The organism is Arthrobacter sp. E70, assembly GCF_058266945.1.
This window is the reverse complement of the sequence record NZ_JBYQFR010000012.1, coordinates 1-55,438: the sequence shown is the minus strand read 5'-3', so window position 1 is coordinate 55,438 and position 55,438 is coordinate 1. Positions and strand designations below refer to the sequence as shown.

56 protein-coding genes and 2 pseudogenes are annotated in these 55,438 nt (G+C 62.6%); 34 read left to right on the top strand and 24 right to left on the bottom strand.

All coding sequences use genetic code 11. The features are described 5' to 3' along the window. The first annotated feature begins 455 nt into the window (after positions 1-455). A complete protein-coding gene (locus AC3IMC_RS15665) occupies positions 456-608 on the top strand; it encodes a hypothetical protein (protein ID WP_490919512.1) in 153 nt (50 codons plus the stop codon). A 403-nt stretch (positions 609-1,011) separates the two neighbouring features. On the opposite strand, the gene AC3IMC_RS15660 is transcribed toward AC3IMC_RS15665, so the two are convergent. The 3 genes from AC3IMC_RS15660 to AC3IMC_RS15650 form a co-directional block, all read right to left on the bottom strand. Then, positions 1,012-1,323 carry a hypothetical protein gene (locus AC3IMC_RS15660; RefSeq protein ID WP_490919510.1) on the bottom strand — a complete coding sequence of 104 codons (312 nt, stop codon included), beginning with the start codon at positions 1,321-1,323 and terminating at the stop codon, positions 1,012-1,014. Between the two features lie 195 nt (positions 1,324-1,518). Then, entirely contained in the window at positions 1,519-1,758 is a 240-nt protein-coding gene (locus tag AC3IMC_RS15655; RefSeq protein WP_490919508.1) for a hypothetical protein, read from the bottom strand. A gap of 219 nt (positions 1,759-1,977) precedes the next feature. Beyond that, positions 1,978-2,802: an alpha/beta fold hydrolase gene (locus AC3IMC_RS15650; RefSeq protein WP_490919507.1), complete on the bottom strand. Its 825-nt coding sequence runs from the start codon at positions 2,800-2,802 to the stop codon at positions 1,978-1,980. A 114-nt stretch (positions 2,803-2,916) separates the two neighbouring features. Between AC3IMC_RS15650 and AC3IMC_RS15645 the strand changes: the two genes are divergently transcribed. From AC3IMC_RS15645 to AC3IMC_RS15635, 3 genes are all read left to right on the top strand, one after another. Beyond that, entirely contained in the window at positions 2,917-3,813 is an 897-nt protein-coding gene (locus tag AC3IMC_RS15645) for a LysR family transcriptional regulator (protein WP_490919505.1), read from the top strand. Between the two features lie 581 nt (positions 3,814-4,394). Then, a complete protein-coding gene (locus AC3IMC_RS15640) occupies positions 4,395-5,867 on the top strand; it encodes a sensor histidine kinase (RefSeq protein ID WP_490919503.1) in 1,473 nt (490 codons plus the stop codon). Next, positions 5,864-6,538, top strand: coding sequence for a response regulator (locus AC3IMC_RS15635; protein WP_490919502.1), 675 nt, complete (start codon positions 5,864-5,866; stop codon positions 6,536-6,538). The genes AC3IMC_RS15640 and AC3IMC_RS15635 overlap by 4 nt, the downstream gene beginning before the upstream one ends. Positions 6,539-6,778: 240 nt before the next feature. Here the strand turns inward: AC3IMC_RS15635 and AC3IMC_RS15630 are convergent, their stop codons facing one another. Then, on the bottom strand, positions 6,779-6,979 hold the full coding sequence (locus tag AC3IMC_RS15630) for a hypothetical protein (RefSeq protein WP_490919500.1): 201 nt from the start codon (positions 6,977-6,979) through the stop codon (positions 6,779-6,781). Between the two features lie 1,140 nt (positions 6,980-8,119). Between AC3IMC_RS15630 and AC3IMC_RS15625 the strand changes: the two genes are divergently transcribed. Continuing rightward, a complete protein-coding gene (locus AC3IMC_RS15625) occupies positions 8,120-8,404 on the top strand; it encodes a DUF1540 domain-containing protein (protein WP_490919498.1) in 285 nt (94 codons plus the stop codon). 77 nt (positions 8,405-8,481) lie between these two features. On the opposite strand, the gene AC3IMC_RS15620 is transcribed toward AC3IMC_RS15625, so the two are convergent. Genes AC3IMC_RS15620 through AC3IMC_RS15610 form a run of 3 tightly spaced genes read right to left on the bottom strand, consistent with a single transcriptional unit; the run spans position 8,482 to position 11,485 of the window. Then, complete coding sequence (locus tag AC3IMC_RS15620; protein WP_490919496.1) at positions 8,482-9,312, bottom strand: ABC transporter ATP-binding protein; 831 nt, start codon at positions 9,310-9,312, stop codon at positions 8,482-8,484. Beyond that, on the bottom strand, positions 9,309-10,412 hold the full coding sequence (locus AC3IMC_RS15615; RefSeq protein WP_490919494.1) for a FecCD family ABC transporter permease: 1,104 nt from the start codon (positions 10,410-10,412) through the stop codon (positions 9,309-9,311). The genes AC3IMC_RS15620 and AC3IMC_RS15615 overlap by 4 nt, the downstream gene beginning before the upstream one ends. After that, a complete protein-coding gene (locus AC3IMC_RS15610; protein WP_490919492.1) occupies positions 10,409-11,485 on the bottom strand; it encodes a FecCD family ABC transporter permease in 1,077 nt (358 codons plus the stop codon). Before AC3IMC_RS15610 ends, AC3IMC_RS15615 begins: the two co-directional genes overlap by 4 nt. Positions 11,486-11,621: 136 nt before the next feature. Here AC3IMC_RS15610 and AC3IMC_RS15605 point away from each other — a divergent pair, with 136 nt between their 5' ends. The 4 genes and pseudogenes from AC3IMC_RS15605 to AC3IMC_RS15590 all read left to right on the top strand — a co-directional run. Next, positions 11,622-12,620, top strand: a complete 999-nt coding sequence (locus tag AC3IMC_RS15605) for an ABC transporter substrate-binding protein (protein ID WP_490919490.1) — start codon at positions 11,622-11,624, stop codon at positions 12,618-12,620. After that, the gene (locus AC3IMC_RS15600) at positions 12,620-13,540 is read left to right on the top strand and encodes a siderophore-interacting protein (protein ID WP_490919488.1); all 921 of its coding nucleotides are present in this window, start codon (positions 12,620-12,622) and stop codon (positions 13,538-13,540) included. Before AC3IMC_RS15605 ends, AC3IMC_RS15600 begins: the two co-directional genes overlap by 1 nt. Positions 13,541-13,619: 79 nt before the next feature. Then, positions 13,620-14,192, top strand: coding sequence for a hypothetical protein (locus tag AC3IMC_RS15595; RefSeq protein WP_490919486.1), 573 nt, complete (start codon positions 13,620-13,622; stop codon positions 14,190-14,192). A gap of 406 nt (positions 14,193-14,598) precedes the next feature. Continuing rightward, positions 14,599-15,255: pseudogene (locus tag AC3IMC_RS15590) on the top strand (NADPH-dependent F420 reductase); the annotation flags it as partial. Here AC3IMC_RS15590 and AC3IMC_RS15585 read toward each other — a convergent pair. Both AC3IMC_RS15585 and AC3IMC_RS15580 read right to left on the bottom strand, forming a co-directional pair. Beyond that, positions 15,213-16,061, bottom strand: coding sequence for a Rieske (2Fe-2S) protein (locus AC3IMC_RS15585; RefSeq protein WP_490919485.1), 849 nt, complete (start codon positions 16,059-16,061; stop codon positions 15,213-15,215). The pseudogene AC3IMC_RS15590 and the gene AC3IMC_RS15585 sit on opposite strands and share 43 nt — an antisense overlap. A 218-nt stretch (positions 16,062-16,279) precedes the next feature. Then, entirely contained in the window at positions 16,280-16,636 is a 357-nt protein-coding gene (locus AC3IMC_RS15580; protein WP_490919483.1) for a hypothetical protein, read from the bottom strand. 522 nt (positions 16,637-17,158) lie between these two features. On the opposite strand from AC3IMC_RS15580, the gene AC3IMC_RS15575 reads away from it, so the two are divergent. The 4 genes from AC3IMC_RS15575 (at position 17,159) to AC3IMC_RS15560 (ending at position 20,966) form a co-directional block, all read left to right on the top strand. Next, entirely contained in the window at positions 17,159-17,755 is a 597-nt protein-coding gene (locus AC3IMC_RS15575) for a recombinase family protein (protein ID WP_490919482.1), read from the top strand. Between the two features lie 377 nt (positions 17,756-18,132). Further along, a complete protein-coding gene (gene dprA / locus AC3IMC_RS15570) occupies positions 18,133-19,041 on the top strand; it encodes a DNA-processing protein DprA (RefSeq protein WP_490919481.1) in 909 nt (302 codons plus the stop codon). Between the two features lie 565 nt (positions 19,042-19,606). After that, complete coding sequence (locus tag AC3IMC_RS15565; protein ID WP_490919480.1) at positions 19,607-20,632, top strand: DUF4192 domain-containing protein; 1,026 nt, start codon at positions 19,607-19,609, stop codon at positions 20,630-20,632. A gap of 181 nt (positions 20,633-20,813) precedes the next feature. Beyond that, complete coding sequence (locus tag AC3IMC_RS15560; protein WP_490919478.1) at positions 20,814-20,966, top strand: hypothetical protein; 153 nt, start codon at positions 20,814-20,816, stop codon at positions 20,964-20,966. A gap of 85 nt (positions 20,967-21,051) precedes the next feature. Here the strand turns inward: AC3IMC_RS15560 and AC3IMC_RS15555 are convergent, their stop codons facing one another. Beyond that, on the bottom strand, positions 21,052-21,888 hold the full coding sequence (locus AC3IMC_RS15555) for a sulfurtransferase (protein WP_490919476.1): 837 nt from the start codon (positions 21,886-21,888) through the stop codon (positions 21,052-21,054). Between the two features lie 606 nt (positions 21,889-22,494). Between AC3IMC_RS15555 and AC3IMC_RS15550 the strand changes: the two genes are divergently transcribed. Then, positions 22,495-23,841: a ParB/RepB/Spo0J family partition protein gene (locus AC3IMC_RS15550; protein WP_490919475.1), complete on the top strand. Its 1,347-nt coding sequence runs from the start codon at positions 22,495-22,497 to the stop codon at positions 23,839-23,841. A gap of 349 nt (positions 23,842-24,190) precedes the next feature. On the opposite strand, the gene AC3IMC_RS15545 is transcribed toward AC3IMC_RS15550, so the two are convergent. Further along, positions 24,191-24,418: a DUF2188 domain-containing protein gene (locus AC3IMC_RS15545; protein ID WP_221385112.1), complete on the bottom strand. Its 228-nt coding sequence runs from the start codon at positions 24,416-24,418 to the stop codon at positions 24,191-24,193. A gap of 549 nt (positions 24,419-24,967) precedes the next feature. On the opposite strand from AC3IMC_RS15545, the gene AC3IMC_RS15540 reads away from it, so the two are divergent. From AC3IMC_RS15540 to AC3IMC_RS15525, 4 genes are all read left to right on the top strand, one after another. After that, entirely contained in the window at positions 24,968-25,234 is a 267-nt protein-coding gene (locus AC3IMC_RS15540; RefSeq protein ID WP_490919474.1) for a glutaredoxin family protein, read from the top strand. Positions 25,235-25,239: 5 nt separating this feature from the next. Further along, entirely contained in the window at positions 25,240-26,244 is a 1,005-nt protein-coding gene (locus AC3IMC_RS15535) for a single-stranded DNA-binding protein (RefSeq protein ID WP_490919472.1), read from the top strand. A gap of 241 nt (positions 26,245-26,485) precedes the next feature. After that, complete coding sequence (locus AC3IMC_RS15530; RefSeq protein WP_490919470.1) at positions 26,486-26,752, top strand: ParB family protein; 267 nt, start codon at positions 26,486-26,488, stop codon at positions 26,750-26,752. Positions 26,753-26,755: 3 nt separating this feature from the next. Then, positions 26,756-27,046 carry a helix-turn-helix domain-containing protein gene (locus tag AC3IMC_RS15525; RefSeq protein ID WP_490919468.1) on the top strand — a complete coding sequence of 97 codons (291 nt, stop codon included), beginning with the start codon at positions 26,756-26,758 and terminating at the stop codon, positions 27,044-27,046. 100 nt (positions 27,047-27,146) lie between these two features. Here AC3IMC_RS15525 and AC3IMC_RS15520 read toward each other — a convergent pair whose 3' ends face one another. Both AC3IMC_RS15520 and AC3IMC_RS15515 read right to left on the bottom strand, forming a co-directional pair. Beyond that, complete coding sequence (locus tag AC3IMC_RS15520) at positions 27,147-27,455, bottom strand: hypothetical protein (protein ID WP_490919467.1); 309 nt, start codon at positions 27,453-27,455, stop codon at positions 27,147-27,149. Positions 27,456-27,464: 9 nt separating this feature from the next. Further along, positions 27,465-27,725 carry a helix-turn-helix transcriptional regulator gene (locus AC3IMC_RS15515; protein WP_490919466.1) on the bottom strand — a complete coding sequence of 87 codons (261 nt, stop codon included), beginning with the start codon at positions 27,723-27,725 and terminating at the stop codon, positions 27,465-27,467. A gap of 421 nt (positions 27,726-28,146) precedes the next feature. Here AC3IMC_RS15515 and mobC point away from each other — a divergent pair, with 421 nt between their 5' ends. The 3 genes from mobC to AC3IMC_RS15500 are packed head-to-tail and all read left to right on the top strand — an operon-like array spanning position 28,147 to position 31,070. After that, complete coding sequence (gene mobC, locus AC3IMC_RS15510) at positions 28,147-28,551, top strand: plasmid mobilization relaxosome protein MobC (RefSeq protein WP_490919464.1); 405 nt, start codon at positions 28,147-28,149, stop codon at positions 28,549-28,551. Further along, positions 28,551-30,110: a relaxase/mobilization nuclease domain-containing protein gene (locus tag AC3IMC_RS15505; RefSeq protein WP_490919463.1), complete on the top strand. Its 1,560-nt coding sequence runs from the start codon at positions 28,551-28,553 to the stop codon at positions 30,108-30,110. Before mobC ends, AC3IMC_RS15505 begins: the two co-directional genes overlap by 1 nt. 18 nt (positions 30,111-30,128) lie before the next feature. Then, positions 30,129-31,070 (top strand): hypothetical protein, encoded by a 942-nt coding sequence (locus tag AC3IMC_RS15500; RefSeq protein ID WP_490919462.1) that lies wholly within the window; start codon positions 30,129-30,131, stop codon positions 31,068-31,070. A gap of 57 nt (positions 31,071-31,127) precedes the next feature. On the opposite strand, the gene AC3IMC_RS15495 is transcribed toward AC3IMC_RS15500, so the two are convergent. Further along, positions 31,128-31,805: a helicase associated domain-containing protein gene (locus AC3IMC_RS15495; protein WP_490919461.1), complete on the bottom strand. Its 678-nt coding sequence runs from the start codon at positions 31,803-31,805 to the stop codon at positions 31,128-31,130. Positions 31,806-32,231: 426 nt separating this feature from the next. On the opposite strand from AC3IMC_RS15495, the gene AC3IMC_RS15490 reads away from it, so the two are divergent. Then, a complete protein-coding gene (locus AC3IMC_RS15490) occupies positions 32,232-32,828 on the top strand; it encodes a DNA-binding protein (RefSeq protein WP_490919459.1) in 597 nt (198 codons plus the stop codon). 159 nt (positions 32,829-32,987) lie between these two features. Next, positions 32,988-34,061: a PDDEXK nuclease domain-containing protein gene (locus tag AC3IMC_RS15485; protein WP_490919458.1), complete on the top strand. Its 1,074-nt coding sequence runs from the start codon at positions 32,988-32,990 to the stop codon at positions 34,059-34,061. A 427-nt stretch (positions 34,062-34,488) separates the two neighbouring features. Here AC3IMC_RS15485 and AC3IMC_RS15480 read toward each other — a convergent pair whose 3' ends face one another. From AC3IMC_RS15480 to ald, 4 genes are all read right to left on the bottom strand, one after another. Next, positions 34,489-34,821, bottom strand: coding sequence for a histone-like nucleoid-structuring protein Lsr2 (locus AC3IMC_RS15480; protein WP_490919456.1), 333 nt, complete (start codon positions 34,819-34,821; stop codon positions 34,489-34,491). Between the two features lie 399 nt (positions 34,822-35,220). After that, on the bottom strand, positions 35,221-36,096 hold the full coding sequence (locus tag AC3IMC_RS15475) for an aminotransferase class IV (RefSeq protein WP_490919455.1): 876 nt from the start codon (positions 36,094-36,096) through the stop codon (positions 35,221-35,223). A 194-nt stretch (positions 36,097-36,290) separates the two neighbouring features. Next, complete coding sequence (locus tag AC3IMC_RS15470) at positions 36,291-37,646, bottom strand: type III PLP-dependent enzyme domain-containing protein (protein WP_490919454.1); 1,356 nt, start codon at positions 37,644-37,646, stop codon at positions 36,291-36,293. 353 nt (positions 37,647-37,999) lie between these two features. Further along, on the bottom strand, positions 38,000-39,115 hold the full coding sequence (gene ald, locus AC3IMC_RS15465) for an alanine dehydrogenase (RefSeq protein ID WP_490919452.1): 1,116 nt from the start codon (positions 39,113-39,115) through the stop codon (positions 38,000-38,002). 138 nt (positions 39,116-39,253) lie between these two features. On the opposite strand from ald, the gene AC3IMC_RS15460 reads away from it, so the two are divergent. Then, complete coding sequence (locus AC3IMC_RS15460) at positions 39,254-39,736, top strand: Lrp/AsnC family transcriptional regulator (protein ID WP_490919451.1); 483 nt, start codon at positions 39,254-39,256, stop codon at positions 39,734-39,736. Positions 39,737-39,934: 198 nt separating this feature from the next. On the opposite strand, the gene AC3IMC_RS15455 is transcribed toward AC3IMC_RS15460, so the two are convergent. Continuing rightward, positions 39,935-40,702, bottom strand: a complete 768-nt coding sequence (locus tag AC3IMC_RS15455; protein WP_490919450.1) for an IclR family transcriptional regulator — start codon at positions 40,700-40,702, stop codon at positions 39,935-39,937. Between the two features lie 151 nt (positions 40,703-40,853). Here AC3IMC_RS15455 and AC3IMC_RS15450 point away from each other — a divergent pair, with 151 nt between their 5' ends. The 4 genes from AC3IMC_RS15450 to AC3IMC_RS15435 all read left to right on the top strand — a co-directional run bounded on the left by AC3IMC_RS15450 (position 40,854) and on the right by AC3IMC_RS15435 (position 44,938). After that, positions 40,854-41,561, top strand: coding sequence for a CoA transferase subunit A (locus AC3IMC_RS15450; RefSeq protein ID WP_490919448.1), 708 nt, complete (start codon positions 40,854-40,856; stop codon positions 41,559-41,561). A 3-nt stretch (positions 41,562-41,564) separates the two neighbouring features. Beyond that, a complete protein-coding gene (locus AC3IMC_RS15445; RefSeq protein ID WP_490919447.1) occupies positions 41,565-42,260 on the top strand; it encodes a CoA transferase subunit B in 696 nt (231 codons plus the stop codon). Continuing rightward, a complete protein-coding gene (locus tag AC3IMC_RS15440) occupies positions 42,257-43,426 on the top strand; it encodes an acetyl-CoA C-acyltransferase (RefSeq protein WP_490919445.1) in 1,170 nt (389 codons plus the stop codon). The genes AC3IMC_RS15445 and AC3IMC_RS15440 overlap by 4 nt, the downstream gene beginning before the upstream one ends. Before the next feature lie 723 nt (positions 43,427-44,149). Further along, the gene (locus AC3IMC_RS15435) at positions 44,150-44,938 is read left to right on the top strand and encodes an SDR family NAD(P)-dependent oxidoreductase (protein WP_490919442.1); all 789 of its coding nucleotides are present in this window, start codon (positions 44,150-44,152) and stop codon (positions 44,936-44,938) included. 233 nt (positions 44,939-45,171) lie between these two features. Here the strand turns inward: AC3IMC_RS15435 and AC3IMC_RS15430 are convergent, their stop codons facing one another. Continuing rightward, entirely contained in the window at positions 45,172-45,732 is a 561-nt protein-coding gene (locus tag AC3IMC_RS15430; RefSeq protein ID WP_490919440.1) for an OsmC family protein, read from the bottom strand. 93 nt (positions 45,733-45,825) lie between these two features. After that, positions 45,826-47,332 (bottom strand): annotated as a pseudogene (locus AC3IMC_RS15425) (amino acid permease). 419 nt (positions 47,333-47,751) lie between these two features. Between AC3IMC_RS15425 and AC3IMC_RS15420 the strand changes: the two are divergent. After that, the gene (locus AC3IMC_RS15420) at positions 47,752-48,168 is read left to right on the top strand and encodes a RidA family protein (protein WP_490919439.1); all 417 of its coding nucleotides are present in this window, start codon (positions 47,752-47,754) and stop codon (positions 48,166-48,168) included. Further along, entirely contained in the window at positions 48,162-49,409 is a 1,248-nt protein-coding gene (locus tag AC3IMC_RS15415; protein WP_490919438.1) for a MalY/PatB family protein, read from the top strand. The genes AC3IMC_RS15420 and AC3IMC_RS15415 overlap by 7 nt, the downstream gene beginning before the upstream one ends. Positions 49,410-49,444: 35 nt before the next feature. On the opposite strand, the gene AC3IMC_RS15410 is transcribed toward AC3IMC_RS15415, so the two are convergent. Further along, positions 49,445-50,200 carry a helix-turn-helix transcriptional regulator gene (locus tag AC3IMC_RS15410; protein ID WP_490919436.1) on the bottom strand — a complete coding sequence of 252 codons (756 nt, stop codon included), beginning with the start codon at positions 50,198-50,200 and terminating at the stop codon, positions 49,445-49,447. 219 nt (positions 50,201-50,419) lie between these two features. Next, on the bottom strand, positions 50,420-51,010 hold the full coding sequence (locus tag AC3IMC_RS15405; protein WP_490919435.1) for a TetR/AcrR family transcriptional regulator: 591 nt from the start codon (positions 51,008-51,010) through the stop codon (positions 50,420-50,422). Positions 51,011-51,113: 103 nt separating this feature from the next. On the opposite strand from AC3IMC_RS15405, the gene AC3IMC_RS15400 reads away from it, so the two are divergent. From AC3IMC_RS15400 to AC3IMC_RS15385, 4 genes are all read left to right on the top strand, one after another. Next, positions 51,114-51,863 (top strand): SDR family NAD(P)-dependent oxidoreductase, encoded by a 750-nt coding sequence (locus tag AC3IMC_RS15400; RefSeq protein ID WP_490919434.1) that lies wholly within the window; start codon positions 51,114-51,116, stop codon positions 51,861-51,863. 166 nt (positions 51,864-52,029) lie between these two features. Beyond that, positions 52,030-52,368 carry a thioredoxin gene (gene trxA / locus AC3IMC_RS15395; RefSeq protein WP_490919433.1) on the top strand — a complete coding sequence of 113 codons (339 nt, stop codon included), beginning with the start codon at positions 52,030-52,032 and terminating at the stop codon, positions 52,366-52,368. A gap of 88 nt (positions 52,369-52,456) precedes the next feature. Then, entirely contained in the window at positions 52,457-52,834 is a 378-nt protein-coding gene (locus tag AC3IMC_RS15390; RefSeq protein WP_490919432.1) for a carboxymuconolactone decarboxylase family protein, read from the top strand. A 133-nt stretch (positions 52,835-52,967) separates the two neighbouring features. Beyond that, positions 52,968-54,056: an alkene reductase gene (locus AC3IMC_RS15385; RefSeq protein ID WP_490919431.1), complete on the top strand. Its 1,089-nt coding sequence runs from the start codon at positions 52,968-52,970 to the stop codon at positions 54,054-54,056. 117 nt (positions 54,057-54,173) lie between these two features. Here the strand turns inward: AC3IMC_RS15385 and AC3IMC_RS15380 are convergent. Further along, positions 54,174-55,438 (bottom strand): aspartate aminotransferase family protein (locus AC3IMC_RS15380; protein ID WP_490919430.1); only part of this gene is annotated, 1,265 nt, incomplete at its 5' end.

Sequence of the window (55,438 nt, the reverse complement as noted above, 5' to 3'; positions counted from 1 at the left end):
GAATGAATACGTCAAGGGGGATGTATGAGCGCAGGTAGTCCGATCTCGCGGCAGGCCAAGGACCAGGTTGCTCTTCCTGCTCCGCCTAGGAAGCCCTTGGCAAAACCACAGGCAGTGCAGAAAACCCCGCCCTCCCTGCTTCGGGAATATGAAGTGCAGCGGCTGATCCGTGATCTGGCAGCCCTTGCAGCCACTCGCCGTCCGAAGGTTTCGTGAAGGGTTTTCCCGGTTAATGTTGCCTTCCTTGAGGTAGGTCAATCCCCGTTCCACCAGCGCCCGTTGCCCGAACGCTGTCCCGGGATCGAGGCCCGTCGCGTGCGGGGGCGGCCTCCCCGCATGCGCTCCTCCGGCCGCCGCTCACGCTGCCGCGGGCGCAGCAACACAAGGGGGAACCAGCCGGACGCCGGGCTACAGTGGAAAAGGAACACGACTCCACAAAGAACTGGGGGCAGCACATGAGCCACGAGTACATTCTCACGGACGACGACGCCGCACCTGCCGATGCCACCCATGCCCAGGACATCCTTGAGCTGTCGATGCTGACCCTGCCGCAGCCAGGCGCGCCGATCGTTGATAGCTCTTGGGAGAAGTCCCCGCTGGACCGATAACTTCATGCAGCGAAGACGCTGCCACACTGAGTTTCCTTTTGCTGAGGGAAAAACTGAGGCCGGCCCCAAGGGGCCGGCCTCAGTCCTTTAACCGCTGAAAAGGGCGTCCCCTGGCGCGGCCGGCTGTTGGGTCCAGGCCGCACCGTCGCAGAGCTCGGGACCCCTGCCCCTGTGTGTCTTCGACGTTCCGGCCCCTCTAGCCCCTCCGTTCCTCCGGGGCCTGCGCCGCGGACCGCGCACCGGGCCCTGAGCTGGGAACTAGGCTGCGTGGCGGGGGTCTTTCACCGATTCCAGGACTGGTCAAGCCCTGCCGTCACTCCCACTGACGTCCCCCCTCTTGGGGCAGGGCCGTCAGTGGTAGTGGCGGTTATTCAGTGGCCGCCGGCGGCAGCAGCGTTCTCGGTTACTGGCCGACCTGACCGCATGTTCCGTTGAGTTTGAAGTCCGACCACGCCGGGCTGCTGAAATCGGTGAAATCGTGGGACGTGGCCTTCAGCGAGGCGAGGTCGCTGTTTTCCGAATGGCTGCCGTAGCCAGGGGTCACACCGGGAACCTCGGCAACATCGCCCAGGGGATGGTGGGTATTCGCCTGGTCATTGGCACAGTCATACGATTCCACAATGGGGTGGATGGTGGCTGATGCAGCGGGAGCAAAACCCAGGCTTGTCCCCAGGACGATGACGCCGATTATGACCGGCGTCGTGAACCGTGACATTGGTTTCCTCTTTTCCGTTGGAAGACGGGCACGGGCCCGTGCCCACGATCATTAAGCTCCGGGGGCACCTGGATTGCAACGAAAATTTGGCGCAGTTCTTCGCCCCGAGGGGGATGTTGTCTTCCTCATGGTGCCCGCGGAGTACCGGGATCAACGCGCGGTAAGCCGCTCTATGCGGACTTATGGAGGAACGGGCTACTGTTGCGGCGGCCACGTCTCCTCGACGCTCCAGCCTTCAGTCCGTCTGTAGGCGGCGAGGATCGCCCCTTTGCCCAGGACTTGCTTGTGGTCCGGGGAAAAACGAAGGACCGCGTTGGTGCATTCCAGGCCTTGAAGGGCTGCCTTTGCCTTAACAAGGGCATCGTTCGGATCCACGCCGTGCACGGTGAAACTTCCGGCACTGGCACCCGTCGTGTACTCAAGGAAGTAAGGCACAGTGCAAAGTATGGCTTGTCCGGGATGGTGCAGCTAAGGCACAAGGACCCCAGTATTCAACACATTCGACGTACCTTATGGCGTGTGCAGTGAGCTAACAGCCGCACCATCCATCACCAGGTGGTGTGGGATTGACCAGATCCCATTCCCCTGTGGTCTTTCTTTGCTTCTATGCCCTCGGCCAGGGCCACTTCAGGACGGCACCCTTGGTCCCCTCCGTCAGCTGGTCGCAGTTGTGGACTGCCTGGACATTGCGCGGATTTCCTGTGCCAACTCGGGCGCGTGGTCGAGGAATCCCATGTGGCCCCCTGGCACTATCCGGCGAGGGACTCCGGTGTGGGAAGCGACCCACTGGGCGGCTTCTACGAAAAATGGTGCTGTCTGCTCGGCGCTGAGTACGGCCAGCGGCACGCTCATTCCTGACACGGGCGCCGGATCTGGCCGCCAGGACGCGAACGCGCCGAACTCAGCTTCCAGCAGGACTCGGGCGTTTGTCCTGATCCCGTCGAGGAAGTCCGGCGGCAGCAGGCCGGCCGCGTCTCCTGCAGCGAACCGGACGAAGGCCTCGGCGCCGCCGCCGAGTCCACCGGCCTCCACGCCGGCTGCGATCACCGGTTGCACGGTGGCCAGTGCGTCGTCGGGATTCGACAGAACGCTCAGCAGCGCCGGTTCGTGCAGCACGGCTGCGGCAAAGCGCCCGGGGTTCTTCAGGGCGGCGGCCAGCGCTATCAGCGCCCCGGTGCTGTTGCCGTACACGGTGCACGGCACGGTCCCGAGCTGTTCCAGGAGGGCCACAACGTCCTCAGCGTGCTGGTCCACCGAGGTCAAGGACCAGTCCGGCTGCTGAGGGCTGCGTCCGTTGTTTCTGCGGTCATACGTGATGACCTGGTGGTCTCGGGCCAGTTCCTGTGCCAGTGTGGCGTATTGCCGGGCGTCGCCTCCGGCGCCGGGGACCAGGAGCACCGGCGTCCCATGGCCTGTCACTTCAACGTACAACGTCGTGCCGTTCGCCTCCACCAGGGCGGGAGCATTAGTTGGGCTCATTGCCTTCGCCTTTCCGTGCGTGGTGTTACCTTTCACCTCATATTGGACGCCGTAGAAGATCTGCCGTCCAAGACCGCTCTGGACTCGCCTGATCACAAATTCTTATGATGTGCCATGGAGATCCGCCAGCTCCGTCGGTTCCTTGTCCTGGCCGAGGAACTGCACTTTGGCAAAGCTGCTGCCCGGCTCCACATCGCCCAGCCTGCACTGAGCCAGGAACTCAAAGCGTTGGAGAGATCTTTGGGGCTCCGCCTCCTAGACCGGACGCATAACCACGTCGCCCTCACAGACGCAGGCCGCCGCCTCCGGGAGGAAGCACTGCACATCATCCAGGCGCATGACAACGCCGCGGCAGCCATGGGCGAACTCCGCAGTCCTCCCAGCGGCATCCTCAACCTGGGCGTGGCCGTGGGGGTGCCGCCCCAACTTTTAGCGGAACTGCTCAGGGGTCTGGGCGCAACCGAAACAGCACCCGAGGTCGACGTCACCCCCGTTGCAGCGAGGGAAGGAGTCCAAAAACTTCTCGAGGGCGAGCTTGACGCCGTCTTCATTCACGCCGTGCCGCCACCGGACGAACGGCTCGGTGTTCTGACCCTGGACACCGAACCGATGGGGGTTGCCCTACCATCCGGCAGCGCACTGGCAAAGCTTCCAGCAATCAGTCCCACGGACCTCAACGGCCAGGCCCTGATCTGGTTACAGCGCGACGGCGATCCGGATGTCCGCGAACGGGTACTGGGATTGCTGGTCGATGAAGGAATGATTCCGGGCCCGCACCGCTGGTCACCGAGCACAGCCACGACCATGAGCCTGGTGGCTGCCGGCCTGGGCGTATCCTTCAAAACCCCGCACCAGGTGGTACCCGGGGATCCTCCCGGCGTCGTCTGGCGCCCGTTTGCCGGAGTGTCTCTCCCCATGCCGACCGTGCTGGTCTGGCTTCGGAGCAGCGCTTCGCCGTTGACCACCCAGATCGTCGCCCACGCCCGGCGCTACGTGGCACGAAAACCCTGAAGCGCCAGTGTGGTGCGGCGGTTCCATTTTTGGTCAACATGCATGGCCTTGTGCGGCTGCCCGTGATCCCCCAGGACTTTGCTGCAGCGAGGCGACAGTGAGTTCTACATTGGTTGCAACACCAAGAAGGCCCCGCACCATCGGGGATGAGATGCGGGGCCAACGATGCGGCGGCTCGGATCCTTGGGGGAAAGCGCCGAACCGCCTCGACAAAGCTACTAGCGAGTACCCGGTTCGACAAGCTGCATTTCTGCAGGCTGGGTCTGCATTCCTACAGATCCCCCGGTCCAACCGAAGCTACTTTTCATAGGGGTACATAACCGTGATTCATTTACGTGCTTGCGCGATGGTGCGCGTATTCGTTTGGGTTCAGGAGGCCCCGCAGGTGTGCCTTGAAGGTTAAGCATCGTCCTGTGGCATTGGGGGTTAGCCACCGGACGACGTTGATTCAAAATAGCGGGCTCCCGGGGCAACCTATACCGTTTTCCCAGTATGAAGCCGAACCTTACGCTTTCTTAATGCCTCCGACCTGCGGGTGTAAGGGTTCGGTAAAGGGGCGAGCGACCGGGCAGAATGATTGAATGAGCAGCGCCAGAAGCACTGGGCGGGCGGTTTCCATCCCGTCCGGGCTGGGGCCGTTTAAGAAGACCTGGTGCGCGTATCTCCTTGCTGTCGCTCTACCTGCGGGTGCGACTTTGCTGCTCCTGCCCGTCGAGGGGTTGACCCTGACAACGTATGCGCTGGTCGGGCTGTGCGCGGTGGTCGTTGTCGCTTTTTTGGGGGGTCTTTGGCCGGCGGTGCTGGCGGCGGTCCTGAATGCGGTGTTGGTTAACTACTTCGTCACGCCTCCGGTCGGTGCCTTGAGTGTTGAGGACCCGCAGAATTTCCTCCTGTTGCTGGTGTATCTGGTCGTTGGTGTCGCTATTTCCCTGGTCGTGAGCTTCGCCGCCCGGCGGTCGCGGGCGGCTGCCCTTTCAAGCGCCGAGGCTGCCAAGTTGAGTGAACTGGCCCGGATGTCGCTGGTCGAAGAGCAAAGCTCGGAGGGGTTTCTTGGCCAGTTGCGTGAGCAGTTCCAGTTGGACGGGGTCAGCGTCTTCGAGCAGGTCGATGCGGGGCAGTGGCGTTTGCGGGCCGCAGTAGGCCCCGCTGCACCACAAAATCTTGACGATGCGGACGTTCTCGATCAGCCACGGCCGGGGCTGGTTGTCGGCCTGAAAGGGGGCGGTTCAGTCGGTGCTGATCGGCGGCTGCTAGGCGCGTACGGGGCCCACCTGGCGGCGCTGCTGGAGCGGGAACGGCTGACGCTGGAATTGAGGGAATCTATCAAGCTGAACGAGGGCAACCGGGTCAAGACTTCCATTCTGAGGGCCGTGTCCCACGACTTGCGCACCCCCTTGGCGGGGATTGAACTCGCCCTCACCGCACTGCGCCGACAAAGCTCCAGGAGCAGCGATGAGCAGCGGGAAGACATGCTTGAGGTCGTTCGGAGTTCTACGGACCGGCTGAAGGGGCTCGTGGGAAACCTCTTGGACATGTCCCGGATCTCCAGTGACAGCGTCCAGGTGCTGCATGAGCCTGTGGCATGGCTCGAAGTAGTCCCCGGGGCCTTGGCCGGGCTTCCGGGCGGGGTTGTGCGGGTCGACATTGCTCGTAATCTGCCTCCCGTGGACGCCGACCGGGGGCTGCTCGAACGGGCGCTGGCAAACATCGTGGAGAATGCCGTGAAGTACGCCCCAGGCACGGACATCCTGGTGGAGGCTAAAGCCGGTAGCTGTCGGCGGGATCGCTCCACGGGCCGGCCATATGGTGTGCTGCGCGTGGTGGACCACGGGCCCGGTGTGGCGCCTGAGCGCATGGCTGCGATGTTCCAACCGTTCCAGCAGCTGGATGACAAGTGCTTTGGTGCTGGTATCGGCTTGGGGCTGGCTGTCGCGAAAGGATTTGTTGACGCCATGGGCGGCATGATCGGGGCCGAAGAGACGCCGGGCGGCGGCCTGACCATGAGCGTCAAACTGCCCCTCTACAGCGAATTCTTGGACGGCGAAGAGGCATGAAAAGCGTACTCGTGGTCGATGATGCGCCGGATCTCGTCCGCGCTCTGCGGGTCAATCTTGAGGAGGAGGGCTACAGCGTCACAACCGCATCGGATGGCGCGAAAGCGCTGCGAGCTGCTGCCTCCCACCCGCCGGATGTGATAGTGCTTGACCTCGGCCTTCCGGACATGGACGGCGTTGAGGTTATCCGGAGCCTGCGGACTTGGACACAGTTGCCCGTGATCGTGCTCTCCGCCCGCCACGGCTCGCCGGATAAAGTGGAAGCCCTCGACGCTGGAGCCGATGATTACATCACAAAGCCGTTTGGCCTGGACGAGCTCCTGGCCCGGCTTCGCGCGCTCGAGCGGCGTTCCTGGCCGGTCCGGGGTGCTGCCACGATAAAAGCCGCCGTTCTGGACATCGACTTGATGGCGGGAACGGTCTTCCGGGCCGGAGCACGCGTTCGACTGACTCCGCGGGAGTGGCGGATCCTGCAGTTGCTGGTCGAAAACCGAGGCACGCTAGTGTCCCACCAACGAATCCTGAACGAAGTTTGGGGACCGGCATACGAAAAGGAAACCCACTACCTGCGTATCTTCATCAGCCAGCTCCGGCGCAAGCTCGAAGAGGACCCGGCAAATCCCAGACATCTAATAACAGAACCGGGCATGGGGTACCGTTTCGAGATCTAGCCCTTGACAAGCAGCAACGCGTTCGAAGGTCATAGGCGGCAGGACAGGAGCGGCCGCCTGTCTGCATACAGTGGCCGCCAGACCAAGGTCGATTATCTGGTTCTCGACCCATCTCCCGCAGCTTTCAGACCCAGCTAAGCCGTCAGAGGGATGCAGAGAAGCCGGGCAAGCGGGCGACAACCTCGTTGGTAGGCTAGTGTCCGGCGTCCAGACGCGTGACTGTCGCTCCTGCTGGGATAGTTATTTCTCTTTGATATCTTCTATCGCCCAGGTCAGGATCGTGAGGTCAAGCTCGTCCCGATGCTGAAGGCCATGGACGTATGCATCGAAGTCGAAGGGTTCTGCCTCGCCTCCGTTCGCAAAGTACCGCAACCATAGTTCGTCAAGGGTGGCGATGTTGTGCTGCACCATGGTACGCGCGGCTGATCGTGGATCTTCCATATGGATCCCCTTGTCAGTTCCGCCGGTTGAAAGGCCGGGAGCTGTGTCGGTGACGGTCGAAGGTGCCCCGCTGCTTGAGGTACTACCCATGCTGTCACTCGCATTTGGGGTAAGTCAGTGAACGAGGCGTAATGTTTTCGTCAAATTCCTCGCCCGGGCATGGCCTCAAAAAGCCGCTAGACGGAACATACTTGTGGGTCACCTCGTCCTTGTTCGGGAAGACCAGGATGGCTCCCATGAGGTGGCTGCTAGGGGATGGGGTCGGCTCCCGGTCTCAGCACAGCTGGAGCCGGCACCCATTACCCTGCCGCCTCCACGTACCACACCAGCACTAGAGCTTCCTACTCGTCTGCGTCTTGAACGCTCTCTCGGGACACGGAGGAGAGCTCAGCGGTTGGCTGGGACCCGTCGGAGGAGGCGCGTACGGTTAGCTCTGCAAAACCGGGACTCGGAAGCGAAGCGCGGTCGAGTGGCGCCGGAAGGCGTAATGTTTTCGTCAAATTCCCCGTCCGGCCATGGCACCAGCGTGTGCCGCGTAGGGAAAAGATCTGATGGCTACCTCGACCTCCTCCGGGAGGACCAAAAACTTCCCGATGGGGGTAGCTGCTACAGGATGGGGTTGGCTCCAGGCCCAGCACAACCGGAGCCAGCACCCTATACACCGACCCGGGCAGACACCGGCAACCGGAAGGTCGAGATAATGTTTTCCGATCCTCGCCCAACAACACTGTCCTTGATCACATCAGGCGAACTCTCGGTGGAAGATCTCATTCAGGGACCTGGGTTATTCAGCTGCAGGACACGCCTTTGCCCATCTGTAGGCCGCCTTGCGGCGCGGGAGGTCCTGGTTCCTGCGAAACTCCTAAGCAACACATTCCGGCCGGCGGAGGCCTATCCTTTACCAGCCGTGGCACCCGGCACAGACAGGTTGCCTCGAAACGCTAGCCATCTAAGACACTTCGGTTATGGGACACATTTTGTCACCATCACCTGGGTATGTGGGCGCGCGTGCGCGTCGGGCGTTCTGTATAGCGTTCGTCATTAATAGGTCACATAATTGGGTCTTTTTGGTCGCGGTGCCTCGGGCTTACGATGGCGAAAATGCGGCCCATTGGGGGACGCAGGAACCGGAGGACTGAAATGACTACGCATGTCGCGGAGTGCAGCGTAACGAACTGCTCCTTCAACGATCACACAGCATGCAATGCTGCGGCGATCACGGTTGGCGGCACTGAAGACCATGCCGCGTGTGCCACCTTTATCGACATCGGAACGCACGGAGGATTGTCCAAAGTTCTTGCGGACGTCGGAGCTTGTCAGCGCTCTGAATGCGTGCACAACGACCATCTGATGTGTAAGGCGCCGGAAGTGCATGTGGGGCCTGGAGCGGATAACGCCGACTGCCTTACCTATTCCCACAGCTGAACCCGAAGTGCGTGGGCGGCTTAGAACGTTCGCTATGAACGACTGGTAGCAAGTCCCTTGCCAGCTCTGGTGGGTTGTTAGCTATTTGCTGCTGCCGCTGCGGTCGGGGCCGTTCCTATTGGAATGACATGTGGGCGGCCTTCCACTGGTTCAGGTAGCACGTGTGCGTCCAGGCCGAATATTTCCAGCAGGCGTGGAGGTGTGATGACTTCTGCGGGCGTGCCTTGGGTGATGATGGCCCCGTCTTTCATGGCTACGATGTGGTCGGAGTATCGTGCGGCGAGCGAGATGTCGTGCAGGACCATCACTATTGTGCGCTGGTGTACATGATTAAGTCGGCGGATAAGTTCGAGTACGTCTACCTGGTGCGCGAGATCGAGGTAGGTGGTGGGTTCGTCCAGGAGCAGGATCCCGGTTTCCTGGGCCAGGGTCATGGAGATCCACGCGCGTTGCCGCTGTCCGCCGGAGAGGTCATCAAGCGGCGTGTCGGCCAGTTCAGCGATGTCGGTCGCTTCAAGGGCTACTTGGACCACTGACTCGTCGGAAGCTGAAAATTGCTGGTACCACTTCTGCCGCGGGTGCCTGCCCCGCGAGACGAGGTCTGCCACGGTTAGGCCGGACGGTGCCGTGGGTGTCTGCGGGAGGACGCTGATGCGGGTGGCGATATGTCGGGTGGTGTGCTCCCGCAACGGGGCACCGTCGAGGAACACTTCGCCGGACCGGGGCGTGAGGAGTCTGCCGAGTCCTCTCAGCAGTGTTGATTTGCCGCAGCCGTTGGGGCCGATGATTGAGGTTACTTTGGCGTGGGGGACCTTGAACGAGAGGTCGCTGATGATGTTGGCACCCTCATAACCCAGAGTGAGGTTATCGGCCCGCAGGCCTTCATGGTGTCCTGTGGACGTATTCAACTCAGCCTCCGCTGGTACTTGAGGATCAGGTGGATCAGGAAAGGCGCCCCGAGCACGGCGGTGGCCACGCCGACGGGCAGGGGTGCGGAGAGGATATTCGCGGACAACGTATCGGCCAGCAGCACGAAGACGGCGCCGACCAGGGCGGAAACGCCCACGGAGGGAATCACGGTGGACGTCAGTGCGCGGGCTATCCGGGGGCTTGCCAACGCGACGAAGGCCACCGGGCCGGCCAGTACCGTGGCCACGGAGGCCAGCAGGACAGCGAGTGTGAGGACAACCAGGCGGATTGTCCCGATGCGGGCGCCAAGCCCGACGGCGGTATCTTCGCCGAGGCTGGTCAGCAGCAGCCACTTGCCGCTCACCATTGCCGCCAGGAGGAGCACGGCGGCGCTTAGCGCCATCGGCTGCACCGTCTGCCAATCCTTGCCGTTCATGGAACCCATCATCCAGGTCAGTGCCTGCGCGGCGCTCGTTACATCGCCCAGGGTCAGGATCCAGGTCGTGAGGCTTGCCGCCAGTCCAGATATTCCCAAGCCGGCCAGCACGAGCCGGTAGCTGTCCAGACCACGCCGATACGCGAGGAGGTACACCGCGACGCCGCTGAGGATGCCCCCGCCGAATGCCGCGGCCGGCATTCCTGCCGTGGCCGCGACTCCACTGAGCCCGGCGTGGCCGCCGCCAGCGACCACCAGCACGCTGACTGCCCCAAGGGACGCGCCGGAAGTAACTCCCAGCAGGTCTGGACTGGCCAGCGGGTTCCGTGCCACGGTCTGGGTGAGGGCGCCTGCTGCGGCCAGCGTGGCGCCGACGACGACGGCGGCCACCATCCGCGGGGCGCGGAACTCCGACACCGCCAGGTGGATGCGGCTATTGGAGTCATCGCCGAACAGAGCGCGGAGAACGTCGGGGTACGCCATGGGGGTGCCGCCGAAGGCGACGTGCAGCGCCATGGCGGCCACTGTCGCGAGGATGAGAAGGCCGGCGACAACCAGGACACGGACGTTGATGCGGATGGACACTGATCCTGCACGGAATGCCCTGATCCTGGTGGCGGCCAGGCTGGGTTTCCTGGTTGGTGTGGTCTGCAGGGCGGTCACAGGGTGGCCAGCTTCCGGCGCCTGGCCAGGTGCACGAAGAAGGGTGCGCCCACCACGGCCAGGACCACGCCCACGGACAGTTCCCCGGGGCGTGCCACCAGGCGCCCGGCCGTGTCTGCCAGGAGCACAACTGTTGCCCCGATGAAGAGGGACATTGGAACGAGCCACCGGTAGTCCGGGCCTGTGATCGCACGGGTCAGGTGGGGCACCAGCAGCCCGGCGAAGGCGATAGGTCCGGCCAGCGTGACGGCTGTTCCGGCCAGCAAAGTAACAGCGGCGATACCAACAGCGCGGGCGCGCAGCATCGAGATGCCCAGGGACACCGCCGTATCTGAACCGAGCGCCAGGGCGTTGAGGGCCCGGATATGGGTCAGGGCCAGGACAGCCCCCGTAGCGATGAAAGGCCACACCAATTCAAGGGTCCCTGCACGCCCTGCCAGGGACCCCACCTGCCAGAACCGCAGGGTGTCCAGCGCCTGGTCGTTAAGTAGGACGATTCCGGACACCAGCCCGGAACACAAGGCAGTCACCGCGGCACCGGCCAGGACCAGCGTGACAGGTGTGGCGCCGTAACGGGCTGCAGAACCAATCATAAAGACGAGCACGCTTGCCACCAGAGCTCCACCAAAGGCCAGCAGCGCCTGGGTCAGGGCAGGCAGTTCGCCAGCCACCGCGGTCGCAGCGACAATCGCCAGCGCGGCACCCTGGTTGATGCCCAGCAGACCGGGATCTGCCACGGGATTACGCGTGTGCCCCTGCACCAAAACTCCGGCAAGGCCCAGGCAAGCGCCGACACAGATACCCAGCACTGTTCGGGGCCAGCGCAGCTCTCCGATCGTCACGTCCATGACTGTGCCTGAGGGCGTGAAAACCGCGTGCCACACCTCCTCCAAGGACGACGGCTGGCCGCCGATGCACGTGCTCAGGATGCAGGCAACGAACAGCGCCAGCACCGAGGCGCCGAGCCACTGCCCACGGTTGCGGCGTGTGCTGCGTCCGGGGATGCCAGGCGGCGGCCCTTTTGGGGTCGTCGTCCAGGCCGCCTCCAGGCCTCCTGCCTTCAGGGTTTTCACATAGAACCTTCTATTACGTCACTGCTTTGTGAGCTAATTGCCCAAGTCCTGCTACAGTCTACGGCAGGCAAGGCAAGCCTTACCTTACGCATCGCATCCCGCACCCTTTATGAAGGCAATCCCTGTGAAAATTCGCATGACTCGGCAGCTGACTGCTGCCGCCGCCGGACTGGTCCTGCTGGCCACGGCGGCCTGCGGCTCCCCGGCCGCCACCACCAGTGACACGCCCGCCTCGGCTTCCCCCGAAGCCGCTGGCTTCCCGCTGAGCATGGAACACACTATGGGCACCACCACGATTCAAGAGGTCCCCAAGCGGGTCGTCGCGCTGGACCCCAGCTACATCGACGCCGCACTGCTGCTCAAAGCTGAGCTCGTGGGATACGTCCAGTACCGGCAGGATCCCAAGGCTCCCTTTGCCCCCTACCTGGGCGACGTTTCCGAGGCCACCAAGAACGCAGTGAACGTCGGCACCCTCGCCGAACCTAACCTGGAAAAGATCCTGGAACTGCAGCCGGACCTCATCGTGTCCGCGAAGGTCCGGCACGAGGCGCTGTATTCGCAGCTGTCAAAGATTGCCCCCACCATTTTTTCCGTGAGCACCGGACCCACGTGGAAGGAAAACGTTGTTTTCCTTGGGGAAGCTCTGGGCAAGAAGGAAAAGGCCGAAGAGCTGGTCAAGGCCTATGAAGACCGTGCTGCCAAAGTCGGTGCGGAAATCCTTGCCAAGAAGGCTGACGCCACTTATTCGCTCATCCGGTTCACCGGCGGTGACACCGCCCGCCTGTACTCCTCGAAGTCCTTCATCGGCGAGATCATGGCGGACATGAACATCCCACGGCCGAAGGATCAGCCGGACAGCGACAAGGAGATTTTCGTGCCGCTGTCCGCTGAGCAGATCCTGCAGGGAGATGCCGGGCTGGTCATGGTCAGCGCTTTCACCCCGGCAGGAGCCGAGGGCGACAAGGCCCGCGCCCAGCAGGAGGCCTTCAAATCCAACCCGTTGTGGCAGCGGCTCCAAGGCGAGGTCATCGACGTCGACGACGCCACCTTCCTCGCCTCGGTCAGCATCCAGGGTGCGCACGCCGTGATCACCGATCTGGCGAAGCACTACGGCGTGGATCCCCAGCTCCCGTAATGCCCCAGACCGCTGCTTCAGCTCTGTCTCCGCGGCACCCTGTACGGGTCTTCGAAGCAGTGGTGGCGGAAGTGCAGGACCTAAGCCCGCACTTCCGCCGCATCACCCTTGCGGGTCGTTCGCTCCGGGCATTCGGTGTTCCAGGCCCCTCTCTGGACCTGCGCATCAAAATGCTCCTGACCAGCAACGGGCACGCGCTCCAGTTGCCTGGCACCCCTGATGGCATCCTACATACGGGCTGGTACCAGGACTGGCTCCGACAGGAGCAGCCCGGGCGTGGCTACATCCGCAGCTACACCGTCCGGACCCTGCGGCAAGGTGCAGCAGGGCCGGAAATCGACATTGATTTTGTGCTCAACGGTTGCCCGGGCGGGCACAGCGGACCCGGCTCAGCCTGGGCGCGGGACGCTGTGCCCGGGCAACCGGCATGGTTCGTAGGGCCCGACGCCACCGCGGCAAGCGCCACCACACCGCTACCGGAACTGGGCATCAACTGGAAACCCGGAGATGCACACCGCGTGTTGCTCGCCGGCGACGAAACGGCCGTCCCGGCCATCAGCGCCATCCTCGAAGCCCTACCCCAACACTTCACAGGTCACGCGTTCCTCGAGGTCCCCGATGCCCGCGACGCCCTGCCAATTACCACCCGCAGCCAGGTTACGACCACCATCCTGAACCGCGACGGCGATACCATCCCCCGCGGCTGGCATCTACGACGTCTCGTCAGCGGCGCCCTCGCCAGCGGCGCCGTCCCGCTCGACACGTACGCCTGGGTCGGCGCCGAAGCCGGAACCGTAAAAAACCTCCGACGCTGCCTGGCTGGCGCCGGCCTTGACACCAAAAAGTCAGAATTGCGCGGCTACTGGTGCCTTGGCAAAGCCGGATCCGGAGTCAACGGTCTTCCGGTACCAGGCACGTAGCGCCAGAAATCCGCGAAAAGACGGCCTCCCACCCCTCATCCCGCGCTACCCACTTTTGAACCCCCACTGAAGGACAGCTATGCCTATCAACACTCTCGAACAAGCCACGTCCGTACCGTCAACCCCTGCCCTTACTTCTGAAACCGCAAAGGCTCCTGCCTACGGCGGGGCCGGGTACCCGCTGGCGATTCTGCGCATCCTGCTCGGCATGGTCCTCTTATGGGCCTATGTCGACAAGACGTTCGGCTTCGGGTTCTCCACACCAGCCGCCAAGAGCTGGATCGCCGGCAGTTCTCCGACCGCGGGCTACCTCGGAAGCCTGAAAGGGTGGCTGGCCGAGGCGTTTCAGCCTCTGGCCGGGAACACAGCCGTGGATGTGAGTTTCATGCTCGCTCTCCTGCTTATCGGCACAGCCCTTGTCTTGGGTATCGCCCTGAGAGCTGCGGCTGTTGGCGGGACCGCGCTGATGATGCTGATGTGGCTCACGGCCCTGCCAATCAAGACCAATCCGGTACTGGACGAACACATCATTTACGCTGCCGCCATGATCGCCCTTGCAGCCGCTGGCGCAGGCCAGGTCTGGGGACTCGGACGCCACTGGGGGTCGCTTCTCAGCGCTGCACCCGCACCAGTACGCGCTGCCCTCACGTAACAGTTCCGGTTCCACAGCGGCGAACACGACACGTCGCGGGCCTGACAGGGATCACCGCAGCGGCGGTCGGCGTCACCGTCGACATCTCCGTCTAGTCACCGAACACACCCTCTTCACGACGTCAGGCCATTTCAATGACATGGCGCTGCGCGCGCGGGCCTGCGCACCGCCCGGGTCAACCGCACCGGCGGCGCGTACCCGTCGTGCCTGGCCGGACTTATGCACCTAAGTCCCGGTCCTCGGATCAAGGGGGAGGGTCGGTCGCTCCTGCGGTCCGTGCGTGCGGTAGCGAAGCCCCTGTCCGGGTTGGACGGGTTCCATGAAGATGTTGGTCAGGCCGGCGAGTTGGCGGGGGAATAGGACCGCGGGATAAGTTGTTGAATCTTCAAGTAAGCGAAAGGGAGAGAGCGTCCAGTTGCTGGCCCATGAGGACAAAGCCAAGGCTGACTCCCTGGCCGCCGAACTCGGCGGCCAGGTCAGCACGGGCACCGTCGGTGATGCCATCGTCGGGTCCATCATTGTGCCGGCGGTGTATTTCGACGCTTCTCAGGAAGTGGTCTCCAAGTATGGTGATGCACTGGACGGCAAGGTCTACGTCGACATCACCAACCCGATCGATTTCTCTACCTTCGAGGGCCTGACCGTCCCTGCCGGTTCCTCCGCAGCCGAGGAATTGCAGAAAGCCACGGGCGCCAGGGTGGTCAAGGCGTTTAACACGACGTTCGCCGCCACCCTTACCGACGGCCAGGTTGCGGGCCAGCCCCTGGATGTCCTTATCGCCGGTGATGACGACGCCGCAGTCCAGGAGGTCGCGGATCTCGCCACGGCCGGTGGCTTGATCCCGCTCGTGGTCGGGCCGCTTCGCCGCGCGCAGCAGCTGGAACAGGCCGGTTTCCTCAACATCCTGCTCCCGGCTAACGACCAGCTTCCTCAATTCCAGTGGAATTCCGCCCTCAAGTTCCAGCCCGCGGCTGGATCTCGAGTACAGGCAGGGAGCTGCGATGAGCCCCCGGACGGTTATCAACGGGCGCGGCGAACCTGTATCTGGCCGTCACTGGTTTGAACGTCATAGGCAGGCTGGGGGCGCGTGGCTGGTCCGCGGACGACCGTGCCGTCGGCGAGTTTGAAGGTACTTCCGTGCCAGGGACACGTAACGCAGCCATTCTCGATTTTCCCCTCTTCGAGAGGTCCGCCCATGTGGCTGCAGACCGCGTCGACTGCCTGAATCGTGCCACCGGAGCGGTGGAGCAGGACCGAAACGCCCCGAACCTGCACAGTGCGGTGTTCGTCCTCAGCGAGCTCGTCTTCGGCGAGCACGGAAGTCCATTTTGCCGGGCCTCTTCGGTCCGCGGTCTTGTTTACGTTCACAGCGTCGGCATACGTCAGGTGCCCGCCCAGGTAGCCGCCGAAGGTCACCAACCCGAACCCGGCCAAGCCGAAGGCTTTGCCCAGGTTTCGACGTCCGCTCCTGCGCGCAATGCTGGAGGAGATGTAGCAGCAGAGAGCTGCACTGTTCGCCAGGCCGTGCACCATGCCCGTCCGCCTGGTCTTACCCTGCGTGTCAGACCAGTCGTTGAGGCCGGCCGCAGCAGTAGGAACAGCAGTTGCGATCCCCACCGAGACCAGGGCATCTGCGGCGGGCTCGGAAACTCGCCCGCCGGCGAGATCCAGGAAAGCGGCCATCGTCCATGCACCAATTGGCAAGTCAGTGAGCACCGGATGCAGTGGGTGCCCGATGACAGTACCGCTCAAAAGATTGCGGACCGTGCCGGGGCTCACGGCCTTCCCTACCGCCTTGGCTAGGGAGGACGCCACCCCGTCGAGCAAATCGAACTGCTCAATGGTATTAACTACAGAATCCAGCTTCATTGCGAACTCCTCGATCCACCATGCCGACCGGGGTGCTCCGGAGCAAACCCCGGTTTTCCCGCTATCCACCGAGAGCCATTGCACGTAAGTTTCGCACTGCCACTGGTGCAAGACAAGCATCTCCCCTCCCCACAAACAGGGGAGGGCAGGGACATGCACCAAGGAAGATCGATCCCCACTCCATGTAAGGGCTATTGGCCCTATAACGACCCCGAGGCCTAGGGGATGGTGTGACCATGCCGTTCTTTTTGGACTACGAGGCAGATGGCGCCGTTGTAGGCCACGTTCAGATTCCACGCATGAACAGTGAAGAAGCTTTCCTCTATGCGTGCACTGCCTTGCGCGGTCTGCGTTGCCTCACGGCCGCCGTCAGGTGCAGCGACACCATGAGCAGTCCTCCCGTTGATCACCGGGTTATCGCACGGTACACCCGCTCCGAGGGCTGGAAATCCGTAAACACCTAATATCCGGTCCGGGTAAAGTGAGCTTCCGCTGCTATCGACGCCTTCGGTTTCACGCCGCAGGGCCTCGCCGATGCCCCTGCCCACGAAGAGGATTTCGAATGCGTCGTGCACACCGGGAGCAGCTAACCCGGTCCTGTCCCTAGGCGCGGGTGCTGTTGCTGATCCTCGTGGGCTGTGAAGACAGCAGGCCCCACAAATGACCGCTAGGCGCCACCCACGTCAAACCGCTTGAGGCAGCAATCGCCGGCAGCGTGAGACGGGCCTGCTTGGGGGTTAGAGACGAGACTACTAGCCAGCACTCTTTTCCAGGCAATTCCGTACGTTCCCCCAATTGTGCGGAGAAGCAAGGGAAGACCTCGCAGCACACCCTATGCTGCGGGGTCTTCTGCTGCCTCCTGTGTCCGGCTGGTCCCCGACAAACTTTGAACACTCAGGTGCGTCCCGTGAAGGACGCGCGGCCGTCCTGTCTTGAAAATCAACAGTTTTTCAAGACACAGACCCCGGGCCTTGGAAGGGTCGGAGGCGGTGCGCCGGGAGGCGGAATAGCTTGGTACTCGGCGTCTCGTAAAGGCGTCTCGCAGTAAATTGTCTCGCCGTAGGTGCATCGGGGGCTTTTCGAGTCAGAATTGCTTTGTGAGGTTACTGGGTTACACCCGGGTCAGTACTTCCAGCCAGGACGCCCAGCTGCAGCTGGATGCACTGGTCGCCGCCGGTGTGCAGAAACGTGATGTCTTCGCTGATGTGACTTCCGGTAGCAAGACGGCGATCGAACGGCCTGGCATGAAGAGACTCCTTGAGTACGCCGAGGAAGGCGACACCGTGGTTGTGTGGCGGGTCGACCGGCTGGGCCGGTCGTTGATCGACGTCCTGAACACGGTGGCCCTGCTGCGCGGCCGCGGTGTCCAGGTCCGGTCGATCTTCGATGGCATCGACCCTGCAACCTCGACGGGGCGGCTGATGTTGAACATGCTCGCAACCCTTGCCGAGTATGAGCGCGAGCTCATTGTCGAGCGGGTCAACGCTGGCATTTCAGCAGCGCGCCAGAGCGGCACACGCTTCGGCCGGCCGCTATCCGACCCCACCGTCATCGCGGACAAACTCGCGATCGCCCAGGACGCGCGTGCCAACGGCCGCACGGCCGAGGACGCCGCCCGCCTCGTTGGCTGGAGCCGTGCCACGCTCTACCGCCACCAGCATGCCCGTGCTGCACGCGAGAGAACCGCGAACTAGCCCCGAAACTACACGCTGCCTGAGGGCTGGGGTTTCCCGGCCTCGCTTGGCCAGCGCCCAGGTCCACTGCACGGACCTCGCTTCGCTCGGGCTGTAGAAGCGTTTTCTGTTTTTTGCTGCTGTCCTGCGGATCGTACGTGCCCGCTCCACCGGCTCAACCGTCCTGCGGACGGCTGCGCAGCCGATGCCTTGTGTCGGCGCTTCGCTTATTTCCTCCCACAATCCATCCGCTGCTTGCCCTTCGGGTTGCCCCGGCTCCGTCGGGCACAGCTACGCGTTGCTCCGCCAGCAGGCAAAAAACGCCCGGGGGAGGGGGAAGCTGGCCGGTCACCAAGGCCGCCCACTCACCGGATCCTCAGCAAAGGACGAGAGAAACCATGAACGATCGCATTGCACGCGCAGCCCTGACCCGACTCTTCGAACCCGGCGACCGTGTCGGTCGCGCCCTCGTGGGCAGGCTCGGAGCATACGCCGCACTGCGGCTTGCCACCGGTGCCCAACCCGCCCACACCCTCCCGGACGTCACGGCCGAAGAACTGGCCGACGGATTGAAGCGCTGGGCGCCCCGGGTCCCGGAGCTCGACCCGGAGAAGGATTTGGCCACCATCGAACGCCTGGGCGGTGGGTTCCTCATCCCGGGGGATGAGCACTGGCCGGAAGGCCTGGACGACCTGCCCGACGCCCCGTACGGGCTCTGGTGCCGGGGCAACATCGACCAAGGCATCCCAGCACCTTCGAAGTGTGTGGCCCTGACCGGTTCCCGTGACTCCACCAGCTATGGCGCCTCTGTGACAGGCGATTTGGCATACGGATTAGCCCAACGCGGCATCTGCATCGTCTCGGGCCTTGCCTACGGCATCGATGCCCATGCGCACCGCGCCGCTTTGGCCGGAGGCACCGGAGAAGGACCGGCGACCCTCGCGGTGCTGGCTGGAGGCCTTGATCGTGACTATCCGTCCGGTAACGCTGACCTCGCCGCTGCGATCCGCGGCAACGGCCTGACGCTCTCAGAGCTGCCGCCCGGTTCCGCCCCGACCCGGTACAGGTTCCTGCAAAGGAACCGCATCATCGCCGCTCTCGCCGGGGTGACCTGTGTCGTGGAAGCTCGCTGGCGCTCGGGTGCGCTAAACACCGCCCACCACGCCGAAACCATTGCCCGGCATGTCGCGGCCGTCCCCGGGAGCGTGCACAGCGCCAACTCGGCAGGATGCCACCGGCTGCTGAAGGAAGGCGCGGCGGTGCTGGTGTCCGATGAGGCCGAGCTGGCCGAACTCCTCGCAGGCTAGTTCCTTTCCAGGTGGCCGTCCCCTTTGCGGGGGCGGTCACCGCGGGCGGTCCGCCGCCGTGGCTGGCTTGCGCGGTGGGTTGGCGGCGGCGGACCGCCATTTCGCACAGGCAGTGCCGGTGGCCCGGAGCGGGCGGCCGGCGGAGTCAGGGACACCCGTTAGAAGACCGGGCTGCTGAGGAATGGTTCGCAGGGCTCACCAGGAAAGGGCGTCCGCTGCCGCGGCCGGCAGTTGGGTCCAGTGCCGGCTCCGCAGAGCTCCGCCGGCCCTGGCCCTGTCTTGTCTTCGACATTTTGGCTGCTGTCCTGACGGATTGTACGTGTCCGCTCCGGCCCGTCTAGCCCCTCCTTCGTCGGGGCCTGCGGCGCGGGAAATGTCCCTGCGGCGCTCCTTCGTCGCTGATTTCCTCCGGGAATTTCCCGCCCCTTGCCCTGCGGTAGACAGGCCTCCGTCGGCCACAGCTCCGCAAGCTTCGCCAGCAGCCAAAACAACGGCGGGGAGAGGGGAAGCTGGCCGGTCACCTTGGTCGCCCCACCCACCACATCCTCAGCAAAGGACTTTCATCATGAACGACGCAATCCGCATTTCCAGCCCCGCCGACATCCTCGGTTTCATCCCGCACTCCCTCGGGTTCGTCCCGCGTGAGTCCTTTGTGTTCCTGACCATGCGGGGGAAGACGCTGGGCGCGACACTGCGCGTCGACGCCCCCGCGTCCGCGGAACCCGCAGGGTTCGCCCGCTCCATGGTGGACTACCTCGCACTGGACACTCAGGCCACGGCGGTGCTGCTGGCAATCTACACGGCCAGCACCCCAACACCTGGGCAGCCCCGCCCGTTCCACGACCACGTCGAGGCCGTCATTGAAGTGCTGGACAGTGCGGGGACCCCGCTGCAGGACGCCTGGCTAATCACCCCGTTGCACTGGCAGAACCTGCTGTGCGACAGCGACGCCGGGTGCTGCCCGCCCGAACCGCTGGAATCCATCACGGACGGGCAACTGAACGCCGAGCTGGTGTTTCGGGGCAGCAGCTACCAAAAGACCCCCGGCGCCACATACGCGCCGTTCGCTGGCCCGGCGGACAGGGAGGAACAGATCCGTCACGCACTGCCCGGCGTGCTTGGTGCGGAGCTGGCTCCGGGCCGGGAACTGTGGGCAGAGGCTCTGACCCGGGCCGGTTGGATGGATCCGGAGACAGCGGTCGAGCTGCTGGCCTGCTTCCAGCGCCCGGACCTGCGCGACACGTTGTTTTGCAACGTGATCGACCAGGAGCTGCTGGACGCCGAGGGAAGCGGGAATCTGCTCGTGGGAGAGGGGATCACCCCGGACTGGAACCGCGTGGACCGGGCGCAGGAAACCGCCCGGGACCTCATCGACGCCGCGCCGGAAGGCTACCGGGCGCCGCTGCTGACCTTGATCGGCTGGCTGGCGTACCTCAAAGGCCAGTCGTCAGTGGCAGCGGAGCACTTCAAGCTTGCTCTGGCTGATACGCCGGGCTACCGGCTCGCGGAACTGATGGATCAGCTGGTGAGCCGGGGAACTATCGCCCCGGTCGCGAAGAACCAGGACACCGCTTACAAGCGGCACCGCTAGAAACGACGGGGCCGGGCCGGGGAAACGGTCCGGCCCCTGGGTGCTGGGGCGGCCTCCCCCGCATTCGCTCCTCCGGCCGCCGATCACGCTGCCGCGGGCGCAGCACCAGAATCCGGAAACGGCCGGACGCCGGGCTACAGTGGACAAGGAACACCATCCACTATGAGCCTGGGGGCAGCACATGAGCCACGACTACATCCTGACGGACGACGACGCAGCACCCGCCGATGCCACCCGCGCCCAGGACGTCCTCGAGCTCTCCATATTGACCATGCCCCAGCCAGGCGCACCCATCGTCGATATCTCCTGGGAAAAATCTCCGCTGGACCTGTAATTTCTGCAGCGACGACGCTGCACAACTGGTTTTCCTTTTGCTGAGGGAAAACTGAGGCCGGCCCCACGGGGCCGGCCTTAGCCCTTTAACCGCTGGCTCCGCTTTCAACCGGAAGATGCAATGCATGGCCGTACTGCGACCAGCCGCCAACGAACAGGCGTCCCTGGCCAATTCCAATGTGCTCCATCATCAGCAGGTTGTGGCAGGCGGTAACCCCGGAACCGCAGTACGAAATCACTCCGTCAGCCGATTCCACACCGGCAGAGCGGAAGTTCCCCCGAATACGGGAAGGGGGTAAAAGTGTGCCGTTTGGCTCGAGGTTCTCCCTGCAGGGAACGCTCACCGCGCCTGGTATGTGTCCCGGCCTTGGATCGATCGGATCCTGTTTGCCGTCGAACCTGTCCCGGTTCCTGGCATCAATCACCACCGCTCCCGGCGCCACCGTCTCTTCGATGTCTGCCAGGAGCGCGGAGGGCCAGGGCCGGGCGGTAAAAGTGCGGCGCGGGGGATGCGGCGTCTCCTTCTCCAAGAGCCCTGGATAGCCATTCAGGCCGCCATCCAGGACGGCGGCCGGGTGCCCTAAACTCCTCAGCATCCACACAAGACGTGCCGCGATGACTCCGCCGGCGTCGTCGTAGGCGACGACAATATCGTCGTCGCCGATCCCGGCCAAGCCCATTCCCTCGGCAAAAACTTCTGGATCAGGAAACGGGTTCCGCCCCAGCTCAGGCGAGCCCTGCCCGGAGAGCCACCGGTCCAGATCTATGAATACCGCCCCTGGCAGGTGCCCCGAATCGTACGCCGCACGTCCGGAGGAACCATCCAAGTACCAACGCACATCCGTGACGACGACGCGCTCCTGATGCTCTTGAAGCCATCGCAGGTCAACGAAAGGTGGGACAGTAATAGAAGGGGAAGCCATGCATCTATTCAACAGGTCGTCTCTCTATGTGAGACAGCTTGTATCGCATTTCGGACCCTTGGAATAGCGGCTTCTCCATAGGAATATCTCCTCCGGCCGCTATAAACGCTGAAAGGCCCAAAGATCAGAATGGGCGTCCGCTGCCGCGGCCGGCTGTGGGTCCAGTGCCGGCTCCGCAGGGCTCCGCCGCCCCTGGCCCTGTTCTGTCTACGACATTTTGGCTGCTGTCCTGACGGATTGTACGTGTCCGCTCCGGCCCGTCTAGCCCCTCCTTCGTCGGGGCCTGCGGCGCGGGAAATGTCCCTGCGGCGCTCCTTCGTCGCTGATTTCCTCCGGGAATTTCCCGCCCCTTGCCCTGCGGTAGACAGGCCTCCGTCGGCCACAGCTCCGCAAGCTTCGCCAGCAGCCAAAACAACGGCGGGGAGAGGGGAAGCTGGCCGGTCACCTTGGTCGCCCCACCCGCCGCCAAACCAAACTCGGTTCGCGCCCGCACCCGTTCCCACCCGCTTGACAGACATAGAAGCGTCGGGGGGGGGAGAGGGGAGCTGGCCGGTCACCTGAGCCGCCCCACCCACCACACTTCTCGGCAAGAAGGAGCAACACCCAATGAATGCAGCACCCACGCTGGAAATGCTTGACCCGGCAACGCTGACCGTCGATGTCAACGTCCGCAAGGACGCCGCCCTGACCCCGGATTTCATCGCCAGCATCAAGGAACACGGCGTCATGGAACCCGTGATCGCCCACCGCAGGGACGACGGGACCGTGCACGTCCTGATGGGCCAGCGCCGCACCCGCGCCGCCGTCGAAGCGGCTCGGCCCCTGATCCCCGTCATGATCATCGAAAGCCCCGAGGAAGCCGAACGCATCGTCACGCAGGTAGTGGAGAACATCCAGCGCGCCGAACTCACCGAAGCCGACGAGGCAGACGCCTACCACCAGCTGTCCCTGATCGGCGTCTCGGCCGCCGCGATCGCCAAGAAGACCGGACGGACCAAGACCACCGTCGAGTCCGCACTCAAAGCCAAGGCCACCGAGACCGGAGCCGCGGCCCTGGGCAAGGGCTACACCATCGAAGAAGCCCTGATCCTCGCCGAATTTGAGTCCGACGAAGACGCGACGGCCGAAATCGAATCGGTCATCATGGACGAACCCGACATGCTCCTGCACGTCACCCAGCAGCTGCGCGACAAGCGCGACCGCGCCGCAGCGCTGGCCGCACTCACCGCCGAACTGGAAGCGGCAGGAACCATCGTTGTTCCCGAGTGCGGCTACGGGGAGGACAGCGAAACCCTCCGCGTTACCTCACTGAAAAGGGCAGATGGGGAACCGGCCACCGACGAGGACGGAAACGCCGTCTACATCGAGACGGACTATCGCGGCGAACACTCCACCGTCGCCGTAGTCACCGGCTGGAAAGAACTGGGCTTCGCGCTCCGCTACTACAGCGGCTACGGCACCTCTTCGGCCCCCAAAGGCCCCATGACCGACGAGCAGAAAGCCGAACGGAAGACCCTGATCGAGAACAACAAGCTGATGCAGTCAGCTACGACCGTCCGGCGTGAATGGGTCAAGAACCTGCTGGCGAAGAAGCAGGCCCCCAAGGGTTGGCAGTACTTCACCCTCCACGCGATCACCCACCACTCTGAAACCGCCAGCGGCTACGAAGGGAAGGTGGCCGCAGAAATGGTCGGGGCGAAGTTCGAAGAGTCCAGCCAGTGGGCGTGGAACCCGCTCAGGGACCACGTCGCCAAAACGACCACCCGGCCGGAGTTTGGACTGATTGCGCTGATCTGCGCCGGGTATGAAAAGACCATCCAGAAAGACTCGTGGCGCTCACGGAGCCAAACCCACCGGGACTACCTGAACCAACTGGTCGCATGGGGATACACCGCATCGGAGACTGAGCAGATCATCATCGACAGCGGCGACAAGACCGAGACAGCCGGATAGACCACGGCTCCTGTGCCGGGCGGCGGATCCCAAACCCCGCCCGGCACAGGCCCAGCCCAATCGCCGCAGGAAGGCCAGGAACCTTCCAGAAGTCGGGCGGTCCGCCGCCCAGGGCGAACCACAGCAGCCACTCACCAGCGACGGACCGCCGATTAACGCACCCGACGGCCCAGCCCACCAGGTGCCGCGGCCGGCTCGCCGCCGCACCGGCTGCAGCACCCGAAGAAGAAAATTCAGCTAAGCTGAACCCATAAGTTTCCTTTGCCGAGGAGAACGCAGAAAGGCCGGCCTAACCGCCGGCCTTTCTTGTGCCCCAGGGCAAGCCGCAACGCAAAGCGTCGCTCAGCAATCAGCCCGGGACATTCCGCGGATCGTTGCCGTAGCTGTTCTTGGAACCAATCTGGCCGTCCTGGTTCCTGATGACGTGCTCCACCTTGTCCGCCTGGGCCGCTTCCCGGCCCGCGGCTACTGCCTCGTCCTTGGTGCCGTAGCCGGCACCGAACGCGCGGTCAGTACCCTCACGCTTGTTCTTCCAAGCACCGTCTTCGTAGTATGTCTCGATATCGCCCTGAGCCACTGCATAACTCCTTCTGCCGATTCGGATCCTGACACCCGCTGCAACGCGGGTAGCGAAAAGCCCCGCAGCACTTGGGACCGCGAGGCTTTCCTAACGCCGTCCGCCTGATGGGGGCCAGGCGGCGAAGCTGACACCAACCTAATAGAAAGCATGCTTACTTTTCAAGTCCGGGACGGGCGCCTCTCCCATGGTCCACACCATGCGCTGCCGGCGTGCTGTTCGCCGTGGTTCATGTTCCTGCAGCAGGGACGACACCCATTCAGCACTGCCACCCCAGCCGGACACCTATCAACACTTCCGATGGCTGGGGCCTCTCAGGCGCAGGGGGGCTAAGGCCCTGGCGAACCAGCGGGGATCACCACAGTCGCCGGCGGCGTGACCAGCCATCCGTCCCCGTGGCTCAGTGCAGAATATCCGCTCACGTATAGCGCAAAAAAGCCTAGAATATGCGGTAAAACCCCTGTTCATTCAGTTGAATGATTGCTAAAATTGAGGTAGCAAGTCAGCCAGACGAACGAAACTTATTTGATACGAAACCAGGTGCTGAAAATGACTGCTTCACCCACCGCTTACACGGTCTACACCAAGCCCGACTGCCCGAACTGTGAGAAGACGAAGGACTACTTCGACTCCAAGGGCATCACCTACACGGCGGTTGACATCACCGACGTGCCGGCAGCGCTGGAGTACATCAACGCCGAACTTGGCTACTCCCAGGCTCCCGTTGTCGTGAACAACGCTGATGATCAGGACCACTGGTCCGGGCTGCGCCGCGACAAGCTTGTCCAGGCGGCCATGAGCCACAAGGTGGCGTGAGGACCGTGACCAAGCTGCGCCCGGTTGTCGGGTACAAACTCAGCCCACGGATCCCGTTGGAGGTGGACCTGTTCCGGCAGGTCAACCCCAGCGGCAGGATTCCCACCGACGTTGTCGACCCCTACGTTGTTGAACCCGCCATTGTGGAACCCCTCGATGAGGACCTGTACGACGGCCTTCCTGCCCTCCCCTATGAGGGAGGGGATGACCGGTACCTCGAGACGATCAGCTGCGCCCCGCTCGGGGAGGGCGGGTTCTGGGATGAACACACTGCAAACCAGTACCAACCCAACGACCTCACCCACGACGAACCGGGTGGGACCGAACCTCAGAACGAACCCGCAACAGACACCGAGAACATTACGAGCGTACGAGGAAAAGGAACCATCATGGCCGGCGAAACCACCATTACTGTCATTGGAAACCTGACATCGGACCCGGAGCTGCGCTTCACCCCGGTTTCCCGTGAGTTCGGTAAAACTGAAGGCACGGCGGTCGCGAACTTCACCATTGCATCCACTCCCAGGACATTTGATGCCCAGAGTAAGGAATGGAAAGACGGCGAGACCCTCTTCCTTCGGTCCACGGTCTGGCGCGAAGCAGCCGAGCACGTTGCCGCGTCCTTGACCAAAGGCAGCCGTGTGGTTGCCACTGGCCGGCTCAAGCCCCGCACTTACGAGACGAAGGCGGGGGAGAAGCGCACGGTCATTGAATTCGAGGTCGAGGAGCTCGGGTTGTCCCTTCGCCGCACAGCGGCGCACGCTGTGGGAGCGCCCGTGAAGCGGTCGGTCCCGGAACAGTCGTCGGCGGAGGAGGGAGCAGCACCGGACGAAGCTCCGGCGGATGGTGAGGGAACGCGTGCCGGTCGGCGGGACCGGCCTCAAACCCGACAGCAACCCGCTGCCGAGGCCGGGGACAATGGCTACGCCGATGACGATCCATGGTTCGGTAAGAACGCCACGGGCGCGGGCTACGCCCAACCGGGCGGCGTGGCAGAACCGACGTTCTAAGAGCAGCGCTCCTGTAGGGGTTAGAGGATACGCTGGCCCCTCCAGGCTTCCCCATTCACCGGATCACGAGCAGAAGGGACGCGATGACGCGAGCAGGTCATCTCCGCCACGACGGCGGCCAGCAGCATTCCGATAGCTGCTGCGGTGAGGACGGCTCCGTGGCCCTCCGTCGGCGGTTTCCTGGACTGCCTGCGCCCGTGGCGGGCGGCCGGGCACACGGCATGGAACGGGCGGCTGTTTGATGGCGAGGGAGAAGAAGGTACCCGCGTTCACTCCGTACTTCACGGAGGACCAGGCGGGGCAGGTCCGGGCCGCGTTCCTGGAAACGGGGGAAGTGGAAGGTGACGCGAGCGTCTCGGACCTCATCGTGTACGCGACGATGCGTGAAGTGCGGCGCCGGCAGCGCAAGTACAACGGCGGCAAGTCCTGGCCTGGGGTGGAGGCCGGGGCGCTGCGCAGGGGGCAGCGGAAGAAGGACGAGATGGCACACCGGCGCGAGGAGATTTAGCCCGTGGCTCAGGGAAATGACGACATCGACGGCAGGCCTGGAGCTGCCAGTAACGGGTTGCCGCGGATGATGACGCTTGCCCAGGTTCAGGAGGTCCTGAACCTGGGCAGACCGATGGTTTATGGGCTGGTGAAAAGTGGTGAACTGCGCGCGGCGCAGTTCGGTCCCCGGCGGCTCTGGAGGGTTCGGCAGGATGACCTGGAAGCGTACATCGACACGGCATACGCGAAGACGGCGGAGCGCATCGCCGCGGGCCAGATTAGTGAAGGCGACGATGTGCCGGCTGAGGACTAAGAGCGGAACCTGAATCACGGCGAAGGCCGGCACCCTCTCGGGGTGCCGGCCTTCGCCGTGATTCCAGGAACGCCGTGTCACTGGGCGTGGATCGAAGGGGCTATTGTTCCCCGATGGAGGTGGCCGTTTCCTGGCTGCTGCCCTGGTCTGGCCCGGCGGATCGCTTTGCTGCCCGGCGCCGCTTGACGGCAGCTGGTTCGAGGCCAAGCTTCTTCAGTTCGTCTGCACTCCATCCGTCCCGGGTGGCCTGCACGTATGCGCGTTTGTCGTCGCGTTCGGCGGCGACAAGTTGGTCCCGCAGTTCGGTGATCCGTTGGCGGCTCCGCACGAGGGCGGTGACAGATTCGATGCGGGAGTCCAGCAGTGCGCGGGCCTGGTTTCGTGTCTGTTCAATGTCGAGGTTCGCCATGGTCCCAGCCTAACGATCCTCGCGTGGCCGGCCCTTCCGGACGCGCCCATCCTGACATGAGTTTGGCCCGTCGGTTTGGGGATGTTCTGCGAGGAGGTCGGCATTGCGTGGGTCGTTGAACCAGTCGCGCAGGTAGTCGTCGGAGTAGCTGATGGTGCGTGCGGTGAACTGGAAGTATTCGGGGCCGATACCTTGTCGCCGCCACTGCCGCAGCTGTGCGGGGGAGATTCCGTATTGCCTGGCCACTGTGGTGGGTGAGATGAGAGCCAAAACTGTACCTTTCGCTAACCCTATGCCGCGTTCCTTTCGGCACGCTTGCCGAAACTTGGTCGGTGAAGGAATTGGCCAGTCGGAGTCAGCCGGACCGTGGAATACCGGAGCGGAGCGAGGATATGCCGCGAAAGCCGGCTGCGCAGACTTGCCAAGGAAGGACCGGGCAGTAGCCTCACCCAGCCGAAACGGAACGACGCAGTCGTTTCAACCAGTCAGACGCGAAGCGTCCACCAGGGCAGTCCCCAGGAACCACCGAAACCGTCAAAAGCAGAGGCAGGTGATTTTCCGGAGCAGGCTAGACGGTTACGTGCCATAACCCGCGTGTTGCTCCACGGCCTGTGGACGTGGGTGCGGCACACTCGTGAGTGTGGCCCGGAGATTCCGGGGCGCTGCGCTGGGCATGGGGAGGGGGACCGGGATGACTGAAGAACCGAAATCTGAGCGGAAGACCCCGGGCCGGTTCTCCCGCCGCCGCCGGGCGAACATTGAGGGTGCCACCCAGTACGTGCGGGTGTCGATGTCCGAATTCGAACGCGCGCAGCTGAAGATCCTCGAGGAGCGGACCGGGCGGAGCCCATCGGAGATCCTGGTCAGCGCGGCCCTGTACGCGGAGAACTCCGAGTCACTGGCTGAACGCCGCGCAGCGGCGGTGGAGTTCATGGCGGCCCGCCGCTACCTTGCCGCCCTGTCGAACAACGTGAACCAGCTCGCCCGGCACGCGAACGCCACGGACGAATTCCCGGAAGCTGCCCGGACGGTGCTGACGCGGGTGCGGGCGGTCGCTGACCGGATCGATGCGATGCTGGATGCGATGGTGCGCTGATGATTCCCAACATCACCAAGGGCACGCGCATGCACGGGCTCATCGCCTACCTTGCCGGACCCGGCCGCGCCAACGAACATACCGATCCGCACCTGGTCGCCGGCTCACCGTCGATCATGGCCTGGCACAACGACGACGAACTTAACGCCGACGCCGCCCGGGCGATTGCCAAGGAACTCGACCGCGCCCGCGCCGTCCTGGGTGTCGAAATTCCCGGCGGCCACGTCTGGCACTGCTCCCTGTCCCTGCGAGCCGAAGAAGGCGACCTGACCGATGCGAAGTGGGCGGACATCGCGCAGGACTTCATGGACGAGATGGGATTCACCGAGACCAGCGGACGCGCACCGGCGCAGTGGGTAGCGATCCGTCACGGCCACAGCAAAGCCGGGAACGACCACATCCACATCGCCGCGTCCATGGTCCGCGAAGATGGCACGAAGTGGAGCAGCTGGCGCGACTACCCCCGCGCGCAACAGGCCGCCCGGGCGCTGGAGAAAAAGTACGGCCTGGAAGAACTCTCGCCCACGCATTCCACCCGTGGCCTGCGCCCCGGTGAACGCGAAGCATCCGAACGACGTGGAGCGCCGGAACCGGAACGCCGCTCACTGGAGCGCAAGGTCCGTGCCTGCGCCACCTCGGCCCAGGACGAGGCAGAATTCATCCGCCGACTGCGCCGCACCGGCGTCCTGGTCAGGCCGCGGTACGCGTCCGGACGCGACGACGTCGTCGTCGGCTACAGCGTGGCCGAACGTCCCCCGAAAGGTGGGCGGCCTGTCTGGTTCGGCGGCGGTCACATCGCCAAAGACCTTGCCCTGCCCAAACTCCGCCACGAATGGCCCGACACCCCACAGAGTGCCTCAGATGCGGTCGGGGAATGGCAGGCGGCTGCACGCGGCCGCCGCCCCGTCACCGTCGGCCGGGAAGCGCACGAACCGGACCCCCGGATGTGGGAACGGTACAGCGACGAGGTCGCCCGCCTGCGCGAAACGCTGCACTCCGTCCCGCTGGACGATCACGTGACCTGGGCGCACGTCGCACGCGAGACAGCCGGCGCTTTCGCGGCCTGGTCCACGGCGACCGAAGCGACACCGGGACCGCTCGCGGCAGCAGCGGCTGAGCTGTCCAAGACGGCACAGCTGCGCCGCTACCCGGTCCGCCCGATCCGCACCACCGGACCGTCAGCCCGGGGCGCTTCCCTGATGCTGATGGCGGCTTCGATGGGCGGCGCCGGAACCGCGGCGCAGGCGATCATGCTGCGCCAGCTGCTGAACGTCGCCAAAGCCATCCACGACATGCACAAGGCATCCAATGACCTGCGCCGGGCACGCCAGATCAGCCACATGGTCAAACACCACCTGAGCCAGGTCGCGGCTGCCCTGCCCGGCATCCCGACAGCCGCAGCCACCGTCGATGCCGAAGCGGCAGCGGCCGTCCGGGCGAGCACCGCCGGGCAGGTCACGGGCCGCGCACCCGGGCCGGTGCTGCCCCCGACATACGAGCAGGCACGAACCCACACGAGCACCCGCGGCGGGATCGCCCGCCCGGATCACGAGAGATAACACCAACGAGGGGGAACGATGAGTGAATCCGACGGCATTGATGAAGCCTTCGAGGGCATGTCCCGTATCGGGCTGACCATAGCGGGCCGGATCGGCGAGCAGTTCGCCAGGGCACGCGAACAGGAGATGCGCCGCGCCCAAGCGGCCGAGGAACAACAGGCCCGGGAACTGCAGGCGAGGTTCGACGCGTGGCGCGCAGCGGCCCGCGCCCAGCTCGCACCGGTCATGGACAACCGTTGGTGGGATACCGCCAGCGGCCGCGACATCGAACGCGTCCACGAAGCGGCCAACGCGTGGCGGGACCGTGACCCGGCAGCGCACGACGCGGCAGAGGTTATCCGTGACCAAGTACTCTTTCGCTACGGCATCGACGTCGATACCCTGAACGCCGACGCAGGCTGGATGGAGGACGCCGTAGCCCAGGCCGTGCGGGACCGCGCCAAGGCCGAGAAGGAGCGCACTGCCGGGCGCGACGACGACGGCCAGGCGGCATTGCTGCTGGCCGCGGCCGACCGGGAAGACAGGGAATACGCGAAAGCCCTTGAAGCTCCGCCGAAGGAAGACCTGGACCAGGCACTGGCCTGGCTCCGCGAATCCCGACCGCTCGAAGCGCAGGGCTGGGAAATGCATCACAACTTTGCGGACAGCCTGATCGAGGAAAGGAACATGGAGCGGAGCCTGATCCAGGACTGGGTGGCCGCGCGCGACAATCCCGCCGCCGGGCACCTGCGTGACGAAGCAGGAGTCAAGTACGACTCGGCTGAACGCCGGCAGGACCTGGCCGCCAGCCTCGACGGCGTGGCCGACCGCGAAGCCGTGCAGGCACGCCTCAGCGCCGACCAGGACCAGGGCACACCACCCAGCGCAGCCCTCGGCAAAGGAACAAGGCCCGCAAAAGCCCGCAAGACCCGCAAAGCCAGCGGCCTGACAAAACTCCTTCAAAAAGGCATGAGCCGGTAGGGCTCTCGAGGAGCCCCTGCCCCTGCCCAGGAGAACCGCACCGGGCTGCCAGGTGAATTATGAAACGCGGGGTCGGCCGCCGCTGCGTGGCCGGCCCTCGCGCCACCCCGGCAGGGCCTTATCCAGCCGCGACTTCTTCTCCCGTGTCATCTTGCCTCTGTTGTAGTTGATGCGCTGGCCGTGCAGCCAGACCCCGAGAGTACGCTCGAGTGGATCATCGGTCTTCTGGTGCCGCGGCAATCCACCGCTTGCTTTCCGGAAGGCCCGTACTTCCCCCAGCCGCCGCTGCCACCGGGCCTCGTCCTCAGCCTTGCGGGGCGAGGCCTGGTCCCAGCCGGGGATAACCCCCAGGCCGTCGCGGAGCGCGGGGGAGAGGGTTCCCGCTGCCGACTCCTTTCGCCGCCGGTACAGCCAGCTGGCCAGTGTTTGCTCATGGGAAGATTTTGCGTGGGCCGCCGGCAGGCGCCCCTCCGCCCGGTAGAACAAGACCAGCTCCTCCATGCGTTGCAGGGCCGTGTCGGATGGGACCTTCACGGGTGCAGCGGCGGCATGCTCGCCGCGAAGACCAGGATCTGCCTTCGCCGCGATCTGCAAGTGATAACGGACAGTCGTCACCGCAGCACCGCAGACGCCAGCGATCTTCGCCGGCTCGATGCCCCTCCGGTACATCTCCACCCACTCCCAGTACGGAGCAGGACGCCGCGCCTGCGGCGCGACTTCCTTCGTCTGAGCCAACAGTCGCCCCCTATGGTTCTTGCCCTCACGGGTAGCCTACGGCCACGGACCCGGCAGGGCCCGGTCAGTGGGGCAGGAACGGAAGTGTGCAGACAGTGTCTGCACACTTCCCCTCGTCTTCCGCGGACCACGAGTTGGTCAGCGGGCTCCCAATGAAACGCCGGGCACCGGCCGTGCCACACCGCCAAGCCCTCCCGGGGGATGAGAACGACCTGACCGGCTCCGAGGATTTCTCCGCAAGCCAGGACAGGGGGATAACGCTCCAGCCTGATGTTTCGCCCTGCCGGCGTCGCAGCGCGCTCTGGGGCGCACCCGCCGATAGGACGTGACGCGGCGTCGGGATGGCGGTGGAGTTTTGCCGAGTAGGAGTAGTAGTATCACTATTACTACTACTCCTACTGCCGCTTCTATCGAAAGGGTTCCGCCGTGGCCCAAAGCGTCAAAGACCGCGTTTTTGCTGCCGCCGAGCAAATCAGCGTCGAGCGGCGTCCCACGGTCTCGACTGTCCGTGCAGCTGCCGGCGTGAGCAACGCCGACGCTACCCGCTACCTGAAGGAATGGAACGAGGAGAAGCAGGCCGCCGGCGGGCAGGTCGCGGCAACACCACCGGCCATCCTCGAACAGGCCGCACGGCTTGCCGGCGCTGTCTGGGCCGAGGCGTCCACCGCAGCGAACGAACGGCACCAAGCTGCCGAAGAGCTTTGGGCCCGAGAGAAGAAGGAGCTAAACGAGGAGGTAGCCGAACTCGTTGCCGACCTCGACAAGGTCACCGCAGAGAAGGAATCGGCCACGTCAGAGCTGACGAACCAGATTGAGGAGCTGAAGCGACAGCTGGGCGCCACTGCGGAACAACTCGAGCAGGCACGTGCAGCCGAACAGGAAGCAACGTCCGCCGCAGCAGCAGCAACAACCCGGGCAGCCGCCGCTGAAGCCCGGGCCGAAGCACTGCAGGAAGCCCACAACAGCCTGCTCGAACGCATCACTCCACAGCCGCCCACCAAAGCCAGGGAACCGAAGGCCTGACCCCGACGAGGAAGCCCCCGGCCTGGCCGACACTAAACACCGGCCCGTCCCACTGCGGGGCTTCTCTGATTCCTCATGGGTGCCTCGTTGCAGCCTTAGCCGCTCAAAGTGGTCGGCTAGGGGGAGGCTTGTTCTCGCCCCATCGATAGGATCGAAACCATGACTGACCCTCGTGACCTAGCCCTGCCCTCCGGCTACGCCGAACTCCTCGGCGAGCTCAAAGACCGGGTCAGGGCAGCCCGACTCCAGGCAGTCCGGACCGTCAACGCACAGCTCATTGCCCTGAACTGGTCCATCGGTAAGACCATCCTTGAACGTCAGGCAAGCGAGGGGTGGGGGAGCGGAGTAATCGGACGATTGGCCGAGGACCTTGGTGCTGAGTTCCCCGATATGAAGGGCCTGTCCCGGTCAAACCTGCAGTACATGCGCAGCTTCGCTGAGGCATGGCCAGCCTTCGACCCAAATGTCCCACAGGCTGTGGGACATTTGCCCTGGGGCCACATCCGCACCATCCTGGACAAACGCCTCGACCCCCAGACACGGGACCAGTACGCCGCCGCTGCGGTTAAACATGGCTGGTCACGCAACGTGCTCATGAACATGATCATGAACAAGACCGTAGAACGCACAGGTGCTGCCCCCTCCAATTTCGTCGAGCACCTCGCTGCCCCGGACTCCGAACTGGCCCAACAGGTCGCCAAGGACCCTTACAACTTCGAATTCCTCGGCCTCTCCGGCGAAGTAGCCGAACGCGACCTGGAGAACGCCCTAACCAGCAGAATCACCGAAACCCTCCGCGAACTCGGCCCAGGATTCGCCTTCGTCGGCCGTCAAGTCCACTTCGATGTGGACGGCGACGACTTCTACATCGACCTGCTGTTTTTCCACATAGAACAGTCCCGGTATGTAGTTATTGAACTGAAAACCGGCAAGTTCCAGCCTGAATACGCTGGCAAGCTGAACTTTTACGTGGCCCTCGTCGACGACACACTCCGGCGCGGCCATCACAAAGAGACCATTGGCATCCTCATCTGCGGTACGAAGAACGACCGCAGCGTCCGCTACAGCCTGGGCCGCTCCACATCGCCCATGGCCGTCGCAGCCTACACCTACGACAAACTGCCCCTTGCGGAACAGCAAGCACTCCCCAACGAGGGACATCTTGTCGCCGCCCTGGAATGGGCCGAACCAGACTCCGATGTAAGTGACTATGGCTCCAGCCAGGCTAAATGATGCACGGCCAACGTTAACCCCTCAAGCTTGGTCAGCATCACTCCATCCGGAGAAGTTGCCACCTGATTTGTCCAGAGAACTTTGGACAAATCAGCCTGCATGAGCGTTCCGGACGCCTTAGTGCGGTTAAGGGGGCTATATGGTGGTCGAACTAAAAGTCGGCCACATTCAAACCAGAGCGCTCGGCTCAGCCGGAACTTTTTTGCCTCGGTCGTCAACGACAATACCCACGGCTCCCCAAGAGCTGACAAGTCGAGTAGCTCTCGCAAATAGAGGGGCATCGCTGATTGGCTTCAGGCGTATTCTCCCGGGGGCGGGTCCTCGTCGTCCGAACAATTCCATCGGCCATAGAGCCGTTGCGGTACTTGTGGCACAAAAAATAGGACCGGAATCACGAATGGATCCCGGTCCTAATTTTTTTATGCTTTTAATGAGCGGCTTCGTACTTCTCTACGATATCCGCTTGAATACGACCGCGCGTGTTCACCTGGATGCCATTCTCGGCCGCCCACATCCGTACCGCCTTGGCGTCAGGACCACCCTGTGCGGACTTCGTACGAGCCGCCACGGAACGGCTACGCGCCCCGGCTACCTTGCGACCGGCGTCGGTAAAACGCATCAGGGCCTCGCGCAACTCATTTGCGTGTCCCTCATTGAGATCAATTTCATATTCACTGCCATCCAGAGCGAAAGATATCGTTTCCGTAGCTTCCGAACCGTCAATATCATCTTCCAGCAGCACGACTGTCTTTTTTGCCATGAAACAAGACTATCAGCGTGCTGACTATTCAGAGCGTCGCCTAAACAAGTAGTTGCCCGCCCTGGAATAGGAAGCCACTAGCGATAGCAATTTCCCGAGGCGCTGAAGGTTCTTGGGTCCTCTACCTAACCGCGGGTGGGAAGATCACCAGCAATAAGCTGAGGGCAGCAAGGAGCTGGCGTCAGTTGATGCACGGTATGGGCTGACGCTATGAGCGGCGACTGTCAGATTGGAATCTATGGCCTGGTCTACGAGGACGTTGAATAACCCTATCGGGACCCTATCCTGACGCCCTAGCCGCTGCCGCCTGACGTCAGGTTGGGGTGTTCCCTATCTGTACACCAAAGTGTCGCACTGAAGCAGGGGCGGTGACACCTGAAGATGATGGGAACTTCCCACCTAGCCTCTATTTAGCAGGAAGGCGTTGAACTGGTCCGTCAGGTCGGGGTCGCGCTTGATCTCTACTCCGTCAACATGGGTGAGGGGAACGCTCATCCGTACGCTTGAGACAAGCCATGCGGCGTCGGCGCCCAGCAACGCATCTTGACCGATCCGTTCATAGGAACCTCGCAGCCCGAGGTTTTCGCAGTTGGCGAAAATGTCCCGTTGGGTAGTCCCGTGAAGGATACCCAACCCGGGGTCTGGGGTCAGCAGCCGGTCGCCGTGCCGGACGATTAGGGTTGAGGTGGGGCCCTCCAGCAGAAGTCCGTCCGCTGTTGTAAAAACAACTTCTTGCGAGTCCTGGCGGCGTGCTTCCCGGAGCGCCGCCATATGTTGCGCGTAAGACAAGTGCTTGGCCCCGAAGAGCAGCCAGGGTTCTTCTGTCACGAGTGAACTGTGGTAGCCCTTGTTCAAAAGGATCACACGCAGCCCCTCTGTTCGAACTGTATGGTAGTCGGGCATGTCTGAGAGGACGATCCAGGCTGCAGGGCGCCCGTTAGTTCCTGGGCCCCCGCGCGTCAGCACCAGCCTGAGCGAGTACTCCCCGGTGGGACCGGTCATGGCGGCGGTCGTCCTGACAATTCGCCGGAGTTCGTCGATGTCGGGTTCGGGCAGGTCGAGCAGGCGCGCGCTGATCTTGAGCCGCTCCAGGTGAGGATCAAGTGCCTGGGCACGTCGTTTGATTACACCGAACGTCTCGAACACGCCGTCCCCCCGTTCAGCTCCAGAGTCCAGTACTGAAATGGTCGGATCGGAGGCTGGCCGCCGATCGATCGTCGTGGTGGGGGATCTTCCGCTCAAGGGGCACTCGAAGAAGAGAGTGGTGGCTTCCACCGGCAACTCCTGTGGTTGGTGGTTGGTTTGTATGGCAGGTACTGATTTGCTGCCCCCGGCACTGAACTACGGGAGCACGATCGGCGCTTTCCGAATGCAGGAAGCCCTGCGGGTTCAACGCGTTGCTTTTTGCCGACTTCAGTTTGAATATGCCGGGGTCACGGCCCGATAGGTCGCGCCGGGCGCGCTCCGGGTTAGGTGGGAAGAGGTGCGAAGTCAGGCTCCCCGGCCTCGGCGACGACTTGCTCCATCGTCTGCGCTCGGCGGGCGATGCTCCAGCGGCGTTGTCCTGCCTCGTCCGTGGATACTGCGTAGACGACCGGACGCGCTAAGGCGTTGTAGGAGAAGTGGCTGGAGAAGTAGTAGCCACCCGTTTCGGGCAGGGCGATCAGATCGGAGGATGTGATCGTTGGCAGTGACCGTCCTACGGCGAGCATGTCGCCGGAGAAGCAGGCCGGCCCGGCGATATCCTGCACAATTGCCTTCCCGCTGCGCGGAACCCCGGCGGCATCGAAGACTTCGATCCGCAGGGGCCAGTATTCCGGCATGAATATTGTGCGCGTTGCTACTTGGACCCCTGCATGGGTGATCGCGATGGGCCGTCCTCCCGTTGACTTCGCATACTCGACCCTTGTAACCAGTGTGCCGGCTTTGGCGGTTAAGGCCCGCCCAAACTCCGTGACAAGGGTGAAGCGTCCGCTGAAGAGTTCCGGAATGACGCTCTCGAGGGCAGAGCGGTGGTCTTGGAACGTAGGAGTGATTTCGTCCGATTCGAAGTTCACCGATAGGCCGCCTCCCACGTCGATGCGTCTGACCTGGTCGTTACCGACCCGCTGGGCGATGGCCTCTGCCAGATCAAGGATTAGGCGGACGCCCCGAGCGGTATGCCCAAGTTCAACACCTTGTGATCCGCTGTGGACGTGCAGTTGGTCAAGCCAGGGTCGGGCCGCGAACGCCTCGATCAGGTCCTCGCGGTGATCCGTGAGTCCAACCCCGAACTTTGAAGTGTCGGTAGCTGTACTCATAGCGTCTATCGTTCCCGCTCCTGTCTGCGGGTTGATCCGAACGCCGATGTGCGGCATTGGACCTTCAATGTCGGCGATGAGTTCGTCAACGCGTGCAAGCTCCTCGAAGTTGTCGACATTGAATGACACACCGAGGCGAAGTGCCAATTCGATCTCTCGGCGGGTCTTGGCGGGCGAATCGAAGATGATTCGATCGGGAGCGAAGCCTGCGGCAAGGGCAAGTTCGAGCTCGCCGGGACTGGCCACTTCACATCCCATGCCAGCTTGTGCATAGTGTGCCAGGACGGGCCTCAGGGCTATGGCCTTAGCCGCGACCGTGTGCAAGGCCGGGAGAGATTCAGGATAAGCAGCCTTGAGCGCGCCGATGAGTTCATCAACAGTATCGAGATCAATTACACCGCAGAGCGGTGCTTCGTCCGTGACCAAACCCCGAAGTGCGAGCTCACCTACGATCTCCCTCCGCCGACGGCGCAGCGTCTCGGCGTCAGGGAGGAGGACGCTGTCAACGGGGGAAAAGTGAGTCATGAAGTCTGTCCGTTCCTAATGGTATTGCTAAACATGGCAGGGACCGCCCCTGTGCCGGTGACGCCCCGGTTGCCGCTGATAGTAGATCCATTCATGGGGCCTGTCCCTTCGATCGAGGAGACGGCGAGGCTCTGCATCGCCTCCATCAAGCAGCAAGATTCGGTCGTCCAGAGTGACGGGGCCAACGATCCCGCGGCGACATCCTCATTACGGAGCTGGTCGCTTGGCGATTACTCGCTGACCGATCAAGGGCTTCTACTTAGGTTTTAGGCGAAAGCCATGTCGGTGCCGCTGCTCCTTAGCGACTTGGCGTTGGCTGCTTGTAAGCGTGGGGGTGGCCGGTAAATGCAGCTTTAGACTGTGACGAGCTCCTGCCAATCAGCGAGGACATGGCCGTGTGCATCGCTGACGGACTTGTTAGTCACCTTTCCTGCCGCCACGTTAAGGCCCGCAGCCAGGGCAGGATATCGGTCGAAGGCGGCCTTCGCTCCTAGATTTGCCAGGGCCACGGCATAGCGCAAGGTGACATTGGTCAAGGCATAAGTGGACGTGTTCGGAACTGCACCGGGCATGTTAGCCACGCAGTAGAAAATCGTATCGTGGACCCGGTATGTGGGTTCCTGGTGAGTTGTAGGGCGGGTGTCCTCGAAGCAGCCGCCCTGGTCCACGGCGATATCTACCAGAACTGAGCCGGGCTTCATTCGGGCCACGAGTTCGTTGGTGACCAGCTTAGGGGCCTTCGCACCTGGGATCAGAACGGAGCCGATGACGAGATCTGCATCAATGACTGCCTTTTCGATCTCGTAGGAATTCGAGGCGATGGTCTTAATGCACCCTTGGTACTGAGCGTCGAGCTCGCGCAGCCGGTTGATGTTGATGTCAAGGATGGTGACGTCTGCCCCTAGGCCCCGTGCCATGGCCGCGGCGTTCGTGCCGGCGACTCCTGCGCCGAGGACGACGACCTTGGCGGGACGGACGCCCGGGACGCCACCCAGCAGCACGCCCTTGCCGCCGGCGGGTGCCATCAGGGATGCCGCCCCGACCTGTACGGAGAGCCGGCCCGCTACCTCTGACATCGGGGCCAGCAGCGGCAGGGACCGCCCTTCCTGCACCGTTTCGTAGGCAATAGCAGTGACGCCAGAGTCAATGAGAGCCCGCGTCAAGTCAGGTTCGGCGGCAAGGTGCAAGTACGTGAAAAGGAGTAGCCCCTCACGGAAGTGGCGATATTCGGAGGCGACAGGCTCCTTGACCTTCATGACCATGTCTGCTCGGGCCCAAGCTTCGTCAGCGGTTTTCACGATCTCAGCGCCTGAAAGCGTGTACTCCTGATCGCTAATGCCAGAGCCGGTACCAGCACCTGTCTCCACGAGCACTTCGTGGCCGTTTTCCTTCAGCTCGTGCACCCCTGCGGCCGTGATAGCCACCCGGAATTCATTGTTCTTAACTTCTTTGGGAACGGAGATGATCATGTCGGACTCTTTCTGAAGGGGACTTGCTCCTACAGTGAAAATATTGGCAGAACCTGCGGTGAATAGCGGTTAGACCGCAGGCAATGCAATGATTAATGGTGTATTGGAAGATAACTGCAAAGAAGGGGCGGATTTAGGGTGACTCAGCCGCAGAAACTGCACCACCTGCCTCTGGACGAACTGGACCAAAGGCTTCTGAGCCTACTGTCGAGTAATGCCCGACAAACCAATCAATCGTTGTCGGAGGCCCTTGGCCTTGCTCCATCCACGTGCCTGGCCCGGCTAAAAGCTCTCAAGGAAGCTGGGGTGATAAAGCGGTTCACGATTGAAGTTGATCCCGAGGCCATGGGCATGCCCCTCCAAGCTTTAGTCAGCGTCCGTTTACGGCCAGGCGCCCGGCATCTGATGAATGCTTTCGGGAAGGACCTGCGAGAGCTGCCCGAAATTAAACAGTTTTTCGTTCTGGGTGGCGCCGATGACTTCCTAATCCACATCACGGCCAGAAGCACTGAGCACATTCGGCAGTTTGTGTTGGATCATCTGTCGGCGAACCCAGCGGTGGCCGGGACGCAGACCAACCTCGTGTTTGAGCACGATTGGGGCACGGCCTCTGGACTGTAGTGAAGAAAGGTCCGATTGCAGGGTCGCCGACCGCCATATCCGGGGTGCAGGATCAGGTGCTGGATACCTCGGAAGACTCACTTCTGCCTCCGTCAAGGCCACCGCGCTACTGGCAATGCAACGTGATGCCCACTGTAGCTGCCAGAGTTATATGCAAGTCTGCTCGGAGCGAATCCTCCGACAGGTGATGCCGGGCGATCAACGATTGATTTTTTCGGAGATAGCGTGGGCGTGGCGCAGCAGGAGACGCCCAAGCGCAGGGCGTCGTTCAGGGGAGAACCGAGATTCAATACCCGTAATGCTCAGTGCCCACGCTGGCTGTCCTGCGCCATCGAACACTGCAGCCCCCATACCCCAGCTGCCCTGGACAATTAGCCCGGGGTTGGTGGCATACCCTTCGTCGCGTGTTACTTCGATCCGCTGCATGATGCGGTCCTTGGAGTGCTCTGGCCCGAACTGATCCTCAAGGTGGGCGCGATCAAGGTAGCGTGCGCTGACTGCTGGCGGCAGGAAAGAGAGAACCGCAAGACCAGCAGAGGCCACGCCTAGGGGGAACCGTTTGCCTTCGTACAGCACAAATGACCGTATCGGGAAGCTGCCTTCCTGGCGCAGGACACATACCGTCTCATCGCCACGGCGCGCGGATAGGAACGCGCTTTCACCCGTTTCTTCAGCAAGGGCGCGAACATGTTCGCGAGCTAGTTCGGTGATGTCGTACCGTTCAGCGGCGACGGACCCCATGAGGTAAAGCTCGGGCCCAAGGTGCCAGCGGCCGGCTTTGGGGTCGTGATCCAGGAAACCCTCGGCCGCAAGTGATGAAAGGAGCCGGTGTGCTGTAGGGCGAGCCAGCCCGGTGGCCCGGGCTACCTCTGAAGTCCCGATGCCTCGCGGCATGGCTCCACTAACTGCCCTGAGAACTTGTCCAATCCGACCGACGACCTGCGCGCCGGGAAACGTATCTGACATGTCTACATTATGGACACTTTCTGTGCAGATGACCACCCAGCGAGCAATACACGGCTAAGAGGTAGTTGTCGTTGACGGCGTTGCTAACGCCGCATAGCTTTGTGGCAGCCGTAAGGGCACCACATTGTGGACGGATAGGAACAACATACTCATGGCATCGAAAATTTGGGATAGCGCTTCGGAGGCCTTGGCTGGCACCATCCAGGATGGGATGATCCTCGCCGTTGGCGGCTTCGGGCTCAGCGGCATTCCGCGGGACCTCATCGAAGCGGTCCGCGACAGTGGCGCTCGTAATCTAACCGTGGTTTCAAACAATATGGGTGTGGACGGCAAGGGCCTTGGCCTGCTGCTGGAGAACCAACAGGTCAGCAAGGTTCTCGCATCCTACGTGGGGGAGAACAAGCTTTTTGCCGAGCAGTACCTGGCCGGGACGCTCGACGTGGAGTTCGTCCCGCAAGGCACCCTGGCGGAGCGTCTCCGCGCCGGTGGCGCCGGAATCCCGGCCTTCTACACCCCAACCGGTGTCGGCACGCCCATAGCGGAGGGTAAGCCCGAGGCAGAGTTCGACGGGCGGCGCTGCATCCTGGAGCGCGGCATCGTTGCCGACATCTCCTTGGTGCGTGCACAGCAGGCTGACAGCGAAGGCAACCTTCGGTACCGCATGACTGCCCGCAACTTCAACCCCTTGGTTGCCGCAGCCGGACGGCTCACCATTGCCGAAGCAGAGGAGATAGTCGACGGCTACCTGGATCCTGACGAGGTCTTAACCCCGGGGGTCTTCGTCCACCGGGTCGTGCGTGTCGCCAATCCGATCAAAGACATCGAACAGCGGACAGTACGCGTCCGCGCGGAGGTATGAAGCATGTGGACTCGTGACGAAATGGCCGCCATCGCAGCAGCAGAGCTCGAAGATGGCCAGTACGTAAATCTGGGCATTGGTATCCCGACCCTGGTCGCCAACCATCTGCCCGACGGCGTCCGGGTGACCCTGCAAAGCGAGAACGGCCTGCTCGGCATGGGCCCCTTCCCTTACGAAGGGGAGGAGGACCCGGACCTCATCAATGCCGGCAAGCAGACAGTCACGGTACTTCCCGGTGGCAGCTTCTTCGACTCTGCCGTTTCCTTCGGCATGATTCGCGGCGGCCATGTACAGACGGCTATCCTCGGCGCCCTGCAAGTCTCGGGGTCAGGCGACCTGGCCAACTGGACCATACCCGGCAGGCTGGTCAAGGGCATGGGAGGTGCGATGGACCTGGTAGCAGGGACACCGCGGGTAATCGTAATTACTGACCATGTTTCCAAGGATGGCAGCCCGAAAATCGTTAAGGAATGCAACCTTCCCTTGACCGGTGTGGGCGTCGTCGATCGCATCATCAGCGACCGGGCCGTCTTTGACGTCGTGGACGGGGGCTTGGTCCTGCGCCAGATCGCGCCAGGTCACACTGTCGAGGAGATCATGGAACTGACGGGCGCCCCTTTTAGCGTGGAGCCCGATCTGCAAGGCGCGGGAGGCACAGAGACGTTGACCCCGTCACAGCCCATTGGGGCCGACGCATGAGCGCGTACGTCGTCGGATATGCCCGGACCCCGTTCTCGCGGTTCAACGGCCGCTTTGCCTCCGTACCTGCCACGGCCCTTGGTGCCCACGCCATTAGCGCCGCACTGAACCGCGCGGGCGTGGATCCGGGGGAGGTCCAGAGGGTGATTGCCGGGCACGTTTTGCAGGGCGGCGCTGGGCAGAATCCCGCCCGGCAGTCTGCCGTGGCGGCAGGCATCCCCTTCAGCGTTCCGGCACTTACTCTGAACGCCGTGTGTCTTTCGGGGATGGAAGCTGTAGTTGCTGCTGCACGGCTGATCGACCGCGGTGAGGCGGACGTCGTCGTAGCCCTGGGCCAGGAATCCATGTCGTTGGCGCCCCACGTGTTCAACGCCCGGGTAGGGCACAAGTACGGGGCACTGGAGGTCGTGGACACACTGGAGCTTGACGGGCTGACTGACGCCTTCGAAGGGCGCTCCATGGGCATTTCCACGGAAGATGGAAACACTGCCTATGATCTGGACCGGGCCAGTCAGGATGAGTGGGCTGCCTCCTCACACCAGCGCGCCGAAACACATGCGGCATTCCACGCCGGAGAAATCGCCCCGTATACCTTGGCGTTACGTACCGGAGATATCGTGGTTTCTGAGGATGACGGTGTGAGAACTGGGACGACGGCAGAAGCATTGGGCAGGCTGCGCCCGGCCTTCAGTAAGGAAGGGACAATAACTGCCGGCAATTCCTCGCAGATCACGGACGGGGCGGCTGCGTTGGTTCTGGTGAGCCAAGCAGCTGCCGAGCGTCTGGGCCTGTCACCCGTCGCCATTGTGGAAGCGCATGCGCTGGTGGCCGGGCCGGATGTCCGACTGCACGACCAGCCGGCAAATGCGATTTTGGCCGCACTCAAGAACCTGAACAGGGGGGTAGAGGAGCTGGCGGCGGTAGAGATTAATGAGGCATTCGCTGCCGTTTCCGTTCGCTCGGTCCAGAGACTTGGGGTCAGTCCGGACATCGTCAATACCCGCGGCGGTGCCATCGCACTTGGACATCCTATCGGCGCCTCAGGCGCCCGCATTGTTGGAACGCTGGCACGGCAACTCGCTGAGCTGGGACCGGGATTGCTGGGCGCTGCAGGAATTTGCGGCGGCGGCGGCCAAGGATCCGCAATCATTCTCAGGTCCCTTTAGAACCGTCCACCAATGAGGCCTGCTTTCTGGTTTCCCGGTGCTGGCAGCGGAACCGCAACACGCACCCGAAAGTCGGGGCCAGCACCGGGTCTACTGATGGCCAATGCTAAGAGCCTGTTGGTATTCCCGGACGGCGCTGCCCAAGCACGAGACCCTAGCAGTCTTCAAAGAGCAGGTGACCGGGTGGCGCTGTGTGGTCGCAGCGGCGCTGTCCCAGGGGACCGCGGTCCATGGCCAGTTGTGGCATGTCAGCCGTCAGGCGCAATCACCGGTACAACCTGACGGTCAGGGTTGAGATCCCGCCAACCGCATCGTTGCACGTATTTCTCCGTCACCCAGCTGGATGGACGTCTTTGATCCGGACAAGCGGAGCCTCTACTCCGCCCCGGTGCACAGCCTCAACGGGCGCGGCCTCGCATTCCTTCATCTGATTGAACCAGGGATTTTAGTCTCTCCCGACGCACAAACCGATGACCCTGTCATCGTGACAGGTGGCCACACTCCCGGAACGGGGGCTGCGAATCGGTGCAGGAGTTGCCGACCTCGTCGGTTTTAGCCCGCCTGATTATTGCCGCCCTCACCTCCCATACCCGCTTCAATCGGGTGCGGCGCTCGTGGACTGTCCCGAAGGCCCGTACGGCAGCAGGCCTGCAGGGCACACACTGATCATCCCAAACCCCAATTTGTCCATTAAAGCCTGACCAGAGAGGGGGCCCAGAAACAGTGGCCGAACAACACCCAAGCGAAACTGGAAACTCCCAACGTGGACTCAACGTCCTGGTAACCGGAGCAGCGGGTGGAATGTGCCGGGGAATCAACAAGCGCTTGGGAAGGGCCGGGCACACGCTGTTATGTGTCGACCTTGATCTGGAGCGCTGCCAGGCAGCAGTCGACGAGCTTCGCGCCGAAGGATTTACCGCGCATGCGTTCGCTGCGGACGTCACGCAGCAGGACGACGTCGAACGCCTTAGGACCGACGTCAAAGCAGCCGTGGGCGAGGTCCATGCCCTGATCAACGCAGCAGGGGTCCTGGATCGGAAGATGCTGCTGGACCACGACGTGGATTCCTTCTCCCGGGCCATCAACATCAACCTGGTAGGACCCTTTGCGCTGATCAGAGCCTTTGCGGAAGACCTGTTGGCCGCAAACTGGGGACGCATCGTCAACGTATCCTCCATCGCGGGGACCACCGGCTACCCGTATCCCAGCTATGCCGCGTCCAAGGCGGGACTGTCAAACCTCACACGGTCGTTGCTCATCGACTTCTGGGGGACCGGCATAACGGTCAACTCTGTATCCCCCGGGGCCGTGGACACTCCCATGATCATCCAGCCGGTCCGCGACCAAGTCCCACACAAAGTTCCCACCGGCAAAATAACTGATCCTGACGAGATCGGCGCCTTGATCAGCTTCCTTCTGACTAATGACGCACGGAGCATCAACGGTGCGGAACTGGTCATCGACGGCGGCGCCACCCAGGTCTTCCAGTGGTTTGACCAAGCCCAGAGTTGATCCCGTGGAAGTCACAGGCACAGGCCAGCGCCAGGCATGGTCGAACACGGTCATTCCGCCAGTCAAATTCCTTAAAACGTTCACTTCGTCCGGATTCAGCGGGGAGCCGGTCCTTGGCGCCCTGCCTGATGATGCCTCGCATTCAACGGTGGAGTTGATCATGTACCCGGCGCCAGCCACAAGTCCAGTTGGTCCTGGCCCCACGTTGGTATGGGCCAGGACCAATAGCTGGATTAGATGAGACGGGTGGTGACTGTTACCGGGTTGGCGATGGTGTCCCGGATGGGGGAGGTCTCTTCGAGTGCTTCCACGAGTTCCTCGATGTGTCCCCGGGGTGTTCCCGCGCTGTCGATCTCGACGTCGATAGTGACCTGTTTGGCTCCATTGCGGACGGTTTTGTCGATACCCAGGAAGCCACTGAGGTCGGTCTCGAAGCCCAGCGTCAAGCGGACTTCATCCAGGGTGATGTTTCGTGCTGCGGCGAGGAACGCAAGGGTGGCCGTGTAGCAGCCGGCCAGGCTCTTGAGCAGGTATTCGGCGGGGCTGACTGCGGTGTCGGCACCGAGCAGGCCAAGGGGTTCGTCGCTTTGCAGGACGAACTTTCCGAGCCGGGATTCGTCCGGAACGCCGGCCTGGACCATCGGGCCGGTCTGGGTCTTTGCAGTCAAACCGCCGGTGGACTGGCTGCGCATGGTAAACGTGATCAGGCCCAGTTCACGTTGCGCGGTCACGGCTGCGACGGTGGCGTCTACTGCGGTCTGGTCGACACTGGGCTGTGCGGTTGCGGTGTTCATTTTATTCCTTTGGTTGGTTGTTGGGCATGCGGTAACGGCCGGCCGAGGTGATCCCGGAAGTAAGCGGCAGGCTTATCTGAAAGTGGAGATGGATTATGGATTTTGATTGCTCGGGTTGGGCAGGATGGGAACGGCTCCTGTGAACGCGTCACGCGTAGCGGCGATGTCTTTGATGCGGTCGCGGCATGCGAACCATCCCCCAGTCATGAGGGCTATGGCCACGATGGTGACGAGGAGTGTGCGGGGTGAGTCGATGAAGGTCATGATGAGCACAGCGGCCAGGAAGATGAGGGAGATGTGTCCGGTGTAGGGCGCGCCGAACATTTCTGAAGGAGGGGCGGGCAAGCCGGCCTTTATCGGTCCACCGCTTGAGCTGGATCTGGCATAGGAGGATGGTGGCCCACGCGACGATGATGCCGACTGCTGCGACGCTGAGGACGATTTCGAACGCCTCACCGGGGACAACGTAGTTGAGCGGGACACCGAGGAGGGAAACACCGGCGGTGAGGGCGATACCGCCGTAAGGGACACCCGCCTTGTTCATGCGGGAAGCGAACTTCGGGGCAGATCCGTTGACGGACATGGAGCGCAAGATGCGGCCGGTGGAGTGAAGACCGGCGTTGAGCGAAGACAGCGCCGCGGTCAGGACTACCAGGTTCATGATGACGTCCATGCCTTGGATGCCGATGGATCCGAAGAACGTTACGAAGGGGCTGACGCCCTTTTCGTATGACGTGTACGGAAGCAGAAGGGACAGGAGGATCACTGAGCCGACGTAGAACACGGCGATGCGCATGACTACGGAGTTGATGGCCTTGGGCATGGTCTTCTCCGGATTCTTCGTTTCACCCGCCGCAGTGCCCACCAGCTCGATGGAGGCATAGGCGAAGATGACACCCTGCATCAGGACGATCATGGGCAGCAGTCCGGTGGGAAAGAACCCGCCGTTATCCTGAATGAGTTGCAGTCCTGCGGGTGATCCTGTTGGGGTTCCGAAGATGACGAAGTACGTTCCGATCAGGAGGAAAGCCACCAGTGCTGCGACCTTAACAAACGCGAACCAGAACTCCAGCTCGCCGAACACCTTGACTGAGATGAGGTTCAGGCCGAGCACCGCCACCAGCGCTATCAGGGCCCATGCCCACTGTGGAACTGCTCCGATCGAGGGGATGTAGTTTCCGAAAAAGTTCATGTAGAGCGCAGCAGCCGTAATGTCCGCCACGGTCGTGGTGGCCCACGCTATCCAGTAGAACCAGCCCGACACGAAGGCAGCCTTCTCACCAAAAAATTCACGGGCGTAGGAAACGAACGACCCTGATGTGGGCCGGTGGAGCACCAGCTCGCCAAGGGCGCGAAGGATGAGGAAGGCGAAGAACCCGCACAACGCGTACGAAAGGATCAGCGAGGGTCCTGCGGCCGCCAAGCGGCCTCCGACGCCCAGAAACAGGCCGGTGCCGATGGCGCCGCCGAGGGCAATCATCTGGATCTGCCGCGGCTTAAGGCTCTTGTGATAGCCCTCGTCTTCGGCGTGAACGGAGGAGGAATGACCGCGGTTTGCCCGCTCGGCGGGCAGGTCGAGATCTGACTGTGGAATGGACATGGGACCTTTCTTGGGGCAGCCCGTCTGGTGCGACGGGGTGCAAAGTCGAAGGATCAGTAAGGGCGTTGGCCCGGAGGATGTGGTCCTACGTTCCCAGGGCACGTGTTTTGAGTGTGGGGAGAGAACGTAAAAGCGGGACCCGATAGCCGTTGCGCCAGCAACGGTGGTGTTTTTAATCCTGAGTTGAGGATATGTGCCAAGTCACAAAGAAATCAACATGAAGTTGTAGAAATTTGAACTATTTCGACAAGACAACAGGTTTAGGCGCGCCAATCCTCTGTTTTCCACTTCCGCATCTAAACTTTTTGTGTAACCATGGAGAACGTTCGCATCCCTGAAGTTTCCTACCCGCACTCGGCGTGATGCAGTAGATAGCGTGCGACCCGGTTGCCCGGGCTCGCCTTTTTGGAAGGCCAAACATGACAAGTCCAGTTACTACTCCCCCCCTGTACGCCCGAGCGATGCGTGTCGGGGATCTGCTGTTCGTTTCCGGTCAGCTTCCTATAAACGACGCTGGGCTCCTGCATCCGGGCCATGTGGGGACGGAAGTTACTGTGGAGCAGGCCAGGGAAGCGGCTGCCCTGGCAGCCCGTAACTGCCTTGATATCGTCAGTGACTCACTGGGGTCCTTGGACGCGGTGAAAGGTGTTGCGCGGCTGGGCGGCTACGTCGCTGCCGGAGAGGGCTTCAGCAGCGCACCAGCTGTTGTGGACGCGGCCTCGCAACAGATCCTTGATGTTCTGGGGGACCGGGGACAGCACGCACGCCTAGCTCTGGGAGTTGCCTCCCTTCCCTTGGGGGCCTGTGTCGAAATCGAACTGGCTGTCCAATGCTGACATCACCAGCGTTTAAGCCCTCCGGCACCCAGGCATGCGGCCAGATTCCCAACCCCTTGGAAGAGCTCAGCCTGCACGAACTTCGTCAGCGCACCAGCATGAAATGGCGGGTCCACCCTGATGACGTGCTGCCGTTATGGGTGGCCGAAATGGACGTCCGGTTGGCACCACCAGTGGCAGAGGCCCTCCATCGCGCCATCGACGCAGGTGATACCGGCTACCCGGTAGGGACCGCCTATGCAGAGGCCTTCTCTGCCTTCGCCGCCAGTAATTGGTCCTGGAGCGGCCTGGAAGTTAGCAGGACAGCAATTGTCCCTGACGTCATGATGGGTGTCGTCGAAGTCCTGCGTCTCGTCACGAGCCCAGGGGACGCTGTCGTGGTCAACTCCCCGGTCTACGCACCCTTCTATGCTTTCGTGACCCACGATGGCCGGCAGATCATCGAAGCACCGTTGGGGCAGGACCTGCGGATCAGTCTTGATGTCCTCGAGGAAACCTTCAGCCGCATCAGGCAGGAGGGACGCAACGCTGCGTACCTGTTGAGCAACCCTCACAACCCAACCGGGACCGTTCACACGATGGCGGAGCTGACAGCGGTTGCTGAGCTCGCGAACGAGTACGGAGTGCGTGTGGTTTCGGATGAGATACACGGCCCGCTTGTCCTGCCCGGTGCCCAGTTCGTTCCCTATCTGAGCGTTCCCGGGTCTGAGAACGCATTCGCAGTGATGTCGGCTTCCAAAGGTTGGAACCTTGCCGGGCTCAAGGCAGCGTTAGCCGTTGCTGGGACCCACTCCGCCACGGACCTGGCCCGCATGCCGGAAGAAGTTAGTCACGGGCCGAGCCACCTCGGGCTCATCGCCCACACGGCAGCCCTTCGGGATGGGCAGGAGTGGCTTAAAGCGCTGATTCAGGGGCTGGATTCAAATAGGGCACTGCTGCGGCGCCTGATTCCCGAGCATCTGCCGGAAGTGGGCTACAGGGAACCAGAGGGTACCTACCTTGCATGGCTTGACTGCCGGCACCTTGAAAGTGAACCGCAGGACAGCCCTGCAGGGCTCGCCGTTGTCACCGATGTTGCAGGCCCGGCCAAGCTGTTCCTTGACGAGGCAAGGGTGGCGTTGAGCTCGGGCCATGTGTTTGGCAGTGGCGGAGCCGGGCACGTCCGGCTGAACTTCGCAACCTCCCAAGGAATTCTCACCGAAGCAATAGAGCGCATGGGACGCGTCCATCCGGCACCCTGATCCGCCGGGCAGGCCCGCATGGGGACAGGGCCTGCCTAGGCGCTCACCTCTGAAGTTCCGTTCACTTCATTGATGTAGTTGTAGATCGTAAACCTCGTTACGCCCAGGGCAGCGGCAGCGGTCTCCGCGGCCTGCTTGATCAGGAAGAACCCGCGCCGGTCCAGCTCGGCCACCACCTCAACCTTATGTTCCTTGCGCATCTTGTCGAGTGGCACCCCGACCGCTGCAATGGCTGCCTCAATAAGGCGCCCGCTCAGATCTTCCACGCTGTGTGGAAAGTACTCACTTCCGTTCGCCGGCGACGAGGTAGTCTGCGAACGATGCGCTGCCAGTGATGCCTGCGTCTGTGCCGGCGCGGCTTCGTGGCCCAGGACGAAGCGGTCCATCGCTGCACGCAGTGTGACCCAGGCCGAAACGTCTGTGTTCAGGCACAGAGCCGCCGCGGCGCGACCGTTCTTGTCCGTGTAGATAATCGTGGTGCTTTGAAGGATACGACCGTCAGGCAATTGTGAACGGTAGCCGATTTCGTTGCTCAAATCTCCGGCAGCAACCCGTTCCAGAAGTTTGTCTGTAGGGGGATCACCGATCCGTCGGCCGGTCACCACGCCGGCGATGGCCCGCACCGTGTCCGGGATACGCTGCAGATCATGCAGCACGACCTCCGTCGGCTGGGGAACAGCGGCCTGGAGCGGCTCCACCAGAAGCTCAAGGACGCAGTTGATTGACTCCGCATCCAAGCCCTGAAGTCCCTCCGGCGATGGGGCCAACGAGGCTCTCGGTTCATCGCCCATGATCATCCCTCCATCGCAATTGACTATCGAATCTGTACGAACTGCTGTTGAAATGACTTTAACACTTTGTGCAATGGGAAGAGTAAAGCTGGCCAGAATGATGCCCCGAAAAGGCTGGAATCAGCCGCCATTAACCATGGGGGCACCGGCGCCCCATGGCCCTGGTTGCTCCGGGGTAGTCCCTCGACAGCGGGAAATGAGCCTCCGGCTCGTAGCGGCTCAGTGCTTTGGTACCACTTGGGCGGCGAGGACCGCGGTGGCGAGGAGTTCCTCCTTCGGAGCCCCGGAGGCCGCTTCAACACTCAGGCCGTAAATGGCGGCCATGACGTAGCGCGCCAGGACTTCGCAGTCGGTGCCGGCGGGAAGATCGCCGTCTGTGACAGCCTTGCCGAATCGATCCAGCACGGTCCGTCTCATGTCCTCGCGCGCTGCCGCGAGGAGATCGACTATCTCGTGGTGCGGCTCGCCCGATGCCAGTCCCGCCTGAACAGTCATGCAGCCGGCCGGCTGACCAGGGGCAGTGAACACCTCAACCCGCCCCATGAGGAGCTCCAACACTGCCTGGTGAGCACTCGGCTGCGCCATGGCCTCTTCCAGTTGGAGGGTCCGCTCGCACATATACCGGTCCAGCGTCTTTTCGAACAGGTCCCGTTTACTTCCGAAAGCGGCGTACAGGCTCGGCGGATTTATTCCGAGCGCCCGCGTCAGGTCGGCAATGGACGTGCCTTCGTACCCCTGGCGCCAAAACAGCTCCATGGCCGTTTGCAGGGCCGCCTGGTCATCGAATGCACGCTTTCGGCCTCCTGGCATGTACTGACCTCCCGGAACGTTGCTGGTTTTGCACTTTCTGTAGTGTTCGCTACAGTATATCCCATGAGTTCTTTAGTGACCACTACAGAACTGGAAGGGAGACATGAGCAAGTTAAGCGGCAAGACGGCAGTGATCACGGGGGGCAGCAGCGGGATCGGTCTCGCGACTGCCAAAAGGTTCGTCGCTGAGGGTGCCACCGTGTACATCACGGGCCGCCGCGAAGAGGAACTCGCTAAGGCGCGGACCGAAATTGGCGGGGACGTCGTGGCCGTGCAGGGAGACATCGCAAGTCTGGAAGACCTCGAACGCCTATGGGCTCAGGTGCAGCATGAACGCGGTTCTGTCGACGTGATCGTGACCAACGCCGGCATCGCGGAGGCTGCATCGCTACCGGATGCCAGCCCGGAGCATTTTGACAGGACGTTCGCCATCAATGCCCGCGGAACGTTCTTCACAGTGCAGAAGGCGCTGCACCTTCTCAATGAGGGCAGGTCCATCGTCTTGGTCGCCGGAGTTGGGCACAGGCTCGGATGGCCGGATTTCCCAGCCTATTCAGCAAGCAAGGCGGTCATACGGTCCTTTGCCCGCAGTTGGGCGGCCGGACTGATGGGCCGCAGCATCCGGGTCAACTCGGTAAGCCCGGGCCCGGTCGAAACCCCGATTCTCGACGGACTCTACACCAGGGGCTCAGACCCCGATGCCGTTCGCGCCGGACTTGTCAGCACCGTCCCCATGGGCCGCCTGGGAGGGACGGATGAGATCGCCTCCGCGATCCTGTTCCTCGCCTCCGATGACAGCAGTTTCATCACCGGAACGGACATGGCCGTGGACGGCGGTACCACCCAGCTCTAAGCCCTTCCGCCAAGTGATCAAGACTCCCCGCTGAGAGCACTGGCTCCAACGCCGGATCGCTTCCACGCAGCGACACCGGCCCCTAATTCCTAATTTCCCAGCGTGGCTGATGCCGCCCCTGAGGCCCACAAACCCCTGCCATAACCAACAGATGAAAGAGGACCCTGTGTCTGTACGATCAACAACCACTGACGCATTTCAAGCCGATGTCCTCCAGAACGACCTACCGGTTCTGGTCGATTTCTGGGCACCGTGGTGCCCACCCTGCCGTGCAGTTGGCCCCGTACTCGACGAACTGGCCCAGGAGCAGGCCGGAAACGTTGAGGTCATCAAAGTGAACGTCGACGAGAACCCCGAGCTGGCACGGAAGTATGGCGTCACCTCAATTCCCGCATTCCGGGTGTTCAACAACGGTGACGTCGCCGGGTCATTCGTTGGCGCCATGCCAAAGGAAGCCTTCAAAGCCCGGCTTGCCCCCTACCTCGGCGCAGCAGCCCGCAACTGACGCCCTTAGTGCCCTTGAAACAGGACCGGGCATCACGGGTCTGCATCTTCTACCTGCAATACATCCCACAGACGAAGGAACTACTACCATGGCTTACCACGAACACACAGACCACCGATACCTCCGCAACCTCCGCAACGCTGCCCCTGAAGCCGTGAAGTCATTCCTTGCCTTCGATCAGGAAGCGCTGAACGGAGCCGGCAAGGTCATTTCCCGCAAGAACACTGAACTCATGGCAGTCGCCGTGGCCCTCACGACCCAGTGTGCTTACTGCATTGAAGCCCATGTGAAGGCAGCCAAAGCTGAAGGCGCCACGGCCGAGGAACTGGCAGAAACGGTCATGATCGCATCCGCGCTGCGCGCCGGCGGCAGTTTTGCCCACGGTTTCATGGCAATGAAGTTCTTCGAAGGCGCACCCGACGCGGTAACCGCAGGCCACTCCCACGCTCCGGCTGAACTGTCCTGAAACCAGACCTCCAAGGTTCCGGAAAGAGGGGAAGGGCTCCGGGGGCACGAGCGCTGCTCCCAAAGTCCTTCCCTACTGCTTTCCAGGCCTGCCTGACCACACGCACTGCTTCCGCCATAAGAAAGGCGTCTACATGCTGTTTTCTCCCTTGATGCTCGGTGAGCTTCAGCTTCCAAACCGACTGGTCATGGCCCCCTTGACGCGAACGCGTTCCGGGGATGAAGGTATTCCCGGTCCTTTAGTGGCCGAACATTATCGCCAGCGCGCCTCCTTGGGCCTGATCGTGAGCGAGGGCATCTACCCGGTACCCGCAGGTCGCTCCTACTCGGGCCAGCCCGGGCTCGTTACAGAAGACCAGATCTCGGCCTGGGGGAAGGTTACCGAAGCGGTCCATGCCGAGGGCGGCAGGATCTTCGCCCAGATCATGCATGGTGGCCGCGTCACGCATGAGGACATCAACGGCGGCCACCGCGTGGTTGCGCCCAGCGCCGTAGCCATGGAGGGCGAAGCGCGGACTCCGAAAGGCAAAAAGCCCTATCCCGTCCCTCATGCCCTGACTATTGAAGAGCTGCCCGGTGTTATCGATGACATTGTCACCGCTTCCCTGAACGCCATCACGGCAGGTTTCGACGGTGTTGAACTGCACGCCGGCAATGGCTTCCTCCTGCACGAGTTCCTTTCTCCCAACACCAATGTGCGCAGTGACGGGTACGGGGGTACATCGGAAAATAACGCCCGATTCGTGATCGAAACGGTCCAGGCAGTAACAGCCGCCGTGGGCGCCCATCGCGTCGGTATCCGCCTTTCCCCTGAGAACGAACAGCACCATATAGACGAAGCCAACAACGCCGCAGCCCGCGCCACTTACCAAGTGTTGGTGGATAGGATCGCTCCGCTAAACCTCGCGTACCTCAGCGTGCTCCACCACGACCCATCAGGTGATCTAGTCCAGGACCTCCGCGCGCGCTTCGGCGGCCCATTCCTGGTCAACAGTGGCTTCGGCGTTGTCACCACCCGTGATGAGGCAATTTCCCTTGTCTCTAACGGGCACGCCGACGCCGTAGTTGTGGGCCGACCTGCCATCGCCAACCCTGATCTTGCCTGTCGTTGGAAGGACGGTCTTCCGCTAAACGAAATGGATCCATCCACGTTCTACGGCGAAGGCGCGAAAGGCTCGAAAGGCTACACCGACTACCCCTTCTACCACGAATCACTGACCTAAAAACCGAATCCAACCCAGCCTCATCGCCTTCGGTGGTCGTGGCTTCCAAGGCCCGGTCCCCCTACTTATCGGGGACTGGGCCGGTTGCTGGGCGGACGTCCTGGGACGCGGTCAAGGTTAAACCACTGTCATACGCGCAAAAGCGCGCTCATAAGCAGCAGCCACTAAATCAACCTGGTCAGCGCTGAGGACAGTTGAGAGGGCGATGAGTCCTCGTGGTGCGGCGAAGACTCCTTCCAGTAACAGCGCTAGGTGCAACGCTGCTACGTCAGCAGGGTCCGGCATGACCTGGGCCGCGTCCTTGGGCTCCTTGTCTTGGAGATGCACATGAAGCATCGATCCGAATCTGGTCACTATTGCAGGAATCTTATTTGCCCGGCCCGCCGCTTCAATCCGATCCGCCAGTTTGCCGGCGGACGTGTTCATCTGGTCAATGGCAGATTGTGTGAGATGTTCCAGGGCGACAAGTCCGGCTCGGGCGGAGACCAGATGGCCGTTGAAGGTCCCGGAATGTTTGATGGCGCCGGATGTGGCCTGATCGAGTACGCGCAGGACACTTGCTGGTCCACCCAAGGCTCCAGTCGGGTACCCGCCGCCGATCAATTTGGCCATGATAACGAGGTCAGCGTCCACTCCGTACAGCTGGGTTGCTCCACCGTATGAAGCCCTCAGTGTTTGTACTTCATCCACGACCAACAACGCTCCCACCTTCTGCGTCATGAGCCGGAGCTGCTGGACGAATTCACGTTCAGCAGGGATCACGCCGCCCACGCCCAGACACAGCTCGATGAACACCGCAGCGATGGTGTCATCCAGCACCTCTTCGACTGCGGCCGAATCGTTGAAGGGCACCCGGGTGACCTGCGGGTGGAGTCCACTGATTATTGGGGCCGACCCATGGTAGCCCCCCTCAAACAGTATGAATCGATCCCTGCCTGTGACGGCTTGGGCCGTTCGCATCGCAAGCAGGGTCGCTTCCGTGCCTGAGTTCGTGAAGCGAATTTGGTCCGCTGCAGGGTGCCGGGCAACCAGGTGCTCGGCGAGATCCAGCTGCGCCTCATGAGGGGCCGGGTAGACAATACCTTCACTTGCGGCAGCCTTGGCTACCTCCACAACAGGAGGGTATGCGTGCCCGTGCACTAGGGAAGTGTAGTTGTTCAGAATGTCGATGTAACTGTTTCCGTCGACATCGGTAATAACAGCCCCGGCAGCCTTGGTGATGCTGGCTGGATACGGTGAGTAGAATGTGATCGACCGCGTCTCGCCCCCGGGCAGTACGCGCCGTGCACGATCCGCAACTTCTTTAGACCGCGGCGTACGCGCTTCAAACTCCCGAACGAGGCCTGTCAGACACTTGCTGCTTACCACTTCACTTCCTTCTG

Bases quoted from the DNA above. Each gene is read 5' to 3' on its own strand.
- AC3IMC_RS15520 (WP_490919467.1), bottom strand. From the start codon at position 27,455: ATGGCGAACCTCGACATTGAACAGACACGAAACCAGGCCCGCGCACTG.
- AC3IMC_RS15630 (WP_490919500.1), bottom strand. From the start codon at position 6,979: ATGGAAGATCCACGATCAGCCGCGCGTACCATGGTGCAGCACAACATC.
- AC3IMC_RS15660 (WP_490919510.1), bottom strand. From the start codon at position 1,323: ATGTCACGGTTCACGACGCCGGTCATAATCGGCGTCATCGTCCTGGGG.
- AC3IMC_RS15405 (WP_490919435.1), bottom strand. From the start codon at position 51,010: ATGCCAGGAGGCCGAAAGCGTGCATTCGATGACCAGGCGGCCCTGCAA.
- AC3IMC_RS15650 (WP_490919507.1), bottom strand. From the start codon at position 2,802: ATGAGCCCAACTAATGCTCCCGCCCTGGTGGAGGCGAACGGCACGACG.
- AC3IMC_RS15565 (WP_490919480.1), top strand. From the start codon at position 19,607: ATGAACGACGCAATCCGCATTTCCAGCCCCGCCGACATCCTCGGTTTC.
- AC3IMC_RS15595 (WP_490919486.1), top strand. From the start codon at position 13,620: ATGCCTATCAACACTCTCGAACAAGCCACGTCCGTACCGTCAACCCCT.
- AC3IMC_RS15440 (WP_490919445.1), top strand. From the start codon at position 42,257: ATGAGCGCGTACGTCGTCGGATATGCCCGGACCCCGTTCTCGCGGTTC.
- AC3IMC_RS15450 (WP_490919448.1), top strand. From the start codon at position 40,854: ATGGCATCGAAAATTTGGGATAGCGCTTCGGAGGCCTTGGCTGGCACC.
- AC3IMC_RS15430 (WP_490919440.1), bottom strand. From the start codon at position 45,732: ATGAACACCGCAACCGCACAGCCCAGTGTCGACCAGACCGCAGTAGAC.
- AC3IMC_RS15665 (WP_490919512.1), top strand. From the start codon at position 456: ATGAGCCACGAGTACATTCTCACGGACGACGACGCCGCACCTGCCGAT.
- AC3IMC_RS15470 (WP_490919454.1), bottom strand. From the start codon at position 37,646: ATGACTCACTTTTCCCCCGTTGACAGCGTCCTCCTCCCTGACGCCGAG.
- AC3IMC_RS15410 (WP_490919436.1), bottom strand. From the start codon at position 50,200: ATGGGCGATGAACCGAGAGCCTCGTTGGCCCCATCGCCGGAGGGACTT.
- AC3IMC_RS15585 (WP_490919485.1), bottom strand. From the start codon at position 16,061: ATGAAGCTGGATTCTGTAGTTAATACCATTGAGCAGTTCGATTTGCTC.
- AC3IMC_RS15455 (WP_490919450.1), bottom strand. From the start codon at position 40,702: ATGTCAGATACGTTTCCCGGCGCGCAGGTCGTCGGTCGGATTGGACAA.
- dprA (WP_490919481.1), top strand. From the start codon at position 18,133: ATGAACGATCGCATTGCACGCGCAGCCCTGACCCGACTCTTCGAACCC.
- AC3IMC_RS15625 (WP_490919498.1), top strand. From the start codon at position 8,120: ATGACTACGCATGTCGCGGAGTGCAGCGTAACGAACTGCTCCTTCAAC.
- AC3IMC_RS15480 (WP_490919456.1), bottom strand. From the start codon at position 34,821: ATGGCAAAAAAGACAGTCGTGCTGCTGGAAGATGATATTGACGGTTCG.
- mobC (WP_490919464.1), top strand. From the start codon at position 28,147: ATGACTGAAGAACCGAAATCTGAGCGGAAGACCCCGGGCCGGTTCTCC.
- AC3IMC_RS15505 (WP_490919463.1), top strand. From the start codon at position 28,551: ATGATTCCCAACATCACCAAGGGCACGCGCATGCACGGGCTCATCGCC.
- AC3IMC_RS15420 (WP_490919439.1), top strand. From the start codon at position 47,752: ATGACAAGTCCAGTTACTACTCCCCCCCTGTACGCCCGAGCGATGCGT.
- ald (WP_490919452.1), bottom strand. From the start codon at position 39,115: ATGATCATCTCCGTTCCCAAAGAAGTTAAGAACAATGAATTCCGGGTG.
- AC3IMC_RS15400 (WP_490919434.1), top strand. From the start codon at position 51,114: ATGAGCAAGTTAAGCGGCAAGACGGCAGTGATCACGGGGGGCAGCAGC.
- AC3IMC_RS15635 (WP_490919502.1), top strand. From the start codon at position 5,864: ATGAAAAGCGTACTCGTGGTCGATGATGCGCCGGATCTCGTCCGCGCT.
- AC3IMC_RS15600 (WP_490919488.1), top strand. From the start codon at position 12,620: ATGCCCCAGACCGCTGCTTCAGCTCTGTCTCCGCGGCACCCTGTACGG.
- AC3IMC_RS15385 (WP_490919431.1), top strand. From the start codon at position 52,968: ATGCTGTTTTCTCCCTTGATGCTCGGTGAGCTTCAGCTTCCAAACCGA.
- AC3IMC_RS15550 (WP_490919475.1), top strand. From the start codon at position 22,495: ATGAATGCAGCACCCACGCTGGAAATGCTTGACCCGGCAACGCTGACC.
- AC3IMC_RS15445 (WP_490919447.1), top strand. From the start codon at position 41,565: ATGTGGACTCGTGACGAAATGGCCGCCATCGCAGCAGCAGAGCTCGAA.
- AC3IMC_RS15485 (WP_490919458.1), top strand. From the start codon at position 32,988: ATGACTGACCCTCGTGACCTAGCCCTGCCCTCCGGCTACGCCGAACTC.
- AC3IMC_RS15390 (WP_490919432.1), top strand. From the start codon at position 52,457: ATGGCTTACCACGAACACACAGACCACCGATACCTCCGCAACCTCCGC.
- AC3IMC_RS15415 (WP_490919438.1), top strand. From the start codon at position 48,162: ATGCTGACATCACCAGCGTTTAAGCCCTCCGGCACCCAGGCATGCGGC.
- AC3IMC_RS15530 (WP_490919470.1), top strand. From the start codon at position 26,486: ATGGCGAGGGAGAAGAAGGTACCCGCGTTCACTCCGTACTTCACGGAG.
- AC3IMC_RS15645 (WP_490919505.1), top strand. From the start codon at position 2,917: ATGGAGATCCGCCAGCTCCGTCGGTTCCTTGTCCTGGCCGAGGAACTG.
- AC3IMC_RS15640 (WP_490919503.1), top strand. From the start codon at position 4,395: ATGAGCAGCGCCAGAAGCACTGGGCGGGCGGTTTCCATCCCGTCCGGG.
- AC3IMC_RS15500 (WP_490919462.1), top strand. From the start codon at position 30,129: ATGAGTGAATCCGACGGCATTGATGAAGCCTTCGAGGGCATGTCCCGT.
- AC3IMC_RS15555 (WP_490919476.1), bottom strand. From the start codon at position 21,888: ATGGCTTCCCCTTCTATTACTGTCCCACCTTTCGTTGACCTGCGATGG.
- AC3IMC_RS15605 (WP_490919490.1), top strand. From the start codon at position 11,622: ATGACTCGGCAGCTGACTGCTGCCGCCGCCGGACTGGTCCTGCTGGCC.
- AC3IMC_RS15540 (WP_490919474.1), top strand. From the start codon at position 24,968: ATGACTGCTTCACCCACCGCTTACACGGTCTACACCAAGCCCGACTGC.
- AC3IMC_RS15560 (WP_490919478.1), top strand. From the start codon at position 20,814: ATGAGCCACGACTACATCCTGACGGACGACGACGCAGCACCCGCCGAT.